The sequence below is a fragment of the Thermofilaceae archaeon genome (genome assembly GCA_038731975.1).
In the GTDB taxonomy this organism is placed as follows: domain Archaea; phylum Thermoproteota; class Thermoprotei; order Thermofilales; family Thermofilaceae; genus JANXEW01.
Genome location: JAVYQJ010000001.1, coordinates 168,628 through 225,163, shown reverse-complemented (window position 1 = coordinate 225,163; position 56,536 = coordinate 168,628). Strand labels below are relative to the sequence as shown.

The 56,536-nt window shown below is 54.6% G+C and carries 56 protein-coding genes, 5 tRNA genes and 2 rRNA genes (2 of these 63 running past the window's edge); 22 read left to right on the top strand and 41 right to left on the bottom strand.

Annotation, left to right across the window (positions count from 1 at the left end):
- Positions 1-512, bottom strand: partial view of a cyclic 2,3-diphosphoglycerate synthase gene (locus tag QXF46_01320; protein ID MEM0225497.1) — the 5' portion only. Its footprint begins 832 nt before the window's first position; 512 of the gene's 1,344 nt are visible here — the first part of the coding sequence; it begins with the start codon at positions 510-512; its stop codon lies off the left edge, out of view.
- 147 nt (positions 513-659) lie between these two features.
- Between QXF46_01320 and QXF46_01315 the strand changes: the two genes are divergently transcribed.
- Positions 660-1,058 carry a PIN domain-containing protein gene (locus tag QXF46_01315; GenBank protein MEM0225496.1) on the top strand — a complete coding sequence of 133 codons (399 nt, stop codon included), beginning with the start codon at positions 660-662 and terminating at the stop codon, positions 1,056-1,058.
- Between the two features lie 85 nt (positions 1,059-1,143).
- Entirely contained in the window at positions 1,144-2,031 is an 888-nt protein-coding gene (locus QXF46_01310; GenBank protein ID MEM0225495.1) for an NAD+ synthase, read from the top strand.
- Position 2,032: 1 nt separating this feature from the next.
- Here QXF46_01310 and QXF46_01305 read toward each other — a convergent pair whose 3' ends face one another.
- From QXF46_01305 to QXF46_01275, 7 genes are all read right to left on the bottom strand, one after another.
- Positions 2,033-3,313 (bottom strand): UxaA family hydrolase, encoded by a 1,281-nt coding sequence (locus QXF46_01305; GenBank protein ID MEM0225494.1) that lies wholly within the window; start codon positions 3,311-3,313, stop codon positions 2,033-2,035.
- On the bottom strand, positions 3,313-3,906 hold the full coding sequence (locus QXF46_01300; GenBank protein MEM0225493.1) for a hypothetical protein: 594 nt from the start codon (positions 3,904-3,906) through the stop codon (positions 3,313-3,315). Before QXF46_01300 ends, QXF46_01305 begins: the two co-directional genes overlap by 1 nt.
- A gap of 31 nt (positions 3,907-3,937) precedes the next feature.
- Positions 3,938-5,293: a monomethylamine:corrinoid methyltransferase gene (locus QXF46_01295; GenBank protein ID MEM0225492.1), complete on the bottom strand. Its 1,356-nt coding sequence runs from the start codon at positions 5,291-5,293 to the stop codon at positions 3,938-3,940.
- Between the two features lie 7 nt (positions 5,294-5,300).
- A complete protein-coding gene (locus QXF46_01290) occupies positions 5,301-7,565 on the bottom strand; it encodes an ABC transporter ATP-binding protein (GenBank protein ID MEM0225491.1) in 2,265 nt (754 codons plus the stop codon).
- A 151-nt stretch (positions 7,566-7,716) separates the two neighbouring features.
- Positions 7,717-10,807 (bottom strand): 23S ribosomal RNA (locus tag QXF46_01285).
- Between the two features lie 164 nt (positions 10,808-10,971).
- A 16S ribosomal RNA gene (locus QXF46_01280) occupies positions 10,972-12,483 on the bottom strand.
- Together the 16S and 23S rRNA genes form the textbook arrangement of a ribosomal RNA operon.
- A gap of 193 nt (positions 12,484-12,676) precedes the next feature.
- Positions 12,677-13,294, bottom strand: coding sequence for a hypothetical protein (locus QXF46_01275; protein MEM0225490.1), 618 nt, complete (start codon positions 13,292-13,294; stop codon positions 12,677-12,679).
- A 266-nt stretch (positions 13,295-13,560) separates the two neighbouring features.
- Between QXF46_01275 and QXF46_01270 the strand changes: the two genes are divergently transcribed.
- Positions 13,561-13,914 (top strand): hypothetical protein, encoded by a 354-nt coding sequence (locus QXF46_01270; GenBank protein ID MEM0225489.1) that lies wholly within the window; start codon positions 13,561-13,563, stop codon positions 13,912-13,914.
- Here QXF46_01270 and QXF46_01265 read toward each other — a convergent pair.
- The 8 genes from QXF46_01265 to QXF46_01230 form a co-directional block, all read right to left on the bottom strand.
- On the bottom strand, positions 13,907-15,217 hold the full coding sequence (locus QXF46_01265; protein MEM0225488.1) for a UbiD family decarboxylase: 1,311 nt from the start codon (positions 15,215-15,217) through the stop codon (positions 13,907-13,909). The two genes, QXF46_01270 and QXF46_01265, sit on opposite strands and share 8 nt — an antisense overlap.
- Positions 15,218-15,685 carry a transcription elongation factor Spt5 gene (locus QXF46_01260; protein ID MEM0225487.1) on the bottom strand — a complete coding sequence of 156 codons (468 nt, stop codon included), beginning with the start codon at positions 15,683-15,685 and terminating at the stop codon, positions 15,218-15,220.
- Between the two features lie 35 nt (positions 15,686-15,720).
- Positions 15,721-15,978 (bottom strand): protein translocase SEC61 complex subunit gamma, encoded by a 258-nt coding sequence (locus QXF46_01255; protein ID MEM0225486.1) that lies wholly within the window; start codon positions 15,976-15,978, stop codon positions 15,721-15,723.
- Between the two features lie 25 nt (positions 15,979-16,003).
- On the bottom strand, positions 16,004-16,939 hold the full coding sequence (argF, locus tag QXF46_01250) for an ornithine carbamoyltransferase (GenBank protein ID MEM0225485.1): 936 nt from the start codon (positions 16,937-16,939) through the stop codon (positions 16,004-16,006).
- Positions 16,940-16,969: 30 nt separating this feature from the next.
- The gene (ftsY, locus tag QXF46_01245) at positions 16,970-17,878 is read right to left on the bottom strand and encodes a signal recognition particle-docking protein FtsY (protein MEM0225484.1); all 909 of its coding nucleotides are present in this window, start codon (positions 17,876-17,878) and stop codon (positions 16,970-16,972) included.
- A gap of 76 nt (positions 17,879-17,954) precedes the next feature.
- Positions 17,955-18,365, bottom strand: coding sequence for a prefoldin subunit alpha (gene pfdA / locus QXF46_01240; protein ID MEM0225483.1), 411 nt, complete (start codon positions 18,363-18,365; stop codon positions 17,955-17,957).
- A 10-nt stretch (positions 18,366-18,375) separates the two neighbouring features.
- Complete coding sequence (rpl18a, locus tag QXF46_01235) at positions 18,376-18,633, bottom strand: 50S ribosomal protein L18Ae (protein MEM0225482.1); 258 nt, start codon at positions 18,631-18,633, stop codon at positions 18,376-18,378.
- 91 nt (positions 18,634-18,724) lie between these two features.
- Positions 18,725-18,850: transfer RNA gene (locus QXF46_01230), tRNA-Leu, on the bottom strand.
- A 52-nt stretch (positions 18,851-18,902) separates the two neighbouring features.
- Here QXF46_01230 and dph5 point away from each other — a divergent pair.
- Together dph5 and QXF46_01220 are read left to right on the top strand one after the other, a co-directional pair.
- Entirely contained in the window at positions 18,903-19,745 is an 843-nt protein-coding gene (gene dph5 / locus QXF46_01225; protein ID MEM0225481.1) for a diphthine synthase, read from the top strand.
- 34 nt (positions 19,746-19,779) lie between these two features.
- On the top strand, positions 19,780-20,451 hold the full coding sequence (locus QXF46_01220) for a DUF357 domain-containing protein (protein MEM0225480.1): 672 nt from the start codon (positions 19,780-19,782) through the stop codon (positions 20,449-20,451).
- On the opposite strand, the gene QXF46_01215 is transcribed toward QXF46_01220, so the two are convergent.
- Both QXF46_01215 and QXF46_01210 read right to left on the bottom strand, forming a co-directional pair.
- Positions 20,426-21,061, bottom strand: coding sequence for an endonuclease V (locus QXF46_01215; GenBank protein ID MEM0225479.1), 636 nt, complete (start codon positions 21,059-21,061; stop codon positions 20,426-20,428). The genes QXF46_01220 and QXF46_01215 overlap by 26 nt on opposite strands.
- Positions 21,054-21,710: a hypothetical protein gene (locus QXF46_01210; protein ID MEM0225478.1), complete on the bottom strand. Its 657-nt coding sequence runs from the start codon at positions 21,708-21,710 to the stop codon at positions 21,054-21,056. The genes QXF46_01215 and QXF46_01210 overlap by 8 nt, the downstream gene beginning before the upstream one ends.
- Positions 21,711-21,800: 90 nt before the next feature.
- Here QXF46_01210 and map point away from each other — a divergent pair, with 90 nt between their 5' ends.
- Positions 21,801-22,706, top strand: coding sequence for a type II methionyl aminopeptidase (gene map / locus QXF46_01205; GenBank protein ID MEM0225477.1), 906 nt, complete (start codon positions 21,801-21,803; stop codon positions 22,704-22,706).
- Between the two features lie 9 nt (positions 22,707-22,715).
- Here map and QXF46_01200 read toward each other — a convergent pair whose 3' ends face one another.
- A complete protein-coding gene (locus QXF46_01200) occupies positions 22,716-23,828 on the bottom strand; it encodes a DUF1512 family protein (protein ID MEM0225476.1) in 1,113 nt (370 codons plus the stop codon).
- Positions 23,829-23,845: 17 nt separating this feature from the next.
- On the opposite strand from QXF46_01200, the gene QXF46_01195 reads away from it, so the two are divergent.
- Complete coding sequence (locus tag QXF46_01195) at positions 23,846-24,313, top strand: archease (protein MEM0225475.1); 468 nt, start codon at positions 23,846-23,848, stop codon at positions 24,311-24,313.
- Positions 24,314-24,317: 4 nt separating this feature from the next.
- Here QXF46_01195 and QXF46_01190 read toward each other — a convergent pair whose 3' ends face one another.
- A complete protein-coding gene (locus tag QXF46_01190) occupies positions 24,318-24,716 on the bottom strand; it encodes an ArsR family transcriptional regulator (protein MEM0225474.1) in 399 nt (132 codons plus the stop codon).
- 60 nt (positions 24,717-24,776) lie between these two features.
- On the opposite strand from QXF46_01190, the gene QXF46_01185 reads away from it, so the two are divergent.
- Positions 24,777-26,222 carry an RtcB family protein gene (locus QXF46_01185; GenBank protein ID MEM0225473.1) on the top strand — a complete coding sequence of 482 codons (1,446 nt, stop codon included), beginning with the start codon at positions 24,777-24,779 and terminating at the stop codon, positions 26,220-26,222.
- Between the two features lie 5 nt (positions 26,223-26,227).
- Here QXF46_01185 and QXF46_01180 read toward each other — a convergent pair whose 3' ends face one another.
- The 3 genes from QXF46_01180 to dnaG form a co-directional block, all read right to left on the bottom strand.
- The gene (locus QXF46_01180) at positions 26,228-26,824 is read right to left on the bottom strand and encodes a 30S ribosomal protein S7 (GenBank protein ID MEM0225472.1); all 597 of its coding nucleotides are present in this window, start codon (positions 26,822-26,824) and stop codon (positions 26,228-26,230) included.
- A 242-nt stretch (positions 26,825-27,066) separates the two neighbouring features.
- Positions 27,067-27,160: transfer RNA gene (locus QXF46_01175), tRNA-Val, on the bottom strand.
- Positions 27,161-27,418: 258 nt separating this feature from the next.
- Positions 27,419-28,621, bottom strand: a complete 1,203-nt coding sequence (dnaG, locus tag QXF46_01170) for a DNA primase DnaG (protein ID MEM0225471.1) — start codon at positions 28,619-28,621, stop codon at positions 27,419-27,421.
- 334 nt (positions 28,622-28,955) lie between these two features.
- On the opposite strand from dnaG, the gene QXF46_01165 reads away from it, so the two are divergent.
- Positions 28,956-29,591: a TFIIB-type zinc ribbon-containing protein gene (locus tag QXF46_01165; protein MEM0225470.1), complete on the top strand. Its 636-nt coding sequence runs from the start codon at positions 28,956-28,958 to the stop codon at positions 29,589-29,591.
- Between the two features lie 108 nt (positions 29,592-29,699).
- Here QXF46_01165 and QXF46_01160 read toward each other — a convergent pair.
- Positions 29,700-29,799 (bottom strand) — tRNA-Gly (locus tag QXF46_01160).
- Positions 29,800-30,094: 295 nt separating this feature from the next.
- On the opposite strand from QXF46_01160, the gene QXF46_01155 reads away from it, so the two are divergent.
- Positions 30,095-30,787 (top strand): PRC-barrel domain-containing protein, encoded by a 693-nt coding sequence (locus QXF46_01155; protein ID MEM0225469.1) that lies wholly within the window; start codon positions 30,095-30,097, stop codon positions 30,785-30,787.
- A 319-nt stretch (positions 30,788-31,106) separates the two neighbouring features.
- Here the strand turns inward: QXF46_01155 and QXF46_01150 are convergent, their stop codons facing one another.
- The gene (locus QXF46_01150) at positions 31,107-32,129 is read right to left on the bottom strand and encodes a hypothetical protein (protein ID MEM0225468.1); all 1,023 of its coding nucleotides are present in this window, start codon (positions 32,127-32,129) and stop codon (positions 31,107-31,109) included.
- A gap of 119 nt (positions 32,130-32,248) precedes the next feature.
- On the opposite strand from QXF46_01150, the gene QXF46_01145 reads away from it, so the two are divergent.
- From QXF46_01145 to QXF46_01135, 3 genes are read left to right on the top strand one after another with little or no spacing between them, the layout of a single operon-like run.
- A complete protein-coding gene (locus tag QXF46_01145) occupies positions 32,249-33,040 on the top strand; it encodes a KaiC domain-containing protein (protein MEM0225467.1) in 792 nt (263 codons plus the stop codon).
- Positions 33,037-33,519 (top strand): transcriptional regulator, encoded by a 483-nt coding sequence (locus QXF46_01140; protein ID MEM0225466.1) that lies wholly within the window; start codon positions 33,037-33,039, stop codon positions 33,517-33,519. The genes QXF46_01145 and QXF46_01140 overlap by 4 nt, the downstream gene beginning before the upstream one ends.
- Complete coding sequence (locus tag QXF46_01135; GenBank protein MEM0225465.1) at positions 33,520-34,392, top strand: methyltransferase domain-containing protein; 873 nt, start codon at positions 33,520-33,522, stop codon at positions 34,390-34,392.
- Positions 34,393-34,649: 257 nt separating this feature from the next.
- On the opposite strand, the gene QXF46_01130 is transcribed toward QXF46_01135, so the two are convergent.
- Complete coding sequence (locus QXF46_01130) at positions 34,650-35,015, bottom strand: hypothetical protein (GenBank protein ID MEM0225464.1); 366 nt, start codon at positions 35,013-35,015, stop codon at positions 34,650-34,652.
- A gap of 147 nt (positions 35,016-35,162) precedes the next feature.
- On the opposite strand from QXF46_01130, the gene QXF46_01125 reads away from it, so the two are divergent.
- Positions 35,163-35,262, top strand: a tRNA-Gly gene (locus QXF46_01125).
- Positions 35,263-35,407: 145 nt separating this feature from the next.
- Here QXF46_01125 and pyrH read toward each other — a convergent pair.
- Entirely contained in the window at positions 35,408-36,097 is a 690-nt protein-coding gene (gene pyrH, locus QXF46_01120) for a UMP kinase (GenBank protein ID MEM0225463.1), read from the bottom strand.
- 110 nt (positions 36,098-36,207) lie between these two features.
- Here pyrH and QXF46_01115 point away from each other — a divergent pair, with 110 nt between their 5' ends.
- Genes QXF46_01115 through QXF46_01100 form a run of 4 tightly spaced genes read left to right on the top strand, consistent with a single transcriptional unit; the run spans position 36,208 to position 40,264 of the window.
- The gene (locus QXF46_01115) at positions 36,208-37,422 is read left to right on the top strand and encodes a C/D box methylation guide ribonucleoprotein complex aNOP56 subunit (protein ID MEM0225462.1); all 1,215 of its coding nucleotides are present in this window, start codon (positions 36,208-36,210) and stop codon (positions 37,420-37,422) included.
- A 9-nt stretch (positions 37,423-37,431) separates the two neighbouring features.
- Positions 37,432-38,136 carry a fibrillarin-like rRNA/tRNA 2'-O-methyltransferase gene (locus QXF46_01110; protein MEM0225461.1) on the top strand — a complete coding sequence of 235 codons (705 nt, stop codon included), beginning with the start codon at positions 37,432-37,434 and terminating at the stop codon, positions 38,134-38,136.
- 38 nt (positions 38,137-38,174) lie between these two features.
- Positions 38,175-39,080 carry a helix-turn-helix domain-containing protein gene (locus QXF46_01105; GenBank protein ID MEM0225460.1) on the top strand — a complete coding sequence of 302 codons (906 nt, stop codon included), beginning with the start codon at positions 38,175-38,177 and terminating at the stop codon, positions 39,078-39,080.
- Complete coding sequence (locus QXF46_01100) at positions 39,053-40,264, top strand: hypothetical protein (GenBank protein MEM0225459.1); 1,212 nt, start codon at positions 39,053-39,055, stop codon at positions 40,262-40,264. The genes QXF46_01105 and QXF46_01100 overlap by 28 nt, the downstream gene beginning before the upstream one ends.
- 9 nt (positions 40,265-40,273) lie before the next feature.
- Here QXF46_01100 and QXF46_01095 read toward each other — a convergent pair whose 3' ends face one another.
- Entirely contained in the window at positions 40,274-41,302 is a 1,029-nt protein-coding gene (locus QXF46_01095) for a Gfo/Idh/MocA family oxidoreductase (GenBank protein ID MEM0225458.1), read from the bottom strand.
- A 58-nt stretch (positions 41,303-41,360) separates the two neighbouring features.
- Here QXF46_01095 and QXF46_01090 point away from each other — a divergent pair, with 58 nt between their 5' ends.
- Positions 41,361-41,996 carry an AAA family ATPase gene (locus tag QXF46_01090; GenBank protein ID MEM0225457.1) on the top strand — a complete coding sequence of 212 codons (636 nt, stop codon included), beginning with the start codon at positions 41,361-41,363 and terminating at the stop codon, positions 41,994-41,996.
- A gap of 31 nt (positions 41,997-42,027) precedes the next feature.
- Here the strand turns inward: QXF46_01090 and QXF46_01085 are convergent, their stop codons facing one another.
- From QXF46_01085 to rpl7ae, 7 genes are all read right to left on the bottom strand, one after another.
- Positions 42,028-42,537, bottom strand: a complete 510-nt coding sequence (locus tag QXF46_01085) for a RecB-family nuclease (protein ID MEM0225456.1) — start codon at positions 42,535-42,537, stop codon at positions 42,028-42,030.
- Between the two features lie 36 nt (positions 42,538-42,573).
- Entirely contained in the window at positions 42,574-43,539 is a 966-nt protein-coding gene (locus QXF46_01080) for a DNA cytosine methyltransferase (protein ID MEM0225455.1), read from the bottom strand.
- A gap of 25 nt (positions 43,540-43,564) precedes the next feature.
- A complete protein-coding gene (locus QXF46_01075; GenBank protein ID MEM0225454.1) occupies positions 43,565-45,751 on the bottom strand; it encodes a DEAD/DEAH box helicase in 2,187 nt (728 codons plus the stop codon).
- Positions 45,752-45,755: 4 nt separating this feature from the next.
- On the bottom strand, positions 45,756-47,852 hold the full coding sequence (locus tag QXF46_01070; GenBank protein ID MEM0225453.1) for a minichromosome maintenance protein MCM: 2,097 nt from the start codon (positions 47,850-47,852) through the stop codon (positions 45,756-45,758).
- The gene (locus QXF46_01065; GenBank protein MEM0225452.1) at positions 47,845-48,399 is read right to left on the bottom strand and encodes a hypothetical protein; all 555 of its coding nucleotides are present in this window, start codon (positions 48,397-48,399) and stop codon (positions 47,845-47,847) included. The genes QXF46_01070 and QXF46_01065 overlap by 8 nt, the downstream gene beginning before the upstream one ends.
- A 116-nt stretch (positions 48,400-48,515) precedes the next feature.
- The gene (locus QXF46_01060; GenBank protein ID MEM0225451.1) at positions 48,516-48,761 is read right to left on the bottom strand and encodes a 30S ribosomal protein S28e; all 246 of its coding nucleotides are present in this window, start codon (positions 48,759-48,761) and stop codon (positions 48,516-48,518) included.
- A 55-nt stretch (positions 48,762-48,816) separates the two neighbouring features.
- Entirely contained in the window at positions 48,817-49,209 is a 393-nt protein-coding gene (gene rpl7ae, locus QXF46_01055; GenBank protein ID MEM0225450.1) for a 50S ribosomal protein L7Ae, read from the bottom strand.
- A 140-nt stretch (positions 49,210-49,349) separates the two neighbouring features.
- On the opposite strand from rpl7ae, the gene QXF46_01050 reads away from it, so the two are divergent.
- The 3 genes from QXF46_01050 (at position 49,350) to QXF46_01040 (ending at position 52,272) form a co-directional block, all read left to right on the top strand.
- On the top strand, positions 49,350-50,120 hold the full coding sequence (locus tag QXF46_01050) for a tRNA (adenine-N1)-methyltransferase (GenBank protein ID MEM0225449.1): 771 nt from the start codon (positions 49,350-49,352) through the stop codon (positions 50,118-50,120).
- 188 nt (positions 50,121-50,308) lie between these two features.
- Positions 50,309-51,283 carry a hypothetical protein gene (locus QXF46_01045; GenBank protein MEM0225448.1) on the top strand — a complete coding sequence of 325 codons (975 nt, stop codon included), beginning with the start codon at positions 50,309-50,311 and terminating at the stop codon, positions 51,281-51,283.
- The gene (locus QXF46_01040; GenBank protein ID MEM0225447.1) at positions 51,280-52,272 is read left to right on the top strand and encodes a ribose 1,5-bisphosphate isomerase; all 993 of its coding nucleotides are present in this window, start codon (positions 51,280-51,282) and stop codon (positions 52,270-52,272) included. Before QXF46_01045 ends, QXF46_01040 begins: the two co-directional genes overlap by 4 nt.
- A 95-nt stretch (positions 52,273-52,367) precedes the next feature.
- On the opposite strand, the gene QXF46_01035 is transcribed toward QXF46_01040, so the two are convergent.
- From QXF46_01035 to QXF46_01010, 6 genes are all read right to left on the bottom strand, one after another.
- Positions 52,368-52,482, bottom strand: a tRNA-Asp gene (locus QXF46_01035).
- 40 nt (positions 52,483-52,522) lie between these two features.
- Positions 52,523-52,735 (bottom strand): 50S ribosomal protein L24e, encoded by a 213-nt coding sequence (locus QXF46_01030; GenBank protein MEM0225446.1) that lies wholly within the window; start codon positions 52,733-52,735, stop codon positions 52,523-52,525.
- Positions 52,736-52,786: 51 nt separating this feature from the next.
- Entirely contained in the window at positions 52,787-55,195 is a 2,409-nt protein-coding gene (locus QXF46_01025; GenBank protein ID MEM0225445.1) for an SMC family ATPase, read from the bottom strand.
- Positions 55,179-55,382 carry a hypothetical protein gene (locus tag QXF46_01020; protein MEM0225444.1) on the bottom strand — a complete coding sequence of 68 codons (204 nt, stop codon included), beginning with the start codon at positions 55,380-55,382 and terminating at the stop codon, positions 55,179-55,181. Before QXF46_01020 ends, QXF46_01025 begins: the two co-directional genes overlap by 17 nt.
- 19 nt (positions 55,383-55,401) lie before the next feature.
- Positions 55,402-56,106, bottom strand: coding sequence for a hypothetical protein (locus tag QXF46_01015; GenBank protein MEM0225443.1), 705 nt, complete (start codon positions 56,104-56,106; stop codon positions 55,402-55,404).
- Positions 56,079-56,536, bottom strand: the 3' portion of a protein-coding gene (locus QXF46_01010; protein ID MEM0225442.1) for a hypothetical protein. Its footprint extends 835 nt past the window's final position; 458 of the gene's 1,293 nt are visible here — the last part of the coding sequence; its start codon lies beyond the right edge, outside the window; its stop codon occupies positions 56,079-56,081. The genes QXF46_01015 and QXF46_01010 overlap by 28 nt, the downstream gene beginning before the upstream one ends.

The window sequence follows — 56,536 nt, the reverse complement described above, 5'->3', positions numbered from 1 at the left end:
CTCATCGCTTCTAAGTCGCCGTACGCCATTGGGTGCCTCACCACAACAGGTTTGAGGTTCGCCCGCTTTAGCACACTCACGATGTAGCGGGAGGTAGTGCTCTTCCCGGCTCCTGTCCGCGTAGCCGTGACTGCGATGACGGGCTTCGAAGCCTTCAGCATCGTTTCTCTGGGTCCGAGCACTCTGAAGCTGGCTCCGGCAGCTAGCACCCTGCTTAGCTTCACGAGGACATCCTCGCAAGTGAGATCGCTGTACGCCAAGACAACCTCGTCCACGCGCAACTCCTGGATTAGCCTTGGAAGGTCATCCTCGCTGTAAATGGGTATCCCCTTCGGGTACAGCGGACCCGCCAGCCCTGGGGGGTAGACTCGTCCCTCGATGTTTGGGATCTGAGCGGCCGTGAAAGCCACAACCTCGTAATCGGGGTTCCCACGGAAGAAGATGTTAAAGTTGTGAAAATCGCGACCCCCCGCCCCCATGATGATGACTCTTCTCCGGTTACCCCCCGACATCTTGACCCTCTTACGCCAATCACTATAAACTTCGCCACCAAATGAGGTTCCACGCACTCCAGCGGGAGAGCGTAGCAATGGTTAACCTGAGCTGAGGGTTTGAACGGAAGTTTTTAGCGCAGGCAGGCCTTCAGTTGAAGACTCGCAATGCCCGGGAAAACGGTGGTCGTGATTGATTCGAGCGCGATAATCGCGTGCTTAGAGGACAGGAGGGACCTCTTCGAAGCACTGAGAGACTCTTTCGAAGGGAGCGTCGAAGTCGTCGTGCCTAACGCCGTGTTGGAAGAACTGAAGAAGCTGGCTGCGCAGGGTGGGCGCAAGAAGCTAGCGGCTCGATTAGCGCTACAGCTCCTACAAAGAGGCTCAGATGACATAGTCATTCGTGTGATTGACGTGGACGCGAAGAGCACTGACGAAGCCCTCCTAAAACTGTCCATGGAGTTGAACGCCTTCCTAATCACCATTGACAGGGAGCTGCGTAAAACAGCTGAAGCCAAAGGCATAACGGCTCTCACCTACCTCCGCTCCAAGAAGAAGTTCGGGTGAACAAATGCCCACTCTAGATTTAATGGTCCACCAACCGAGCCGCAACGGAAGGTAGAAATACTCCGACTCAGCTTTGCACGGCGATATGAACGCCCAGTCTCGTGAAAAATCTCTGAGTACCCCGCTCGAGGGCGATAGGGACAGGGGTTCTGGTTGGCGTAGATTCTACGAAAGGATAACCTCCATTGATTACGCATCCGTAGAGAGGAGAATTTCCGGCTACTTGCGGGAGTACCTTGAAGAGGCCGGAGCTGGCTGTTACGTCCTAGGGCTCAGCGGCGGCATAGACTCGTCAGTTGTGACCACCCTCGCGGCGCGAGCTGTAGGGCCGGAGCGGGTCGTCGCGCTGATAATGCCCGATTCAACCTCCACTCCCGGTGAGGATCTGGAAGACGCCAGGTGGCTGGTCCGCCACTTGAACATCAGGTTCCACGAGGCTCCAATCGACACTCTCGTAGCGGCTGCATCTACGAGCGTGCCTCTCTTCGACCAGACCGATTTGAAGGCGCTGGGTAATCTGAAGGCTAGGATCCGCATGCTGATGCTGTACTACGTTGCTAACAGGCTGGGGGGGATCGTGCTCGGCAGCGGCGACCGCAGCGAGCTCCTGCTCGGCTACTTCACTAAGTACGGCGATGGGGCTGCCGACCTTCTACCCATTGGAGACCTCTACAAGAGCCAGGTCCGGGGGCTCGCTAAGCACTTGGGGCTGCCCGATCGAATCGCCCTGAAGCCGAGTAGTCCGAGGCTGTGGCCTGGGCAAATGGCGGAGAGTGAGTTGGGGTTCACTTACGACGTGGCGGACGTGGTGTTGTACGCCGTTTTCGACCTCGGATACGCTCCTGAGCGCGTTGTTGAGGAGACGGGAATTCCTTATGAGAAAGTGAGGAGCATCCTGTCCAGGGTGGAAAGCTCAGCCCATAAGCGCCGCTTACCACCTGTTGTTGAGCTGAAGGGGGTGGCGCACCCCTAGCCTACGCCCGCAGCCAGTAACCCCTCACATCCAGATCCGCCTGCCCGTTGACCTCGCTCTTCGCTAACCGCTCTCCCGACAAAACGTCTAGCAGCGCTGGGTAGATCGTTTCGACAGCGAGCTCGCGGAGGCTCCTTCCATTGAAGACCTCCTCTACCGGGATGTAGACGTCTATGATGCTGGCCAGCCTAGCGTAGGTATCCCTGTTTGCGGTCACCTTCAGGACAGGGCTCACGACGGACCCCGCCGGTGTTCCTAAACCCGTCGTGAAAATAACCGCGTGAGCCCCACCTGCTACCATCCCCGTTATCGCTGGGATGTCCTCGCCCGGAGAGTCCATCAGGAAGAGGCCGCCTCTCCCCCGCGGGATTTGACGAGCGTACGGAAGGACGTCGAGGATCTTCACGTTTGCGTCTCTACCGATCTTCAGCACGCTACCGAGAGATTTCTCAGCGAGAGTTGAAATGCCGCTCGCGATGTTGCCGGGGGTCGGGTCCGTCTCATACGTGTACTCCGATAGAGCCTCCTTCACAGCGTAGGCCGCCTCGAGCAGCCTCCTCAGCTTCCTGGCAACGGTCTCGTCAGCTACCCTGCTCAATAGTAGGCCCTCGCTGCCAAGAACCTCAGTTGTCTGACAGAAAACCACGCTGACCCCCTCTCTAACCAGCTTCTCAACGACATACCCTACAGCCGGGTTGGCGAAAAGGCCCGAAGTTGGGTCAGATGCCCCGTTACCGACCCCTATCACTACGCGTTTGAGCGGGGCCTCTGTCCTCCTCAACGAGCTGGCCCTCTCCAGCATCCCCCTCACGAACTTCCTGCCGAGTTCGACGACTCTTTCGAAACCGTCCACCGACTCGGGCCACGGCTCCTGTAGGTTCACCCAGCGTACCTCAACACCCCTCTTCACAAGCCTCTCGTAGAGCTTAAACGAGAGGAGGTTCTCCAGCCTACTTTCACCGGATCCGAGGGGTCTTTTACAAAGCTGCCCGCAGCCCAGGCTGACGAGCAGTACTCCGTAAACGTTTGGGTGCGAAGCTATGCCGAGCAGGGTTTCGAATGCTACGTCCAGATCGAAGCCAACGTGGCAGCAGCCCACGTTGTGACGCGCCAGGACAACCCTGTTCTCCCCGTGCTCCCCCCACCTCTCACCCTTGAACTCCTCGTATATGAGCTCCGCCAACCTGTTCACGCAGGGCGTAGTCGGCAGGATTAGGACGTGGTTCCTGACTCCGAACACCTTCCTCGACTCCCTGTAGTAGGCCTGCACCGTTTCGGCCATCACACCTGCACCCTGGCGAACTCGATGAAGCTCGAGCGGAGGAACCTGTAGAAGTCCTTCACGAGCCTAACGTATCGCTCGTTGAGCCGGACGCCCGGTGGCGGCTCAACGATGTTGCCCAGCCTTAGGGTGCCCCCCTCTCGAACGGGCGCCACAGCGACCCCCACCTTCGTGCGTGAGGGGAGCTGCCTGAAGAGTGGGTGTGTGGGTCGGAAGTTCACTCCGACGCGCACGAAATCCCCCCTTTCGAGCCGCGAAGTAGCAGTCCCAAGCACGAAGCCGCCCCTGAGAGCCTTCGGGAGATCGAAGGCAGGGTCGAGCAGGACGTTCGTGACGTGGACAACGAAGCCCTCATCGATGTTGCAGGCGCAGATCCCTATTACGTGGCCGAACTTTCGAACCTCGCTCCCTTCCTCCAGCTTTTCCAGCGCAACCTTGTGCCACTGCGGGATCGGCACGATCGGCCTAACGCTTCCAACGATGCCTCTGCCCTCCTCGTAAACTGGGTACTCGACCCCCTCAGCGAGCGGGGCTAGAGCCGTTCCCACGTTGTCGCGGGCATCAGCCTTGTACACCACCTGCGGTAGAGCCACGTGTGTAAGCTGAGCTACGGGTAATAACTGTTCACTCCAGCTCGAGGCCGAGATCCGCGACGTGCTCTCGCACCCTCCTGTATACGCTGGCCCACCAGGGGGCCGGCTCCCTCCTCTCCAAGTCGTAGAGCTCGCCGAAGGGGACTCCCGGGTTAGGGTTGCGGAGGCTGCTCTCGTAGAAGCGGAGGAGCTCGCCCGCCAGCTCTGCTGCGTTGCTGGGCTTGAGCGCTGCTGCCGCTGCGCCCACCTCAGCCATGAACCTCGCTTCCAGGCCAGAGCCGTGCGGCTTCTCACCGTTGGCTGGTGCGGGTCCCAGCAGGTTGAGGCCGCAGGAGGCCGCGACGATGGAGTTGGCGGCGATCTCGTACAGCATCTCCGCGCAGCCGCCCCCGTTCGCCGGCCACACGTCGCCGACGAGGGGTACACCGAGCCTCTCACCAGCTAAGCCCAGAACCGCCTCAACCCAGAGGCACTCCCTCGCGCTCGTGGCCTTGAGGTGGATGTGGTAGGGGTGCACCAGCACGTATGAGGCCCCGTAGGCAACCATCGACGCTAGCGCCTCAGCTACCGCGCAGATCGCTGTGCCGGCCGCGCCCCTGGCGAAGCCGCCGACTATCGGATCCACCAGAGCCGCGTTGTGAACACCGTACAGGCGGCCGGTGCGCGCCTTCAGCAGCTGGTCGTAGCCCACCTTCATCTCATTGAGGATCGGGATCAGCTGCGCATCGCTCCTGCGCAGCAGACCGGAAGCCATGGCGGCGGCGTTGGCCACCGCGCTCGCGCTGCTCTCGCAGGCGAGCAGGTGCAGGCCAGGCCTGCCAGCCTCCTCGATGGCTTCCCTCAGTAGCCGGATCTCGAGGAGCGTCGCTTCAACCTCGCTGGGGGCCGAGCGAGCAAGGCTTAAGCCGGCCACGCTCGTCAAGCTGCCGTGGTCGAGAGCGTCGACGAGGGGCTCGAGCGCGTAGCTGAGCGCGCTCGGCTTGAAGATTTCCTCCGGTGTCGGAGTGCCGGCGTAGCCGCCGAAGACGAAGGGCTTACTCCTTGAGGCCGGCTTCCTAACGCTGAGAACCCTCGAATCGGCGCCAACCCCTAGCTGCACCTCGCCCTTGGCTGAGCTCAAAGCGTCCCGGACTTCCTCCTCGCTCACCTTAGCTGCGCTGCCCAGCTCAACGATGTAGACACCTAACTCGAGGAGGAGCTGCAAGCCAGCCTCAAAGACGTCCTTAACCATCGAGGGGTCGCCAGGCACTATCTCACCGGGGTGGTAGACTATCTGGTGCTCCCTTTCGAGGTTGGCGATTGCCCGGGAGAGGGATAGGTCGAAGGCGCGCTGCTCGAGGCGGGGGGCTTGACGCGCCCTCCTCTCAAGCTCGAGGGGTGGTATCACGCCCCGCCTACGCTCCTCCAGTTATTAGAGCTTCGGCTAGCACATCCATCAGCACGCGTACACCGTGGCTGCGGAATGGACTAGGGGGTTCGAACGCGAGCGCGGAGGCTTTCCAGAGGGCCTCCTTACTCGACCTCTCGGGATCGATTATGTAGGTGCGCTCGTACGTGGTGACGACGAGCGCCCCGTCGAGCGAGAGCACGGCTGTGGGAGCAACGTCCAGCTCGATGAGACCCTCGTCGCTCTCCAGCTTCACTGTAGCCCCCATGCGCGCTCCCCTCCCTCCCACAGGGATCACGTCGATTAGTCGGGCAATGGCTATCTTGTGCTCCTTAATTAGGTGCTTAGCTACGGCGAGCTTGGAGGCCTTGTCGAGCAGAGTCCAGTCCCTGATGATGAGCGGCTCGTCGGGGTTCCTGTAGAGCAGGAGCACACGCGGGTTGCTGAGGGGGAAGGGCAGCCTGGCTCTAAGCTCCTTCAACCTCGCGCCGTCCAGCTCCGCCTCCAGCCACGCGCCCCTATCGATCACGCGGATTTCGCTGGCATCGATCACTCTCAGGGGAGGGGGAGGATCGGGTCGCTCCCCGAGACCCCCTTTATCCTCGCCCAGCACGCGGCCGTCGCTCATCAGGATTGTCCGGTTCACGAACTTGTTCAGCGTTGGTCTGTGCGATATCGCTATGACGGTCGTGTCCCTCAGGTAGCCGAGGAGCCGTGTCAAGATGACCTCCTCCAGCTCCACGTGGACGTTGCTCGTCGCTTCGTCGAGGATCAGAACCTTCGGCTTCAGCATAGCAGCTCTCGCCAGGCAGATGAGCTGCCGCTGGCCTCCGGAGAGGTACTTGCCCTGCTCGCCCACGTCGCTATCGTAAGCCAGGGGCAGCTCGATGATGAACCGGTGCGCACCGCACAGCCAGGCCGCGTAGATCATCGAGATGGGGTCTGGGTCGTCGACGCCGTAGACGATGTTGTAGGCTACGCTGCCCGGCAGGAGCTGCGGCTCCTGGGGGACGAGAATGATCTGCCCCCTCAAGCTCGACAGCTTCACCTTGCGGAGGTCGACCCCGTCGTAGAGCACTCGGCCGCTCGTCGGGTCGAAGAGCCTCACGAGCAGCCTGACCAGTGTCGTCTTACCCGACCCGTTGGGGCCGACGATCCCGACGACGTCACCCGGCTTGATCACGAGATTGACGCCCTTTAGCACGGGCCTTCCGGGCGTGTACTCGAACCAAACGTCCTCGATCTCAATCTCGCCCCTAACCTTCAGCTCCACGGCGTCTGGAGCTTCGGAGACCTTCGGCTTTGCCTCGAGGATCTCAGCCAGCTTCTCGTACGCTGCTTCAGCCTCGGCCAGCTGGGGGATGAGGCCGGCGATCGCCTGGACCGGGCCGTAAACCTGCCACACGTAGGCCAGGAAGGCGGTCAGGGTGCCGAAGGTGAGCTCGCCCCGCGTAATCAAGACCCCGCCCACGAACGTCACCCCGACGGAAGCCAGCTGAAGAAGGAAGCCGAGCCATGGGAAGACTCTACTCGTAAGCCTGGCCACCTCAACTTCGGCCTCGTAGACGTCGCCGGCCATGCTCCCGAAGCGGCGGGCCTCCTCCCTCTCCCTCCCCGTCAGCTTGACCAGGAGGACCGCGTTGAAAAGCGAGGATACGTAGGCGGACATCCTGCTCACCCTGCTCCACCTCTTCGTGAAGAGCGTCCGCATCTTGGGTTGGTAGTGGACGAGGCCGTAGATGTAGAGGGGGAGGGGCAGCAGCATGATGAGCGCGAGCTTCCAGCTGAGCGCGAAAACCACGACGAGCATGGCGGCTAACTGGATCGAGTTGAGCAGGATTGTGGAGAAGCTGTCGAGCACGAACCTCTGCACCCTGTCCACGTAACCGTACAGGCGCGTAACGAGGTCTCCCACCTGGGTGGACTGGTACAGCTCCATGCCGAGCTCCATAGCCTTGGAGAACACCATCGAGCGCAGGTCGAGCGCGAAGCGCCCGCTCAGGACCTGCTGGTAGTAGCCCCTCAACGCGCCCAGCGCCGTGGCTGCCGCCAGGATCAGAACGAGGACCCCCGAGTAGACCGCGATAACTCCGAAATCCCCCCTCATGACGCCCTGGTCTATGATAGCCCTCGTAACCAGCGGACTAACGATGCCCAAGCTCATAGAAACGAGGGAGAGGAGAAGAACTGCTACGAGCAGCCAGCGATGCTGGAATAGGAGGTAGTAGAGGTTAATGAACCTGTAGCGCTTCAAAAGCTTGAAACTAGGCACAACGGTTGTGCGTTAACCGGTTATTTAAACTTCATCTCTAAAGAAAGTTAGTTAGAACTGTGTATGCTGAGCGTAGGTGTGAGGATTGAGCGTAAAGAGGAAGGGCGCCGCCCATAGTTCGGCGGTGTTTACGCCCGAGCGGGTACGAACTCGGTTGGTGCACTCGGGCGATTGGGAGTGGCCGGCTCACGCCTCGGGCGTAAGCCCTCGGCGCTTACACCGCCACCCCATCAACCCCGTCTTCTACGGGAGCCCTCGTCTCGGCCACGGGACCCGTCGCCGGGCCCCAACGGCCGAGAGCGGCCGCCTCGTCTCGGGGAGGGCTTCCCGCTTAGATGCCTTCAGCGGTTATCCCCATACGGCGTGGCTGCCCGGCGCGCCCTGCCGGACGGCCGGTAGACTAGAGGCCGCGGCCCGCCGTTCCTCTCGTACTGAGCGGACCTTCCCCTCAGGCGGCCAGCACCCCCGACAGGTAGAGTCCGACCTGTCTCGCGACGGTCTAAACCCATCTCACGTTCCCCTTTAATGGGCGAGCAGCCCCACTCTTGGCGGCTGCTGCACCGCCAAGCTGGGAAGAGACGACGTCTGGGTACCAAACCGCGGGGTCGATGGGAACTCTCGCCCGCGACGAGCCGGTTATTCCCGGGGTAACTTTTCTGTCATGCCCGGCCCCCACCGAAGGGGGCACGAGCGTTCGCTAGGCCCGGGTTTCCCCCCTGCGCCCCTTGCGTTCAAGGGCGCAGTCAGCCCGGCATTTGGCCTTGCCCTCTACGGCGGGGTTCTGACCCGCCTGAGCCGAGCTTTGGGCACCCCTGATACATTTTCAGGGGTGTGCCGCCCCAGCCAAACTGCCCACCTGCCGCTGTCCCCGGGGTGCCCCCGGGTTAGGGGCGTAGCCGCAGGTGGGCGGTGTTTCATTGGCGCATCCGCACCCCCCAGAGGAGGTGCTTCATCGCTCCCGCCTACGCTACGCACCCGCAGCCACGCCTCAACGGCAGGCTGCAGTGAAGCTCCACGGGGTCTTCTCGCCCCATCGGGGGTACCTGGACTGTGCACCAGGTTGCGGGTTCACCGGGTCCCGGGCCGGGACAGCGGGGACCTCGTTGATCCATTCATGCACGCCGGAACTTACCCGGCAAGGCATTTGGCTACCTTAAGAGAGTCAGAGTTACTCCCGGCCTTCAGCGGCGCTTCGCCCGGTTGAACCCGGGTTTCACGTACCGCCAGTGGCCAGGATTCAGCCCCCGTACACACCCTTTCGGGCTAGCGGGGACCTATGTTTTTATTAAACAGTCGGGTCCCCCTTGTCACTGCGACCTGCGGTCCCAGGGAGAACCCCAAGACCGCAGGCACCCCTTCTCCCGAAGTTACGGGGCCAATTTGCCGAGTTCCCTGGCCCGGGTTACCCCGACACGCCTTGGGCTTCTCACCCAGGGGCACCTGTGTCGGTTCTCGGTACGGTCGCGGGGGCTCCTTCCCGGCTCCCTTTTCACTGGCCCCAGGAATCGGGGGAACCCGCCTAACGGCAGGCCCATCCCGCCTTCACCCGGTTCTCGCCATGACGGCACTCCCCGGGCTTCAGCGGTTGGACGGAGCGGCAGCCCCGCTCCCCCTATCCCGAGGCGTCAGGAGCCGGGCTTGCGTTGCCGCGAAACGTACCCCCGCGGCACGGGAATGTTAACCCGTTTCCCTTTCGGCGGGTGCGAGTTACGCCCCGCCTTAGGACCGGCTAACCCCCAGCTGACGACCATTGCTGGGGAACCCTGGCCCCTCCGGCGGAGGGGATTCTCACCCCTCTTTGCTGTTACTACCGCCGGGATTTTCATTCGGTGCGGGTCCACCGGACCTCACGGCCCGGCTTCTGACCCACACCGACGCCCCCCTACCGGATCACGGGCCAATGGCCCGTGCCCCGGGGTCTCGGCGGCCGGCTTAGTCCCGGCCATCTTCGGGGCCCCCCGCCTCGGCGGGTAAGCTGTTACGCACTTCTTAGCCGATGGCTGCTTCTAAGCCTACGGCCCCGCTGTCTAAGGCGGGGGACACCCTTCGGGATTGACACTTTAGCCGGCACTTTGGGGCCTTAACCCCGGTCTGGGTTGTTCCCCTCTCGGCCCCCAGGCTTATCCCGGGGAACCCGTCTCCGCCCATCTACGGTGCCAGCGGGTTCGGAGTTTGAAAGGGAGGTAGGGCCTTTCGGCCCCTGGCCCCCCAATCAGTGCTCTACCCCGCCGGCCACCTCCGGGCGGGCCGGGCTGAAACCCGCTTCGGGGGGAACCAGCTATCACCGAGCTTGATTGGTCTTTTGCCCCTAGGCCGGGGTCATGGGAACGAATTGCACGTCAGAACCCCTTCGGGCCTCCACCGGGCTTTCGCCCGGCTTCACCCTGCCCCGGCCTAGATCGCTCGGTTTCTGGTCTCACGGGCGTGACTCCGGGCCCTCTTCGGACCCCGCCCCTCACCGGGCTTGGAACCCGGCTGCGGGCTTGTCGGTTTCCCTGCGCCTTCGGGGCTAGAACCCCTTAAGCTCGCCACGCCCGTGAACTCCCCGGCTCGTGTTTCCAGACGCAAGGCGCGACCCCGGTACCCTCCCCTCGTACTCCCCGGTCGCCCGGGTTTCCTTCGGGGAGGCTCACTCCTTTCGGGCCGCGCCACTCGTCGCCGCCCGGTTTCAGGCTCTTTTCACCCCCCTTCCGGGGTTCTTTTCAGCTTTCCCTCACGGTACTAGTGCGCTATCGGTCTCGGGACGTATTTAGCCTTGGAGGTCGGTGCCCCCCAGCTTCCCACGGCAAAACCAAGCCGTGGTACTCAGGAGCGCCCGTATCCCCCCGCTGGGTTACGCCTACGGGGCTGTCACCCTCTACGGCGGGGCCTTCCAGCCCACTTCGGCTTCCCCAGCAGGGGGTCCTATACGGGCGTCCTGCAACCCCACATCCCCACGGGCTTTCGCCCGCGGGTTCGGTTTGGGCTCTCCCCCTTTCGGTCGCCCCTACTCAGGGGATCCCATTTTGGTTTCTTCTCCTCCCCCTACTAAGATGTTTCCGTTCGGGGGGTTCCCGCTCGGTACTCCCACCTGGCGGCGGTTTCCCGAGCGTTGCGGGCTATTCACCCGCAACGGGAAGTCCCATTCGGGAATCCCCGGATCAACGGCTGCGTGCGCCTACCCGGGGCTTATCGCAGCTTGCCACGCCCTTCCTCGGCGCCCGAGCCGAGCCATCCACCGGGCGGCTTGGCTGCACCAACCTTGCCCGTACCCGCTCGGTTAGCGTCACCGCCGAACTATGGACGGCGCTCACAGCGGCCAAGCTCGTCCAGCTTGGCCGCTCAGCCCTTCACCCGAGAGACTCCAGTCTCCCGGGTTGCATGTGAGAGAGTGAGGTTCGGCGCGGCACCCAAGGTTGAGGTTGGAAGGAGGTGATCCGGCCGCAGGTTCCCCTACGGCCACCTTGTTACGACTTCTCCCCCCTCGCCGGGGCCGGGTTCGACCCAACCCCTTTCGGAGCTGGGCCTCACCCGGCCCCAGCTCGGGTGGAGCGACGGGCGGTGTGTGCAAGGAGCAGGGACGTATTCACCGCGCGTTGGTGACGCGCGGTTACTAGGGATTCCACGTTCACGAGGGCGAGTTACAGCCCTCGATTCCTACTGAGGCGGGGTTTTAGGGATTACCTCCCCCTTTCGGGGTCGGAACCCGCTGTCCCCGCCATTGCAGCTCGCGTGTGGCCCCGGGGTTTCGGGGCATACTGACCTGCCGTAGCCCCCTCCTTCCTCCGGCTTATCGCCGGCAGTCCCCCCAGAGTGCCCCAATCCCCACGGTGGGCCGTGGAGATTGGGTAGCAACTGGGGGCGGGGGTCTCGCTCGTTACCGGACTTAACCGGACACCTCACGGCACGAGCCGGCGACGGCCATGCACCTCCTCTCAGCTTGTCCGGCAAGGTCGTCAGCCTGGCCTTCATCCTGCTGTCGCCCCGGGTAAGGTTTCCGGCGTTGACTCCAATTAAACCGCAAGCTTCACCCCTTGTGGTGCTCCCCCGCCAATTCCTTTAAGTTTCAGCCTTGCGGCCGTACTCCCCAGGCGGCGGGCTTAACGGCTTCCCTGCGGCACTGGGCGGGCTCGAGGCCCGCCCAACACCTAGCCCGCATCGTTTACAGCTGGGACTACGGGGGTATCTAATCCCCTTTGCTCCCCCAGCTTTCGTCCCTCACCGTCGGGCGCGTTCCAGCCGGGCGCCTTCGCCACTGGCGGTCCTCCCGGGATTAACGGATTTCGCCCCTACCCCGGGAGTACCCCCGGCCTCTCCCGCCCCCTAGCCCGGCAGTATCCCTCCCGTCCCACGGTTGAGCCGTGGGCTTTGAGGAGGGACTTACCGGGCCGGCTACGGACGCTTTAGGCCCAATAAAAGTCCCGACCACTCGCGGGGCTGGTATTACCGCGGCGGCTGACACCAGACTTGCCCCCCGCTTATTCCCCCGGCTTCTTACACCGGGGAAAAGCCGCCCTCATCGGGCGGCACTCGGGGTGACCCCGTCGCGGTTTCCCGCATTGCGGAGGTTTCGCGCCTGCTGCGCCCCGTAGGGCCTGGGCCCTTGTCTCAGTGCCCATCTCGGGGCTCCCGCTCTCACGGCCCCCACCCGTCTTCGGCTTGGCGGGCCGTTACCCCGCCAACTACCATGATGGGGCGCAGCCCCATCCTCGGGCGGGTGCAGCGGGCGTGGCGCTGCACCCCTCTCGGCGCGGACCCATTCCAGGAGTCCGCACCTATCGGGGATTACCCCCAGTTTCCCGGGGATATCCCCGTCCCGAGGGTAGGTTAGCCACGTGCTACTGAGCCGTCCGCCGGGCCCCGCCATTGCCCGGAGCCCTGACTTGCATGGCTTAGCCCCACCCCGATAGCGGTCGGGTCCGGCAGGATCAACCGGAGCCGCAAGGCGGGGGAGCCTTATCAACCTTAGGTGCCGCGCCGAACCTCTCTTAGACCCGAACCTCCAAGCCCCCCTCGCCGGGAGCTTGGTTTGTTCGGGCCCGCACGTTGTCACCGCGGCTGGAGGCCACGCCTTCACTGGGAGAGGGCACTCCTCTCCCATTATCCGGGTGAGCCGCCGGAGCCGCGGCGCATTATACCTGGCGTAACGCGGGCTTAAATATTTTACTCCCGTTGAGAACCTTGTTTAGCTCGAGTAGAGCTCTCACAGTGGCGTTACATAAGGTTGGTGAGGAGAGCAGGGCCCATTCCACCACTTCCCTCGCTCGGGATCTCTCAAACAGGGTTCGCCCCTCTCGCGCAACCGATGGGAAGAGCTGGAAAAGCTCCCTGAAGCTAACTGCACCGAGCGGGTAGGCGACCCTGTACTGAGAGTCCAGCTTCGTCCCCCTACGATCCCCGAGGAAGACTTCGCCTAACGCGTAGGCCGCCAAGTCCTCCACTGTGTCGGGGAGCACCACGAGAGCGTCCTTGTAGCCGCTGATGTAGGGTAGAGCTGATAAACGGAAACCAGTGTAGGTTTCGTAGTCCGCCTTATAGAACTCGTAATCCAGATTTAGAGTCGTACATCTACCTTGGAGAGCTGGACGCGCGCCCACTTCGATGACCCGGATGGACGCATCGTAACCCTTCTCCACACTTGTTACGAGCTCTAGTGCCGCTAGCGATTGCGCATCACCTCTACCCACCAGTAGGATGTTTTCTCTGGGATGGGGGGAGGCCATCCTGATCCATCGGAGGACCCTGCCCACCACCGATCTCTTCAAGCAGCCTTGGCACAGCGCAGCGCCGTACATATCCACGCAGCACGCCCGTTTACCGCAGCGTTCACATAACCTGTTCGCTGCAAGCATTGTGTAGGACTGGTTGTACAGTGTACCCTAAAGCTTTCTCTCTTATTCCGTACTTATCGATCTCCGCTCGCAGCTTCTTGGGCGAGGAAACAGTGGTACCGGGTATTGAGTGGGGTTCATCGCCGGCGTAGAGCATATTACTCGCCATTCACCATAGGGCCTAGATGCGTTTCTACAAGCTGAGTAACCCGGGAGGGCTGCAAGCTGTGAAAGCGGCGCTAGAGGCCCTCGACTCGTGGGTGCAAGCGGACTCCGAAGGAGGGGTTAGGGTTGTAAAGATCGAACGCATCAGGACGACCCCGGGGATGCTTGAAGCACTCGTCAGGATCTCGTATAAGGCCCGTTCACGCCGCGCATGGAGCGACCTCTTCATGCTGGAGGCTCAGCAGGTTGGACTGGAGGTGTTTCTCGAGGTTCATAGGATTAGTGGAATTGGGCGCACGGATCCCGACTTCCTGGTCGACAGCCTAGCTAAGCGGTTGGCTCTTCAAGCAGTAGACGATACCGGCGTCAACTAGGATAGGGTATGCGAGCGCGTAGGAAAGCTTTCTTGTCCCTCGTGAGAGGTATTGTAGCGTCGATACCCAACTTCGAAGTGGTCAAGCCCTCCGGATCTGCTGAAGGGTCTAGGCTCGAACCCCTGAATCCTTGAAGCACGATTAAGTCTTCAGCCGGCTGCATGCGCGTCGTTATGGCCCATAAGAGCTCGTTCGGATCATCGATGTTCACATCCTCGTCCACCACTATCGCGATCTTTAGGGAGGGATGTGCAGCGAACGCTGCCAGCAAAGCGTTCTTGGCGTCCCCATCGGTGCTCTTCGATATTGATACTGCTGCCGTAAGCCAGCCCCCGCCAGCCTTTAGCAGTCTGACAGCTTTGACCCGGGGAACCACCCTTCTGACGCTGTCCCAAATCAAAGCCTCCCTGTAAAAGCCCATTAGCAGCGCGTGCTCGCACCCCCCTTGGAGTATCGCATAGTAGAGAGCATCCTCTCTCACCAGCACTTCCTTCACTTCGAGGACCGGCTGCACTCTCACAACATCAAGAGTTCCTAGAACATCGACGAAAGGACCCTCGGGAGCGCTCACATCTATCCTGAGCTCGCCGATAATGATTATTTCGGATTCCAGCGGAACGGGAATACCGTTTTCGGTTTCGAACGCCCTAAGTTTACCTTCCATCAGGGCGTTCGCAACCTCGAGTTCGAATACCCCGTAGGGAGGTGATGATGCCGCGGCCACGTACACTTCCGGCGGAGATCCGATAACGACAGCGACAGGGAGGTTTACGCCAGCCTTCCGAGCTTTCTCAAGGATGTAGTAGAGGTGGCGGGGAACAACTCTTACGGCCAGGTGACTCCCATCAATCACTAGCATGCGATGTATGCTGGCGTTGAGCACTTCCCCTCCTGGCTCCCTCGCGATGATTACTGCAGAGGTGATGTAGGGGCCCGCTTCGCCTTCGTAGCTGCGCAGCACGGGCAATCGCTCGATGCCGCTGAACCTCTTGAATTCCCCGGGTGCTCCCTCAATCTTCAGCGGTAAAGGGTTGTTAACGGCTCTGAGGAGCTTGGAGAATGCCTGCTCATCTCCCGTTGCGTTCAGAAGCTTATAGAGTACGCTGCGATTGGTGATGACGTTGCCGACGATTGGTATCTCGTAACCCTTAGGCTTCTCGAAAAGGACGCCTTTAGAACCGTCAAACACCTTTAACCAGTACGCGCACTCGTAATCCGTTGACACCGGCTGAGAGAAGCGTTGCAGCAAACCCTCTGCTTCTAACCGTTCCACGAAGCCCCTGAGCCTTACCAACTCCGACACCTACCGGCTAGCTCTTTCCTCCCTTAGCGGCCTAACGTAATCGGCGCTTATCGTAATGGGTAGCGGGTACGCAGCTTCGGCGACTTCCACTTTCACTTCACCCCGGCTCTTATCTACCTCCAGCACCCGCCCCCTCATGCCTAGGAAGGGGCCTCCCGTGATTTCGACTAGATCTCCGACCTGAATAACCTCGATCATGGGCCTCGGAGCTATGAGCCGCTCAAGCTCTTGGAACTCCATGCTACCCCTCATGAGCCCGCGCACATGCTTCAGACCTGCAGACATTCTCTGAACGACATGTGATCCTTCCGCTTCCGCCACTATGACTCCCCGCAGGCCGGGTAGTATGCACAGCGACAGCACTGGCAGATGAGCCAGTTTCACACGCTCTTCCATTAAAAGGGCCATCATCACCTCTTGCCCCTGCGTAACTCGGATGCCGTAGAAGCGAACCCGCCTAGCGCTCACGGAGTTCCTATCGCCCCCCTATGAAAAATTATTCGCTAGTACCGACGGCGTAGATACAGAACAACAGCGAGCGTAATAGCGGCTACCGCCGCTAAGACTACAACTAGTACATCACCAGAAATGGGGGATACGCTCACCATCCGGAGCGCAGAGCCTGCGAGCTGAAACACGTACCCTACAGCTCCCAGTAGGGACAAGCCGAGCGCTACGATTCTAAGCGAGGCACGGTAAGCTTTCTTATCGGGTCGTTTAGTGACCCTCAATGTACGCATGAAGTTTTTTACAAAGCTCATAGCTCTGCTCAGGCCTGCGAGTGTTTTAAGCTTTCAAGTTTTCGGTTAGAAGGAACCTGAGTACAGCTTTTGCGGAGTGCAACCTGTTTTCAGCCTGGTCGAAGACGATCGAGTAAGGCCCTTCGATCACTTCATCCTCTACCTCCTCCCCTCTCCGGGCGGGTAGGCAATGCATGAAGACCGCATCGCTCCTCGCGCTTTTCATCAATTCGGAGGTGACCCTGTACCCCGGTAGGAATGCTTTCAATCGGTCCTCCCGTTCAGCTTCCTGTCCCATGGAGACGAAAACGTCAGTGTACACAACGTGGGCTCCCTTGACGGCTTCGAACGGGTCTTCATACACTTCAATACTGCCTCTAACCTCCTTTGCAGCCCGTATGAGCGCGGAAACATCGGGCTGGTACTGAGGGGGGCTAGCTACCCGAATCTCGCTGCCAAGCTTCAAGCCCGCTACAGCCAAGGAGGTGAAGACGTTATCACGACCATCACCGATGAAAGCTATTCTCACGTCGTCTACGCGACCGAACTTTTCGTAGATCGTCACGTAATCTGCTATCGCTTGCAGCGGGTGCTCCTTATCGCTGAGCAGATTGATCACCGGAACGCTAGAGAAACGAGTAAACTCTTCCAACACCTCGTGCTTGTAAACGCGCGCGGCTATAGCGTCGTGATACCTTGACAACACTCTGGCAGTATCCTTCACCGGCTCCCCCCGAGCGAGCTGCAGTTCCTCACGGGTGTACACTACCGGTAAGCCACCCATCTCGTAGACAGCCACTGCGAAGGAAGCCCGAGTCCGGGTCGAAGGTTTTTCGAAGAGCATGGCGACACTCCGCCCCTGCAGCTCCCCCGTGAGCCTAACCCCTCTTGCCCTGAGCCTCTTGTACTCGAGGGAGAGCTCGATAATGAAAAGGATCTCCTCCCTCGTGAGATCGCTAATGCTGATGAGGTGCCGAGCCACGGCGGGAGGATGCTAACCGCTCTTTAGGTGTTACGCTTGCAAGACTTTTTCTAGGAACCAGTCCACTGAGAAAGGCGTCAGATCGACGTACGCCTGCCCGGTCCCCAGGTACAGTATCGGCTTCCCCGTGGCGTATACAAAGCTCAGCGCGGCACCGCCCTTCGTATCGGCATCCGCCTTCGTCAGTATGCCCCCGTCTACACCAACGTACTGGTTGAACTTGAGCGCTTGATCAAGTGCATCGTTGCCCGTCAAAGCATCACCAACAAAAATCTTGAAGTGAGGCTTAACGACTCGCGCTATCTTTGCCATCTCTTCCATCAAGTTTACGTCGGTCTGCAGACGCCCTGCAGTATCGATTAGTACCAGATCCAGGCCGCGCTTTCGAGCATAAGCTACAGCATCGTAGGCCACCGCCGCGGGATCAGACCCGTAGCCGTGCTCCACGATGTCCGCTCCAACAGCCCTAGCGTGAGCTCTCAACTGCTCGATTGCTCCAGCTCTCCACGTATCTGCCGCCGCGAAAACCACCGAGTACCCCTTCGTCTTGAACCTGTACCCGAGTTTCGCCAGCGTGGTTGTCTTCCCGTGTCCGTTAGGTCCCAGGAACAGTATCTTGACAACTTCACCTGAGGAGCGCAGCCTTGCAACCTCCTGCTCTAAATCGAACCACTCGGCTCTTTCAAAAATCTTCAGTAGTGCACGGCGGAGCAGCTCTCTCACAAGCTTCTCCCGATTCCCCGCTCTGGGCACTCGCAGCTGACTCGCTTCGCGTCTCACATACCGGGCGACTTCTTCCGCCGCCTCGAGGGCCACGTCGCACTCTAAAAGCTTGAACACAGTTATGGATTCGATCTCCTCCAATTCCTCTTCAGATAGCTTAGAAGTGGTAATCCTCGTAGCGATCTGATGCAAGACGCTTCTTAACCCTTCAAGCATAGGTGATTACCCTCTCACCGTTTGTTTTTCTCGCGGAAGATGCTACCTCCGCCCTCTTGAGCATAGAGAACAGATGCTACCTGTTCATGCTCCGTATTTGCTGCTCAAGCTCTTGCAATCGATTGAGCAACGCTTGGTACTCAGCCATGCTCCTCTGAAGGGCATCTCTAATCCGCTGTTCCCTGCTCCCGATAATTCTCAGGGCTTCATCCACATTCTTCTCTATCATTATGCTGGCTCCAATCGTCACCACCACACTGCTCTTGTTCGCGAGCCTCGCGCGCACAAAAACCCCAGCACCGAGGGGTACTAGCAGCTCGTCACCCTCGTTGAGATTCTGGGTTTCCTCTAGCGCTCGTCTAGCAGCCGCAACCTCATTCATGCTCGCGTTCAAAAGCTCAATCCTCTTCCTCATCTCCTCAGCAAGTTGGCTCACCAGCGTGTATTCGGCTACCAGCTGCTCCCTTTGAGCACCAGCTTCAGCCATGACTTACACCTTAAGCCACAACTCTATCAAGGTTCAGCAGGCTTGCCACATGTGGCTTGCTGATCTCACTCTCTTGTATCTCGCGGGCTTCGATTATCTCTATATGAGATCTTTTCAGTTTATGGCGGGAGCCGAGCTCGCTTAACACCCGCTCGATTGCGTGCTCAAGCTTAATAGCAGGCACTTCTACTACGAACTTCCTTCTCTCGCCAACTCTGTACAAGTTCATGTAGCCAGCAATCCTGAACACCTTGACCTCTCGAGCCATTGCAAGTAACCCCCTGGAGGAATGTTTAATGTCTTTTCCCTCGAGCCGCACCGCTTTACGAGCAGCTGAGAGCTCCAAGCTTGCTTAGCTATGGTGCGGGGGCCGGGATTCGAACCCGGGCAGGCCTACGCCAGCGGAGATCCCATCCGCAGTCTGCTGATCCTGAGTCTGGGCCTTAGACCGACCGCCCCCTTTGACCTAGCTCGGGCACCCCCGCTGAAATGAGTGGCTCAACGGTGGTTTAAAAGCCTCGCGTTAACGTGTACGCGATGCTCGTCATAGCCGGCTTGGGGATATGTGGTTTAAGGGACCTCACGCTGGGCACCCTCGAGTGCTTAAGGCGTGCCGATGCAGTTTACGTAGAAACGTACACTAGCCTGATCCCAGACTTCAACGTGCGAGATCTGGAAGGCTTGGTGGGGAGGAACGTGGTAGTTATTGGGCGCGACGTCATTGAGGGGGAAAAGCTCTATGAGATAATCGAGATGGCCAGGGAGAAGCTGGTAGTTCTACTGGCCCCTGGAGACCCCTTTATCGCGACTACACACATCGTCGTTAAGCTGGAAGCAATCAAGAGAGGGGTTGAGGTTCAGTACCTACCGGCACCCTCCATAGTGAACGCTATTAGCGCAGCTACCGGTCTCGACTTCTACAAGTTCTGTCGCCCTGTAACAATCGTCAGCCCGCGCTCCAGCTACTTCCCTCTGACCCCTTACTACGTCTTAATGGAGAACCTTAAGAGGGGACTACACACCCTTTTCCTTTTAGAACTTGATGTGGAGCGGGGATACGCGATGCGCGCGGAGGAAGCCGCTCAGCTACTGTGGAGCATGGAGGAGCGTGTAGGAAGGGGGATTATCGACTATGAAGAAACCCTCTTCGTATCGGTTGCGCGAGCTTCAAGCCCCAGTCAGATCGTGAAGGCGTTTAAACTCACCTCTACGCCGGACTTTGGTCCTCCACCGCATGTCCTCATCGTGCCCGGTCTGCTGAATCCCGTAGAGAAGGAAGCTCTGCAGCTGATAGCTGGAGCCTCCCCTCTCGATGTCGAAAAGTGGCAAAGTAGGGTGAAAGCGTTGATGGAAGAAAAATCGAGTTATTGCGTGCAATAGCGCAATAAGCTAGTCCTATGAGGAGGTTAAGGCTATGGAATCCCTTGAAAGGGCTAGACGGTACATCGAGAACCTACGCGCAGCTCTAGTTGACTTAGAGGGGAAGGATCTGGGGGCTGCCACACGGGTCGTTGAGCAGGCTCGGAGCTACCTATCTGATGCGGAGTTCTACCTAGAGAAGGGGGATATAATTACCAGCATAGCGTGCTCGTCCTACGCTGAGGGGCTTCTTGACGCGCTGAACTTGCTTAGCGTGGCTAGAATCGAGTGGCCACGCAAGCCCAGACCGAGGGTCATCGTTGGGGGGGCCTTTGAGATCCTGCATCCTGGCCATCTACACCTACTTAGACGGGCTAGGGAGCTGGGCAGGGTCATTGTGATCGTGGCCCGGGACTCCACGATCCAGAAGCTGAAGGGGAGGCCACCAATAGTCCCTGAGCAGCAACGCTTAGAGGTCGTCAAGAGCATTAGGTACGTTGATGAGGCATACCTAGGCAGCGACCCCCTCGATGTTGAAGGGGTGCTGCTGAAACTTAGGCCGGATATCGTCCTACTGGGTCCTGACCAGCATTACCTGGAGGAGCTGGTTAGAGAAGCGATCTCCCGACTGAACCTAGGCATAAGCGTTGTGAAGCTCGAGAATAGGGTGGGCACCGAGAGTTTCTCTAGCAGCGCGATTTTCAGAAAACTCTCCGAGCATACTTAGTAGCGGTCTCGTGCGCCAGCCTGAGGGGCTCTGGGAGGCGAGTCCCTTTCCTTGTGAGCCTCGAGACGAGGGCGACGGCTGTGGGTAAGGAGATCTTGTGACCCACGCTCACGTATATGGGTTTGGATGATGTACGCAAAGCGACCCCTACGACCTTGCCTGCCAAAAGGACGGGCGCTTCTCGCCCACTCCACTCGCCAACCTCGCCGCATAGCAGCTTTTTAGCCACCCCTATCGTCGGCTTGTCTACGGCGAGGCCTACTTGGCAGGCTATACCGGCGCCGAGGGGGTGGAGCCTTCCATTCCCATCAACTATCAACACGTCGGGCTCCAGGTCTAGCTTGCGCAGTGCAGCTATCATAGGGCCCGCTTCCCTGAAAGCGAGAAGCGTGGGGATGTAGGGTACATGCACCTCCAGTTCGACAACGCTGCTGGTGACAAACCCGAGCGTGCGTGCATCAACTACGGCAGCAGCCGCAATAGCTCGTGGCCCGGAGTACGTGACATCGACTCCAGCAACGTACCTGACCTCACTGGGAAGCGCATCGCTTTCTAACACCCTAGACGCTATCACGCGTTGCGCGAACCTGGCCCTCTCTACACTAAACATCACGCTCATGCAGCTCGCCAAGGAGCGCTTTCAAGGCTCGCTCCAGGTTGTTGCTTGTCACGGAGTAGTGGAAGTCCCGGACCGAGCTCTCTATCAACGCTCTGAGCACGTCTATCTTGCGCCTTAACCCTGGGACGAGGGCCTCGGGGACGGCGATTGAAACCAGCGCTCTGTAGATTTCCTCCATGAGTTTGAGCTCCCGCGCGGCGGACGCGTAGTCGCCGCTGCTGAGATGTCTCAACAGCAGCCTCCTCAGCTCTCCTGTGAAGTCCGCCAAACCCAGTAGGAAGTGAACTGGTTCAACGCGTAGAGCCTCATACCCCTTCAATTCCTCCCCCTTAAGGTAGCTGTAAAGCGCGTTGGCCTCCACATACTCAGCCAGAGCAGCCGTTACGGACCCACTGTAGTACAGCCGTGGACTCAACTCCTTAAAAGCTAGAAGCTCTTCCACTATAGCGCGTAGATGCTTCAGGAGGCTTTCGGCTGCAGCGAGATCCCCGTCGTGAAGCTTGAATATAGTCTGGCGCGAAAGCCTGACGATTTCGCGCGTAAGCGTTAGCAGCTTCTCTCGAGCTTTATCCTCTGCTTCCAGCACACTTCGGGCCCGCTCTACGGAGTCTAGCAACGCGCTTGCACCACGCTCTGCCATTACCAAACGCATATCAAACTCGTTTTAATCGTTTTCCACGAAGTTAAGCTCTTATCAGCACGTGAAAGAGCACCAGCAGGAGAAGGAGAGATGGAGGAGTTAGAGAAGTGGCTCGCGGCTGGAGAAGCCGTCAGAGAGGCTCTTTCAAAGGCTTTCGACATGGTTAAGGAAGGTGTCAGTCTGCTGGAGCTAGCCGAGAGACTTGAAGCTGAGATAGTGCGAAGGGGGGCGCAGCCGGCCTTCCCGGCGAACCTCTCGATCAATGAGGTGGCAGCACACTACTCTCCTGGCGTGAGGGATAGGACCGTTATCCCGGAGAAAGGAGTGGTGAAGGTCGATCTCGGCGCTCACGTTGACGGGTGCATTGCCGATGCCGCAGTAACAATCGCGCTGGACCACCGGTACGAGCCTCTCGTTGACGCCGCAATCCAGGCGCTGCGGGCAGCGCTTAACGCTTTGAAACCATCCACTGATCTATGCGAGATAGGGTACATCGTTGAGTCGACTATCAAAGCGCGGGGCCTAAAGCCGATCTCAAACCTCTCTGGACACTCAATGCAACGGTACGTGCTCCACGCCGGGAAGCATGTGCCAAACGTACGTTCCGACCCGTGCGGGAAGGTCTCTATCGGGGAGATCTACGCGATCGAACCCTTCGTAACCGATGGAGCCGGTTTTGTTGTGGAAGAGGAACAAGGGACGATCTATCGGCTGGTGAGCAACAAGAGTCTCGGCGAACCCTGGCTCGACCAACAATTGAGAAAATTGTGGTCCAAGTACAAGAATCTGCCTTTCTCTGAGAGATGGGTGTACGCGGAAGATGGTCAACAGGGGCTTGAGGGTCTGGTAAGACTCGTCGAACGACGCCGTGTCTACCGTTACCCCGTACTCGTTGAGGCAAGGCGGGGAATGGTCTCCCAGTTCGAGGACACCGTGATCGTACAGCACGGGAGGAACATCAATACGACACGAGTGCTAGAACTGCTCCGCGCGTAACATCCTCTTTCAGTTACCCACCCCCAGTGTGTTGCCGACCCCCACTACAACTGCGGTCTCCCTCGGCTGGACATGCTCAAGTAGTAGCGCTTTGACGCGATCTTTAGCCTTAAGGCATGCGTCATATAGATCCTTGCTCATGGGCATCATGGCTTCTTCGGCCGACATCTTGATCAGCAGCGCGTAAGCCTTTAACCCGTACTCCGCGAGAACCTCCTCGATCTCGTACTTTTCAGCTCCCGTACCACCGACAGCGACCCCGAAACCTTCAACTATGGATCCACTAACCTCACCTTCCAGCTTCACCATAGCGTCGATCGTCACGACAAAAGATACACTGTCACCCCACATGATTAACGCCCGTCTGAGGGCCTCATCGACCCTCCCCACGTTGCTGCCTGGACCTTCCGCTTTGATCAAGATGATCCGTCTACCTTCAAGATCTGCTAGATAGACCCTCGTATCGGGGACTCCTATGTCAACGTACTCGGCCTTAAGCTCTCTGGCTAAGGTGGATAGGACGAGAGGGCCGGCGGAATCGCCTATAGGAACCTGCCTCAGCAGGGCTTCGAGTGCACCCTCGTAAGACTTCACGGTTTCGGCTATGAATGGCAGCAGGGCTTGGAGCTGAAGAAGCAGCCAGTAGCTCTTGAACCTCCTAGCTAATGTATAGTCGTGGTTGAGAGCCTTGTAAAGGAAATTCAAGCTTCTGGCGACGTGCACCAGTGAAGCGAGAGTGTCTACATCGCTCTTCTCGGCGTTTGGCGCAATCCTCCTTATCTCACCTTCGAGGGACTTATCCACGTTTAGCATCATGTACTTGACCTTCTTCACCACGGCGAAGGGGTCCATGCTCTCAACCGGTATAACGACCAGCTCAATCAATTCGTTCACCTTTGACTCCAGCTCGCTTAAGTTTACGCGCAACTTCATCTTCGATACCAGCTCCCCAAGCTTCCTGACCACGGAGGAGGCAGCCTTATCTCGAGACGCCTTGAAAAGCCTCAAGTGGAGCTCGATCTCGCTCGATATACGGTAAACCTCAAGCTCTCTGGAGATGTAGGATAGGAGCATCAGCACCGCTATGAACGTTATAAAGTCGACAGCGCTTCCGCCATTCATCATCCAGGACTCCTAGCATGACTTTTAAGCCATACTCTAAAACAGCTACCGTGGCAGGCGGTTTCGCACATTTACCACATACAGCTGACGTGCTGATCGAAGCCTGGGGCGACACGCTAGAGGAGGCTTTTGAGTACGCTGCCCTGGGCGTATTCGAAGTGATGACAGACACCACGAAAGTCCAACCAGAGGTAGAAGTAACAATCACAGCCAGAGGGGTCGACTTAGAGGCTCTTCTCTACGACTGGGTCGAGCAGCTGATAATCGTCTTCGATACAAGACAACTGCTGCTATCTAAATTCAAAGTCCTTGAGATCAGCAGAGACCAGGACGGGACGTTCCAGTTACGCGCGAAGGCTTGGGGGGAGGAGTACGACCCAGAGCGACACGAATCCAGGACGCTCGTCAAGGCCATGACGTATCACTCCATGGAGATCATTCAAGCACCTGAGCGTACCACGCTGCGCTTCGTAGTTGACATTTAGTGGTCTATAGCACGAAGAGAATCTCCTCCAACAGCAAGCGAGGTATTGTGTGCCTACCGTGCTTCTCGAAGCGCACTGCCCCATAGCGCTGCAGGAACTTCAGGTCCGCGTAGACGTTGGAGGGTGAGCGCCCAAGCATTCTAGCTATCTCGCTTACACTTAACTCCCTTCCCTGCCTCAAGAGGGCTAGTAGCTCACACATCCGATCCGAAAGCATACGACGAGCAACTTGGACCGGAACCTCCTCTTCCTCAGTATACCATAGTTCGCCTTCTTCTTCGTAGTACATCAAATGCTCGCCTAGCAGCCGTTTTAGATCATCGTGCTTGCCGTGAACTTCAAGCTCGACCACTCTACTCAGGAGCTCCTCCGGGGTTACCCTCCTGATTATGTATGCTTTCACAATTACACATATGTTAAAAGGATAAAAAGCTTTTTATGGTATGATCCATAGAATGGAATGATGGTCACCCTTAAGAAAATCGAGGATGTTGTCTGGGAGATACCTCAAACCTACAAGCGTGGGATGAGAGTACCAGCTCGCATCTTCGCCGACGAGTACCTGCTGCAGAAGATGCAGACGGATCTGACACTAGAGCAGGCTGCCAATGTCGCCATCCTTCCTGGCATTTATAAGTACTCCATCGTTCTGCCCGACGGGCACCAGGGGTACGGCTTCCCCATCGGAGGGGTAGCCGCTTTTGATTACAACGAAGGGGTACTGAGCCCAGGCGGCGTTGGATACGACATTAACTGCGGCGTCAGGATCCTTAGGACGAACCTCCGCTACGAAGATGTGAAAGACAAGCTTCGGGAGCTCTCCGACTTGCTCTTCAGGTATATCCCTTCAGGCCTAGGTAGTAGAGGCCGCGTGAGCCTTAGTAAGGTGGAGCTGGATAGAGTACTCGCGGACGGAGTTCTCTGGGCTGTGAGTAAGGGGTATGGCTGGTCTGAGGATCCGGAGTACATCGAAGAGAGGGGGGCTATGGAGGGGGCTGACCCCTCAAAGGTGTCTGACGTTGCGAAAGAGAGGGGTAGGGAGCAGCTTGGGACTTTGGGTAGTGGTAACCACTTCTTGGAGATCCAGGTCGTCGATAAGATCTACGACCCGAAAGCCGCGGCTACGATGGGTATCGAGGAAGTCGGACAGGTCACAGTCATGATTCACACAGGGTCCAGGGGGCTCGGCCACCAAGTTTGCAGCGATTACCTTAGAGTGATGGAAGTAGCCGTCAGGAGGTACAACATGCCTCTCCCCGATCGTGAGCTCGTTTCCGTGCCCGCGACCAGTAGGGAGGCGGAGGATTACTTTGCCGCTATGAAAGCGGCAGCCAACTTCGCTTGGGCTAACAGGCAGTTAATCACGCACTGGGTGAGAGAAGTCTTCTCTCAAGTTTTCAGGAAATCTGCAGACGAGCTTGATCTCCACATAGTGTACGATGTTGCGCACAACATCGCTAAGCTGGAGGAGCACGTTGTAGATGGTGCGAGAAGGAAGGTTTACGTGCATAGGAAGGGTGCTACTAGAGCTTTCCCGCCTGGACACCCACTGGTCCCGCGCAAGTATCAAAGCATTGGGCAACCAGTCCTAATACCCGGCTCAATGGGTACGGCATCTTACATCTTAGTTGGCACACAGAAGGCAATGGAGATAACCTTCGGGTCGGCGCCCCACGGAGCTGGACGAGTGCTCAGCCGTGAGGAGGCTAAACGAAGGTATAGGGGTAGCGAGATAAAGGATCGTCTAGAGAACAGGGGCATCGTTGTTCGCGCAGCCAGCATGGCCGTCGTAGCGGAGGAGGCGCCCGACGCGTACAAAGACGTGGACAGGGTTGCTGACGTGGCTGATAGAGCTGGGATGGCGAAGAAAGTTGTTCGGCTGGTACCGATAGCTGTAGTGAAAGGGTAGTTCTCCTACCTGGCCGCCAGAGCTATTCTTTCTATCTCCTCTTTCCTCCTTAATGCGTAGCTGCCGGCCTCGCCGTAGGCGGCCGCGATAATCTCATCGGCGAGACACTCCTCTATAGGCTTAGGGTTGTTAAAGGCTGCGAGCCTAGCTCCCTCGCAGATGTGGCGGAGTGCTAGATCTACGCGCCTCTGGGGCGAAACGTCCACGGATACATGGTATAGGATTCCGCCGTAAACGACTCGAGTCGTCTCCTCCCTGGGGGCCGCGTTCTCTATCGCCCATACGAGAACTTGGATCGGATTCTGGCCTGTCTTCACCTCTACGATCTCCAGAGCCTTCTTAACGATGTTAGTAGCCAGAAACTTCTTTCCAGCGTTCCTTCCCGGCCTCATGACCATGTTGATCAAGCGTTCAACTATTGATACATTGGCCTTAGCGAAGCGTTTCTTGGCATGCAACCCACCTGAATGAGGAGCAAGTACTGGCTTAAGGCACACATAGGGCTCTAGGCTTTTATCCCTGACCTTCACCTCCTCTAAGTCCCACTTACCAAACACCAGTATCTTCTTCCCGTCCAGCGTTCTAAGTGCACTAGCTGACATGCAGCGAGTGCACGCAAGCAGACTTTTTTAGCTTTTCGCAAGAGTCGGAGCGTATAGCCGGAGCATACATCCATATTTCTCATTCGATACTCAGCATCTAAGTTGCACCAAGTACAACACGCTCTGATGCCTTTTCACCGTCCGATTCTCCTATTCCAGTTACCTTCGAGAAAGGCGCTACGAGCGTACAATAGCGGGGCGCACCCCCTACGCGGCTTATACACTAACGATAAAGTACCACATGGTGGGCCCGCCGGGATTTGAACCCGGGACCTCCCGCGCTCTAAGCCGCGTGGGCTCGTCAGGCGGGCATCCTAGCCGCTAGACCACGGGCCCCTCTGAAGGGCTCTAAGCGGGGCATTATATTGTTTGCTTCACAACTATTACGATAAGCTTTTAGCAGTTGCTGCGCCCATAAGTACGGCAGATGAAGAACCTGACCTGCACTGAAAGGTGAAGAGATGCACCTCATCTGATGCCCAGCGTTCCGAACTCCATCTAGTTCAAGACCGAAGAAGTGTGCATCCCAGTTGAGGAATGTGACGTAATCATAACCTTTAAAATTACATTTTTAGAGCTAAAGTAAAATAATAGTTATTGTGATTTAATGATATCATCTAAAGTTTTTAGAATAAGCCCATCCGGAATTCTTAGAACATCCCCTATCCGTGCACCTATGAGAGCTTTTACCCCCTTAGCCGCTGACGTATCCACTAGGCGCTGTGTGATTATACCGTCGAAAACAACGTAGGATGCATTTTCTGTTTCTCCAATCTCCTTCACTAGGTCTCTGACCGGGACCCGTTTAATGAACCTCCATTCGGAATCGTAAAGTATGGCTTCAAGTGTACCCCGAAGCTCTTTCGCTTCACTTACCACGCGTTCGGGAAGTTGGAATCCCTCAACTTCTCGTGGCTGCACAAAGGCTTGCTCAACCTTAGCTGAGCTTACCTCCTCCGTTTTTTCAACCGGCTTTATCGATTCGAGAAACTCTTTAACACTCATCTTATTCTTTAAGGCTTTGGCTATCTCTTTTCCTGTTAATTCCTCCACCTCTCTTCCTGGCGGCGCGCGGGCAATTGCTTCCACATTTATCATGCTGATAACGTTGCGCGCGATCAGCTCACCGCCTCTATCTCCATCCACAAATAGGATCAGCTTCTTCTTTTTCGCGAGCTCCGCGATGGTTTTAGGTACTGCGGCGCCGCCCAGAGCTATGACGTTTTTATACCCGTGTTTGAGTAGATTTATGACATCAGCCCTACCCTCTACAACTATGACAGTGTCCGAAGTATCAATTTCGGGGCCTGCGGGAAGCCCCTCCGGCCCGTAGTGCACTATCTCTGCGATTTTTAACGATTCCGCAATCTCCTCGATAAGCTCCCTACTTTCAGGGGCTTCTTCCTCCATCATCCGTAAAAGCTCCTTCGCCCTCTCAACTATGCGCTTGCGCTTCTCAGCACGAACATCCTCGATTCTAGTAACCTCAACCTTAGCTGCATAGGGTCCCACTCGATCGACAGTTTCAAGTGCAGCTGCTATAAGAGCAGTCTCAATTTTGCTCAAGTTAGACGGTACCTTCACTACACCTCTTATCTTGTTATCGGCTTTGCTAGATATCACTTCTATCCTACCTATTCGACCGTTGTTCTGCAATTCCCTCAAATCCAAGTCCGAGCCTAGCAAACCCTCCGTCTGTCCAAATAGAGCCCCTATGATGTCTGATTTATCGACTAGACCCTCCACCTCGATCTTCGCGTGAATCACGTACTTGGCGTTGACTGGCACACCAACCACACCTATTCACCCTACTGAAGCCTGATTTTGCTATGCTTTTATACGGTTTGCTGCCGTCCGCAACCAGTATTTGATCATCTCTGTTAGCAACAATCCCGAAGATCGAGAAAACGGTTTACAGACCTGAGCAGCGGGGCACTGTAGCCGCCCGTTAACACGCAGGTTCACAGCTTCGACGGTACAACGTCGGCCCTCCATGCGCTCTCTGAGCGGGCGGTCTGAGCGTGCCCCGCTTTCACACTTCTCTCGACATCCAAGTTTTGAGCTTTTCGTTCGTACCCCCTCCCCCAAAATTGACAGCATGCGTTAAGGGGCTTGACCGTCTGCTACCACCATGTTTACGTGCCCGGAGTGCGGGGGGCGAGCGGTTGAGACGACTGAGTTTCTAGTCTGCGGGAGCTGCGGGCTCGTGCTAGGCCAGCTTATCGAGGAGGGCTGCTACTGGCCCAATGCGACGTGGGTTCTCGTTGAGGCTGCCGAGCGGTTCGGCGTCGACTTCGACGAGTGCCTGCAGCTGTACCGGATCGTGAAGTCCGAGAGAGTGGTGGAGGGGGCAGCCCTAGCCATAGCCATATACGCGGCTTTAAGGAGGAAGGGGGAGCACGTACCTTTGAGGAGGATCTGCTGTTGGTTAGTAGCCCACGGTATCAACGTGAGTTATAAACAAGCTGTGAAGGGGCTCCTAAGAGTTAGCCGCCACCTCGATCGACTGTCCCCCCTATCAAGCGTTAGAATTTACGCTAGAAAACTCAATCTCGATGAAAACCTTGTTAAACACGCAGAGGAAGTGCTGTTGAAGGCGAAGTATCTAGGGGGTAGGGACCCCTACTTGATAGCCATCGCAGCCATCTACTTAGCGGCTAGAGGCCAAGTTACGTATTACAAGCTAGCCAAAATAACCGGGAGATCTCCTTCGAGGATATGGGATGCTGTCAACTACTTAAGGAAAAACTTTAGTAATAAAAGCTGAATCTAATTTCAGTTCTTATACATTAGTTAGATTTAACGAATATCTTAGAAACCTTCACATCATATAGAAGTGTACTAGGATCGGAGCGGGCCCTTATTAGTGAATGCTTGGTGCGGCCGCCGGGATTTGAACCCGGGTCGTCCGTGCGGCTGATGCCGCGCTCCGGCGCGGGGGGCCGGCGCCCTGGACCAGACTAGGCGACGGCCGCTCATATCAGGGTGAATCTGAGAACTTATATGGGTTGCGCTGCTAGGACTGCATTGGATAGCTCGATTCGTATTTATCAGGGTAGTGGATATACCCAGTGGGTTGCAGATACTTGTTTTATAATAAGAAGAGGAGAAACATAAGCAGCAGTGCAAGGCTTAGATCGTACTTTTGCTCGGGGTGAAGCAGTAATGTGTCAACGATACCCAAGTATAAGCTTCCAGCGGCTGATATCACCAGCGTCATACTAGCATTTTGCTGCTGAACTCTCTAGTTGGCAACCGGCTCACCCTATTATGCCTTGGAAGAGGTTCCAGAAGTGTATGCTCCCGCTTAAAAGCCTCGCTGATGTATCGAGCAAGGAAGCTTTCAGGAAGCTTCTAGGCGCGAAGGTCTATAGCTTGAATGGAGAATACATTGGCTACCTTAAGAGGATCTATGTTGAGAAGAAGAGGGGGAAAGCTACGAAGATAGTGGTCAGACTGTTGAACGGAGGTCTGCTTGTCCTTGACCCAAGCATCGCCGTGATAGGCCCTGACGGCAGGATTACGCTGAAGACGGACGTTAAGGTGGAGGCTAAAGTCATTGATAGAGAATTAGACAAGCTTCAGACAATGGTATCCGAACTACGCAGCGTGAGGGAACGCCTGCTTGAGCTCGATGAAGCCTTCATCTCCGGTGAACTCACTAAGGCAACCTATCAGCGCTTTAGAGCCGCCCTCGAGCAAAGAAGGCAGAAGATCGTTTCTGAAATTAAGAGACTTGTAGAAGAGCTAGAACCATACACGCACAGACTAGAAGAGGAGAGGAAAAAACTGCTGAGCCAAATGAGTTCGGCCGAGGGCGAAAAGAGTACACAGATCCTAAAGAAACTAAGGGAGCTACGTGAATTATTAGCAAGAGTAAACGAGCTTATAGATAATGCTGTTCATGAACTTTCATTCGAAATGGAACTAGAAGAGTTCATTGATCGCTATCTTAGAGACTGATCGTTTCCTCGCTCACTCCGAGTATAAGATGGGGCCTCGTGGCTTTACAGTTTTTGCAATACACGTGAAGCTGTTTAAACTCGCTCAGATCGAACCCCACGTCAAGCACTCTCTTCTCGCCGCATACCGTGCACTGGAGAACCCATTTAGTCATTGGGCGCCTTTCAGCCCTCCATTCATAAACTTGTTCTAAGAGCGCAAGGACACATGCGGAGCTCCGTGGCTGCTCGCTTCATCAGGATCAGGCCGTAATGCGATTTCTTCATCGCTCCTTAGAAATGGATCTGCAGCGCGGATAAAAACGTAGCGCATGGATCGTTCACAGAGATGTCACGATGAATGCGTTCAACGCTGAAAGTGTTGCGACCATGAGTGCGCTAATTCGTTCATCTAGCGGCGCGTGGAACGGGGCTGCAAGAGCAAGCGCGTACGACTTCGGAGCTGCGAAATCCACGAGGCCACACACACCCTTTCCGTACCCGACACCCTCACTAACGCTGCTCAACCCTTGCCTCTTGATTAGCTCCGGATCAGCGACGCTCACCCCTCTTCTGACGACCTGATCTAGGACTAGGTAGAGGATTGTGCTTTCAGCGCTTGAGGGGGGATCGCTCGTAATTGCGTAGAAGCCGGGGCATTTCGTTTCGTGAAGGTCAATGACCAAGCCCAGCTCCTGCTTCTCGATAAACTCTCGAAGGAGAGCGACTTCGGGGATTTCGGCACGATCTAAGTCATCGTACGTCAAAACTTCGCCGTTCTGAACTACCACAGTCAAGAAGCGGTTAAGGCTGCCAACCCCCTCAACCTGAGGCAGCTGCGAGGCTATGAGTATCCTGTAGCCCTCCAGCGCATCGCTTAATCCTTCCTTGCGAATCCTCGACCGGAGGCAGTTTAGTACCTCATAGGCATCCATTTGCGATCCCACAGCGATTCCAACCCCCTTTGTAAGAGCCAGGAAGAGCTCGCCATCATCTATCAATGTTTCCACTCCGCTGTCTTTCAGAATCCTCCTGATGTCGTCAAGCGATCGAACCTCAACCTGGTCTCCGAGCATTCTGCTTAAAATAAAAGAGGCTTCGTGCAGACCAGTTGGATCCCGCGAAGGTAGAATGTAAGTCGTCCTCTCTATGTCGACCTGGACTAGAAGCTCTAGAGCAGCATAAACGCCAGCGACTTCCACACCCGAGGCACCCGCTGTTACCAGTACAGCCGGCTCCTCCTTACCGCCCACTTTAAATATCGTGATCGGTAATCCTAGCCAATCGTTAGTTGATGTCGCGACCTTAAACGTCCTCCTCATAGCTTCAATCGTATTGAGGTACTCGCTCGTTCCCAGCGACATACGTACGCTCGTTGCATTCGTTCTAAAATATCTTGTGCCTGCTTGCCCATGAGCCCAAACCTCACACTTCATCTCACCTTAAAGGTAGGGATAAAAAGAGCATCCTTCTCTTTGACCAGATGGCGTTCGAGGAGGAGACCCCTAAACCGGAGAGGCGAATCCGGAGAGTTGAATCGGGTATCCCGGGCTTAGACGAGATTCTAAACGGCGGAATACCCTTTCGCAATGTTGTTCTGCTCTCTGGGGGGCCGGGAACGGGAAAAAGCATTTTCGGCCAGCAGTTCCTCTACTATGGTTTAACGAAGGGGGAGCCTGGTGTATTAGTAGCGCTTGAAGAGCATCCTGCGCAGATAATCGCGAACATGATGAATTTCGGCTGGGACGTGCGCAAGTACGAGGCGGAGGGGCTCTTCGCTATCGTCGATGCGTTCACGGGGGGCGTAGGCGAGTACGCCAAGCGTGAGAAGTATGTAGTGAAGAGCGTAGACGACATCCCCTCCTTCATTGATGTAGTTAGAGACGCTATCAAGGATCTCAAAGCGCAGCGGGTAGTCATAGACTCCGTCACAACACTCTACCTGACGAAGCCCGCTGTAGCACGCTCTGTCGTAATGACCTTGAAGAGGGTCTTGTCGGGTCTCGGTTGTACGTCTATTTTAGTGTCTCAGGTCAGCGTTGGGGAGAGGGGGTTCGGTGGCCCCGGCGTGGAGCACGCCGCCGACGGTATCGTACGCCTCGATCTCGACGAAGTAGACGGGGAATTGAAAAGGAGCTTGATTGTTTGGAAGATGAGGGGCACCTCGCACAGCATGCGCCGCCATATGTTCGAAATAACCGATAAGGGCATCATAGTCTATCCTAATAAAGTGCTTAAATGGAGGGGTCGCACCTTCGAGGTGGAGGGAGAATGAGCGAGGAAATCCCTCTTAAACCGGTGTCGCGTACGGACATACACAAGCTAGAGACTGCGCTGATCGTGGCCACGCTCCTTCGCGAGGATGTGCTACAAAAGATCAGGGAAAGCACGGAGAGGTTGACTTGGATCGATAGCCTCGCGGTAGCCGCGGGAGCTCTGGCAAGATCTAGGGCTGGCATGACTGTGGAGCAGATCGCTGAGGATTTAGGTCGAAGCGAAGCTACGATTCGGAGGCACCTAACCGGGAAAACGGAGGCTGCTAAGCTCATTGAGGAAACCTACCAGAAGTTCCTGCGGGACGGTGTAAAACTCGAAATACCCAGCCATCTATCAAAGACTAGCCCAGAACTCGAGCGTCGAGTAGCCGAGCTTGAATCTACCGTGAGAAGCTTAGAGGCTGCGAAGAAGGCTTTGGAGGAGAAGCTGAGTAGAGCTCGAAAGCTTGCTGAAGAGCTAGTAAGGGAGCTATCCTGAATGCCGCTGAACTGCTTTGTTTACTGTCCTAGGCTCGGATACGCGTTAAGCTTAGAAGAGATCAAGGGGATACTTCTTAGAAGAGGAGAGAGGCGTCTCACCCAGAGCGTCAACCTTGGTAAAAGTTTAATCGAAGCCGCGATCGAGGGGGACGAAGTGAGGCTGGGCTCTTTCTCGGTACCTCTCGAGGAGATGGAAAAAGCGGCCGCCGCGGGGGATGCAACACACGTGTTCTTCCTGTCGAAGGAGGGCCTTGAGAAGGTCGCATTCTTCCACGAGGGGCGTTACTACAAACTCAGAAATGTGGGTGAAGGTAAAGCGCCCACGCTCGAAATATCTGGGATACACATGCATAACATTGAGAATACCGATCCGTGGAGTGATGCAAAGCGCAAGGTCGACAAGTTGAGAGTGCGAAGCGGAAGCGTCGTTCTCGATATTTGCACGGGCTTAGGGTACACCGCGTCCCACGCGGCGCTTCGCGGCGCAACCGTTGTCACGATTGAGAAGGACCCTGCTGTGCTTCAGATTGCAGAATTTAACCCCTGGAGCCACCTACTTGCTAGCCCCAGCATAACGATAATTCTCGGAGACGCTTTCGAGGTCCTTGAAGAGCTACCTGAGAACTTTTTCGACGCCGCCGTCCACGATCCACCACGGTTCTCTCTCGCCGGAGAACTTTACAGCCTCGAATTCTACAGAAGATTGCGCCGAGTGCTGAAAAAAGGGGCTAGAGTCTTCCACTACACAGGTTGGCCGGGAAAGCATCGGGGGTTGAACATACAAGCGGGTGTTGTACGTAGATTAAGAGCGGCCGGATTCGAAACGATAGAAATTGTGAAAGGATACGGCGTGGTAGCTCAGTCAGTATAACGGCGGAGCGAATCAATGCTGCACACATGCTAAAGAGCCAATCTAGGAAAGGGGAATAAAAGGTGAAGAAATAGTAAAGTGCTCCGCATCCCGGCTCGCTCGACGACTGGGGCTATGCAGGCTTTCGGGCCAGCCTCCCTTCAACTGAAGTACTATCGTGAGGCAGCCCCCCAAAGGCGTCGGGAAGTGGGCGAGTAAGCTGCCGCCCTAAAGCGCGGTTGGCTCCATGATCTTCCAAGGACAAAAGTTGGGACCAACTACGTGCGGGCTGTTTTCCTTGACTTAAGCTCGAGCATCACTTTCCTTTTCCATCCACAGCTCTCGATTCTCCGCACCACTCTTGATAACGCGCCAGGCGAGAATGTCGCTAATGCTGCATACTTTACGATTTGTGGTGATCCACTACTGTACAAGGAACATAGGATTGTCCTTCCCTTAAATTTGAGGAGCAATCTTTCTTCATAGAATTTTTCAGGATTGAAACCTAACATTTTAAGTGTATTACTTATAACTTGAAACTGCCTTTCATATTTCTTATAAGCTTTAGCATGATCGATGACTTTTATGCCAGCTATAAATAGGTCTATCATCGTGACAGCTCGATCTTTACCAACCTCAAGCACCGCAACTCCCGTGGGGGGTCTGTACAAGTGAACTCTCCGCATTCGGAATGCTCCTGCACAGCTCTTTAAAAAGCTCGCGTGTATAGAAACCATAGAGAGCCCCCTGCATAGTAACCCATTTAAGCTCTAGACGGTACCCTGATATGAGCGGCCGTCGCCTAGTCTGGACTAGGGCGCCGGCCCTCCGCGCCGGAGCGCGGCATCAGCCGCACGGACGACCCGGGTTCAAATCCCGGCGGCCGCACCATTCTCACGTAGCCGTCTCCAAATCAAGGAAAAATAATGCTGAAGATTAACCCATGTTTGTAGGATGATGGTCGAAACGCGGGAGCATGAAAGCGAGCCGTAATGTCGGTAAGAAGGCGGAGTAAAGACGCCTTTAAATCTAGTCCTCAATATGGAATTATTCTGGTGCCAATACGTTCTCCCCTTAATGCACGTAAGATATTGCTTGGAGGTTTACCTGATATAACAAAAGTGTTAACTTTGCTTCTCCTTATGATCGAGAGAGTCATAGGGTCTAGGAGACGATACCCGCCGGCCACGAGATTCCCGGTAAAAATCCTCTCGATGTCGCTCACAGCAACCTCGTCGAACCTTCTCGCATGGGGGTTCCTCTTAGGGTCATCGTCGTATACACCGTCCACGTCGGTAGCAATAACTAGCTTCTCCGCGTTTAAAGCCTCAGCTAGGAGAGCAGCTACTGTCGTTGTTGACTGTGCTGGCTGGAGCCCACCGACAAAAATCACCTTCCAAACTGGTAGCGCTGCCACAGCTTCGTGCAGGGAGGAGGGTATTTGAGGGGGCGCGACGTTATGAAAGTAGGCCCATAATAACGCAGCATTGACCGCTGCCAATCTGAGTCCAATGACATCGAGGGTTGACTCGTTCAACCCTAGGCTTCGACCCCAGCCAATGTACTTGCGGGCGATTTCACCGCCGCCAACAGTAACGGCTATACAATCGTAGAGCTGAAGAGCCCCATTCAGAGCTTCCTTAAGGCCGCGAAGGTACTCTAGGTTAAGCTCCGCTCCATCGAAGAGGACGTGACCCCCCAGTTTTACCACAGCGCTTCGGAACATACCGAAGTGGCTTCACGATACTACCTTATTAAGGATTCAGCAGCTGGGGAAGATCGGCTAAAAAGCAAGTTTAAAAACATAGGCTGGCACACTAGCGCAGGCGATAGGTGATGCGAGGCTACCTCGTTTGCACCCCTGCTGTCTTTGCTTTACTGGATGAAAGTGGAAAAGTTCTAACCTTCGAGAGGCTCCCGGAAGATCCTGACGCTGCAGCAGAAGAGCTCCTCGCAATCGAAGAAGGTGGTATCCCACCGACGCTCGAGGCACTGCTAAAGAGGACTGGTGAACTGGGGGTGAGCGAGCTTGTTGTAGAAGACCCTGATCAAGCTCAAAGGCTGAGCGAGGTGTTGAAAGCCACCGTGAGAGTGGAACCAAACAATGCAGTTACCAGGAGATTTAGGGAACGTCTTACAGAGTACCTTACGGAGTTTCGTTTAGACAAGGCTACGTACAGCGAGCTGGTGTATAAGGTCTCTATCGCTTTAACACGAAGGAAGGTTAAGAAGGCCGCAGAGAAGAGGGACCTCTTCATAGCGCAGGCCATCTCGGCTCTCGACGACATCAATAAGACCCTAAACCTCTTTGCCTCACGAGTAAGAGAGTGGTACGGTCTACACTTCCCCGAGCTTGATGAGCTGCTGGAGGAGCATGAAGACTACGTGAAGCTCGTATCGAGGATTGGTAGCAGAGAGAGAATGAGATACGAGGATCTAGTAAAACTAGGTTTCAAGCAGGATGTCGCTAAAAAGGTGATTGACTCGGCCAGGGCCAGCATGGGAGCCGACCTAACCGATTTCGATCTTAACGCCATAAGGCTATTGTCCGATGTGACTCTCGAGCTGTTCGAAATAAGGAGGAAACTCGAGAAATACATTGATGAGGCCATGATGGAAGTCGCACCAAACATCCGCGGGTTGGTGGGCTCGTTGCTTGGGGCCCGCCTCATCGCGCTCGCGGGTGGACTACAGAAGTTAGCTACGTTACCCGCCAGCACGATCCAAGTTCTGGGTGCTGAAAAAGCCCTCTTCCGCGCTTTAAGGACCGGTGGTAAACCACCGAAGCACGGCGTGATTTTCCAATACCCGTCAATCCACAGATCCCCGAAGTGGCAGAGGGGTAAGATAGCGCGGGCGCTCGCCGCAAAGCTAGCTATAGCTGCGAGAATCGATGCTTTCACTGGTGAGTACAAAGCTGACGAGTTGAGGGATCAGTTGGAAAAAAGGATACAAGAGATAAAGACACTCTACGCTAAACCGCCTAAGCGAGTAGCACCGCCGAAGGAGGCGCGAAAAGAGAAAAAGCCTGGTGAACGGAGGAGAAAGTGAGGTGGTGATATGGTAGCTACGGTCGGTTACAGAGCTCACGAAAGCGTTGAGCAAGTTTACTGGGTTGAGTTTGAGGATGGTTCAAGCAAGCTTGCGACAGTAAACTTAGCGCCAGGTGTCAGAGTATACGGTGAGCAGCTTGTGAAAATCGGTGGACGCGAATTCCGCGTGTGGAACCCGTACAGGAGCAAGCTTGCCGGCGCGATCCTGAAAGGAATTAAGCTCGTACCGATTAGGGCTGGCACTAAAGTGCTCTACCTCGGAACGGCTGCAGGTACAACCCCCAGCCACGTTTCTGACATCATTGGAGAGGAGGGAATTCTCTACGGGGTAGAATTCGCCCCCAGAGTCATGAGAGAGTTCATCGAACGGGTAGCCGCCTACAGGAGGAACGTAATCCCAATACTAGCTGACGCGCGATTCCCGCACAGGTACGCTTCAATAGTGACTGAGATGGTTGACGTGATATATGCCGATATAGCCCAACCCTTTCAGAGTAAAATCGTGGCAGACAACGCCGAGTATTTCCTGAAGCCCGGCGGCTATGTTATTCAGGCGATTAAGGCAATGAGCATAGACGTTACTAAAGAACCCTCTGAAACTTACAAGAGAGAAATCAACCATCTCGAAGAGAGGGGGTTCGAGATCGTCGATGTTGTTCACTTAGAGCCCTACGATATTGCGCACGCGTTCGTAGTAGCACGTTACCGCTAAAAACATTAACCCTCCTCAGATTATAGTGGCACAGAGCTGTGGGGCTGGAAGAGAAGCTGAAGGCTTCAGGGTTCGAAGTCGTTGGGGAAGAGGGTAGCACATACTCATTTGACATGATCGCGGTTAAGGGCGAGAACGCTTTCGCCATCAAAGTTTTAGAGAGACCGGGGATCGAGGAGATCAAGAAGTACGTCACAGACTTGAAGAGAATATCGATACCCCTCGACTTAACACCGCTGTTTGTTTGCGAGGAGGGGGCTCCCGATGATGTACTTGTTACATTTGAAGGGGTTCCTTCGATAACAGCTCCCACCCTACTTAAGTTGACCAGCGATGCTAAGCCGCCATTCGTCTACATCAGTCGAGGGGGGGTGTACGTAAAGGTGAGGGGCGAGTACATCAGAAAGCGCAGGCTTGAACAAGGAATGTCGCTAGGCGATCTTTCGCTCCTTCTGGGAGTAACAAGGAGGATGGTCTACGAATACGAGACGGGGCGCTCAGATGTAACAGTCGAAGTGGCAAAAAAGATGCTGCGCGTGTTTGGTGAAGAAGCCTTCGAGCAATTATCGCTGAACGGAATAAGGGAGCATTTCAAGAAGAGCAGAGTTTCTGAGCAGACCCCCACTGGCAGGATACGCGATCCCACGTTAAGGAGGATCCACGGTAAGCTTCTTTCAGCAGGGTTTGTTGGGCTAGCAATCGAGAGAGCCCCGTTTCAGCTAGCAGCAAAAAGAGAAAAGGGGATTGCAAGCACAAAGCTTGTCATAAGGAAAAGCTACGAAGAGGAAGAGTTTGAAGAGCAGTTCACACTGGAAGTGGCAAAGCTTTGCAAATCTTACGCGCTGTTCGTCACAGGGGATAAAGTTAGAGTGGTCGGCAGACAGGTAGTGGAAGCCCGTGCTGAGGAACTGGAGGAATGCTTAAGGGAACCTTTCTCTCTATGACTGGCAACATCAGGCTCATCGAAATCGATGAGGGGCTCGTCAGAATCCTTGCACCCGACCTTGAGTACTACTCCAGTAGCTCAGCCAGGATAGAGCCAGCTTGGGCCCCCGTTTTCTATAACCCCCGTATGAGGATTTCACGTGATTTGAGCGTGGCCATTGTATCCGCGTTTGCAAAGGCCTCTGGGCGCAGTAAGATCAGGGTGTGTGAACCCTTAAGCGCTACGGGCGTTCGAGGTCTACGCTACGCTGCCGAGATTGAAGAGATAGAAGAAGTCTTAATAAATGATAAGAGCGCGCTTGCGTATGAGCTGGAAGTCCAGAATGTTACTCGAAACAAACTGGATAATAAGGTTAGAGTATTTAACAGAGAAGCTAGGGCTTTACTACTTGAATTTGCAGAAAAAAGCGAAAAATTCGACGTTGTTGACATAGACCCCTTCGGTTCACCGGCACCTTTTGTTGAGAGCGGTTTACTCGCGCTTAAACACAATGGCCTCCTACTGGTTACAGCCACGGATCTCGCCCCACTCTTCGGCGTTGCGCCAGGCTCATGCAAGAGGAAGTACTTTTCGACACCTATGAGAACCGAGTTCTCGAAGGAGGTGGGGGCTCGTATTCTGGCGGCTTTTGTAGTACGTGAAGCGGCTAAGTTAGGCCTCGCAGCAGAGCCTATCTATGCGTTCCTCGCGAACCACTCTCTAAGAATAGCTTTCATAGTAAAAAGAAGTAAAAGTTTAGCTAAAAAGTTCTTGGATCTGTTAGGAGGAGCCATTTATTGCTACAAATGCTTCTACAGATCGCTCACCAGTTATTCGCCCCCAGAGCGCTCATGCCCAAATTGCGGTTCGCCTCTTACGATTGGAGGACCTCTGTGGACGGGTGATTTATGGAACCCGAGCTTCGCTCTGAACGTGCTCGAGCGCTATAGCGAGAGAAGCTACCTTAGCAGCGCCGGCCTGCGTATTGCGAAGCTGATAGCTGTAGAGGCAGGCAAGCCTGCCCTGTATTCAACTTCAACTAGTTTAGCTAAGCTGGCGGGCCTAGGGGATGAACCCTCACTCGAGAGGATCGCGGAGATTGCTGGAAAGCTAGGTGTCGATTTCTCTCCAACCCACTTTGATGCAAAGGGTTTTCGGATAGGTATCCAGCTTTACGAGCTGGCTAACTACTTTCGTGGCTGAAAAAGTCTGTTATTCGATTCTCACGGCCTTCCCCGTTCTCGCCGACTCGAGTGCAGCAATCACGCACTTTAGCGCCCTGTATCCATCCTCCCAGCTAACGATCGGCTTTTCTCTCCATAAGACACACTGTAGGAAGTTCATGACCTCCAAAAGAAGGGGTTCTCTCTTTACGCCTAGAAGACTCCAACTTTCTCTAACCTTCGATGTATAGGCCGAGACAAGATGGCTGTACTCCCCTATGGAGCGGTGCTCGACAAGGCCTTTCTCCATCGTCATGGTTTGCAGGATGTAGTCAACCTCGTAGAGCTTGTCCCGCAGCTGTACGCTTAAAATACGCCTCTTGAAGTTGGATCCGCTCCTCCAGCTTGCTCTAAAATCGCCGGTCACGTTTACGCTATCGAACGAGAAGAACGCCGAAATATCTACCTCTAACCCTGTAACCTCGTCCCAGTAAGCTCTAGCAATAACCCACTCGGGCGTAGCCCCCAGGAGGTAGCACGCTACATCGACATCGTGGATGAGAAGATCGTGGGCCGCACCCAAATTCGACGTGTAACCACTGGGTGGACCAGGGCCGATTCTCTGCGCTGATATGTGAACAATCTCGTCTTCCTCCTTCATCAGTTGCTCCTTCAGTGCCATAACCACGGGGTTGAAGCGCTCTATGTGCCCCACCGCTAGAAGCCTGCCCTCCCTCTCAGCCACCTTACCCATTTCTTCGGCCTCTTTAAGGTCGGCCGCAATCGGTTTCTCGACTAGTAGATCCATGTGCGGTAGAAGCTTCATTACCACATCGTAGTGGTACACTGTCGGTACCGCCACAATGGCGGCGTCAACCTTCATCTTAAGCAGCTCCGCTAGGTCACTCGTCCAGGAAGCCCCGTACATGCGGGCAACCTTCTCTGCCCGCCCGGCATCCTTATCAACTACGATGAGTTCATCTATGCTTAACCCCTCCGGACACATCTTCTTGATCTCGTTTAGAACGCGGACGTGGTTCACCCCCCATCTGCCGACGCCAATGACAGCAACTTTCACAAGTTGACTTCAAAACTACTTCTTAAAAAGCATATGAATGATACTGCCAGGAGTTCGTATGCGCTGCGCAATACTGGTGACAGGAATGCCAGGTAGCGGAAAGACGCTGTTCTCCGAGGCTGCGGCAAAACTAGGTCTCCCTGTGGTATCCATGGGTGATGCTGTCAGGTCTGAAGCTATTCGCAGAGGGTTAGATATTAATGCTGACACGCTTGCCCAACTATCATTGGAGCTGCGGGAGAAGAGGGGTCCGGCTGCCGTATCGGAGTTAACTTTGGCTCAAGTACCTATCGAACCGATCGTAGTGATAGAGGGGGTTAGGAGCCTGGCTGAGGTGGAGTACTTTCGCCGCCACTTTGATAGGGTCTACGTGGTAGCTATTCATTCCTCGCCGATCACCAGGTATCAACGGCTATCCAGCAGGGGGCGGAGTGATGACCCGAAGCATTGGGAGGATTTCGCTGAAAGGGATAGGAGGGAGTTATCCTTCGGTATCGGTGAGGTAATCGCTCTAGCGGATTTCATGCTTGTTAATGAGGAAATCAGTAAAGAAAGATTCATTGAGGCATGCATATCCGTACTAGTTAATATCCTGCGAAAGTGCCATCGTATGGATGATCTGAGTTCCTCAACCCCTGATAGCTCCACCCGAAGGGAAAAGACGGAGGGCGCAGGGTATGCGCAAACAACGTAGCAGAGGGTTGTGAAGCTTTTCTTGCTTCGCTCTAAATTCGGCGTAGAGTCTCGCTCATCATCCTATGATGGAGCTTTGATACCGAGCGGAGCAAATAAAGAGCGATAGCTACCATTCCCGTGGATCCAACGTCTTCCTCAATACCGTCAGGGTACACAGCAATTCCCATTTCCAGCTCCTTCTTCGATAAACCGGGGTCAGACCCTCCAAAAACTGCAAGAAGCCTGCCAGCCGCTGTATTAACGACTTCCGAAAGGGGCTTCTGTGCGTACTTCTTCGGCACAAACAAGAGGACCATATTAGGCTTCAGCACCTCAATCGCGTCGGGTAAATCGGGAAGGCACATGAAGGTTCTCCCCATCTTCAACGCCAGCTTCTGAGCCTCTGGAACACCTGCTTGAGCTGCGCTACCACTTGCTTTCGTGACGATGAACACGTGGTACCCCAACCCGTACACGACACGTGCTGCTTCGACGACCCTTTGCTGCGAGTAGGCGTTGTGAAGGACAGGAAGCACTTCAACGCCCGACAGCTCAGCCACGCGCAAGCTGTGTATCAGCTTCCCTTTAAAGTTGCCTTACTCTCCCATCTCTAGAGCTTTCTTAACTTCCCGCGCTATCGCTCTGCTTAAGGGTGGAGGGACCGCTTCACCCACCTGATCGAACTGCAGATCACGGCTGCCAAGGAAGATGTGATCATCCGGGAAACCCATCAGCCTGGCTTGCTCTCGAACGGTCAAAAGCCTGTCCTCGAAGGGATGGACAAAGCGTGAGGACCCCATTACTGTCGGGGCGAGATGGTACGGGTGTAAACGGACGTAATTGAGGAGGATCCTCCCGTTTGCACCTGCGTAGCGTATTAACGCTTCGCCCCATTTCAATTTCGCAATCCTCCTCTGTTTTCTCGGAGAGAGGGGGACTAGTTCGTGATTCTGCACGTTATGCGGGGCCTGCGGCGGGGGGAGGTCCCCAATCGCTTCGATTACTGTTACACGCTTATGTAACGGGCTCGGCTTAATACGTATGTTAGAAACGAACAGTCTGAGCCTGTGTGAAGGAGTCCCGTAATCCTCAGCTTTAAGCAGGTTAAAGTAAACCTCTGGGTAACCAACTCGGGCAAACTCCTTCCGTAGAGCTCCTCGAAGGGGACCCTCGATCAATGCTGGGACGTTCTCCATCACGAAAATCCTTGGTTTTAAGTCGCCCACTATCCTGACGAAGTGGAGGACCAGCCTGCCGATAGGATCCTCGTATAGCCTATCGATGGGGTTAGGCTTACGCATTGGGTTGGCTCCGGTGAAAGGTTCGCACGGCGGACTACCGATAACCACGTCAACGTCCCCCACGAGGGACGCGAGATCCTCGCTCCTAAGGCTCCCAACATCTTCGACTAAGACCTCAGCACTCGGAAAGTTTGCCTTGAAGGTTTTAGCGACGACTTCCACGTTGTCCACGCCTAAGGCGATTTCGAATCCCTCGTCTTTGAAACCCCTTGCGAAGCCTCCAGCGCCGCAGAAGAGATCCACCACCCTTAGCTTATCCACATCTCAAACCGAGCAGAGACAGAACTTAAAAGTACTGATCTAGCCCGACTCGACCCGCGTAATCCTGCTCGAGAACTAATCTCCCGCTTGTCACGGCCTCTTTCAACCTCTTCGCTAAAGTGGGGCCTATGCCGGGAACCTCCGCTAGTTCGCTCTCCGTAGCTCTGGCAATATCGGCCAAGCTCCTGTAGCCACGAGAGTACAGGGCACGAGCCCTAACCCGTCCAATACCTTTGATGCTCGTAAGCTCCAAAAGCTCTGGTTTCACGCCATGCCTGATCCGCTCCCTGAGTAAAGCTAGCTCCTTGTAGTGATTCATGTATCCTAGAAGCTTTGAAAGTTCGGACGCTGCGTAAGTTAGCCACTCAGCCGTCTGTGTAATCGCGTAGAGGTCCCCAGGCCCTACATCGTACTTATCATAGAGGTAGTCATCGGGCTTTTCCTCTATCCATTCAAGCAAGAGCGCCGCTACCTTAACCTCAGCTAGGAACATCTCGTACTCATCGGGATCCTCCGGTGGTGGCACTAAAAGATCTGATACTTTCTGCTCTACAAACTCTTCAAGCCATTCTCTGTCACCTTTCCTGAGGTACATTTTCGGCATATCGGGTGTGAGGGCCAGCAGATGCAAGTAAGCTAGATCAGATAGAGCCCTGCCACTTGAGAGGTACTTAATCACCAGACTGGCCGTGCGAGGATCGAGGTATAACTCGGCCACACGACGCCCTAATGGAGTTGCTTCCAGCTTGTTGTCCGATGCTTCCACAAAACCCTCTCTTTTCAGCTCCTTCAGCGCACTTTCAGCAAGCCTTAGAAGGTAGTTTACATCCCCCTGGACAGCGAAAAGGGTAATGCTTAGGGTCTTTCTCAACTCATGCACGCTTGACGCCAGACCGCTGGCCACTTCCGCTAGGATCTGGCTCCTGAGCGCGCGTTCAGACGACAGTTTAGACGTTACCCGCTCTGGTTGAGCCTTCACGTACTCTTCCATCAGGTACTCCGCCTCATCTAAAGTGCGGGCTATCAGTACTGCCTCGCCGACCTTGTCGTATTTTGGCCGACCAGCTCTCCCAGCCATCTGCTTGTACTCCATCACGCTGATTTCCTCGTAGACACCGAGCTCTACATTGTACCTGTGCCTATCCGCTATTATTACACGCCTGGCCGGCAGATTGACGCCGGCTGCAAGCGTAGGTGTAGCTACAACGACCTTCAGAAGATTGCTTCGGAAGGCATCCTCTATCATTTTCCTGACAGGGTGGCTTAAACCAGCATGATGGAAGGCAACCCCCCTAGCCATGACTGAGACGAGCTTCTCAGTCACTACATTCCGTTCCCGTGAGAGGAGCTGGGAGCACAACGCTTGTAACCTCTGCCTTTCAGATCTGCTCAGAAACTTCTCGACGGGAACTGCTAGTCGGGAAGCCGTATTGACGGCGCCTCGCCTTCTGAAGTTGAATATCAACACTTGTCCCCCTTCTCTGAGTGTGTCTTCAGTTAAATCGAGAAGTGGTTCCTCGAATCTGCAATCAACGCTCCTCGACGACCCATCGGAGAACTCTATCATACCGTCGTAGTATACACCTTCTTTGAGGGGAACTGGCCTCCAATCGCATACCACAGGCTTTGCGCTCAGCCAATTGGCTATTTCTTCCACGTTTCTTATCGTGGCACTCAAACCTAGCAATTGCGCGTTGGGTACAACCCTCCTTATGCGGGAAAGAAGAAGCTCGAGTGTGGGGCCGCGATTCGCTTCCCCGACCAGGTGTATTTCATCAGCTACCACGAGCGATACTTCCCTAAGCCACGGCGCTCGATGCCTCAGCAGACTGTCAGCCTTCTCATTTGTCGTTACGATGACGTTGTAGCGCCCTAACCACTCGTCAGTAGAGTCGTAATCGCCGATGCTTAGAGCCACCTTAAAACCGAGCGGCTCAAAAAAGCTTGAGAAATCTTCGTACTTCTCGGAAGCGAGCGAGCGGAGTGGCGTAAGGTAAAGTACTTTGCCTGCCTCACTCGTCAAGTGCTTTGCAGCCGCCAGCACGGCTATCAAGGTTTTTCCCGACGCTGTAGGAGCGGCGACAACAAGGCTCGCACCTTCAAGTAAACCGGCTCTTACCGCTAGCTGCTGAGGAGGAAAGAGCTCCACGACGCCCTGCTTGGATAGCGCCTCTATGATACTGGGGGGTAAATTGAGCTCCTCAATCCTCATTAATCTACCCCGTGCGCAAGAGCAGTATGTAGCCTGGCTTTGGCTCTATAATCTCCCCGCTGTTGTAAAGCCTCTCGAGGACTTTCCTCACGAACTGCTCCTCCAGCCCCTTCTCAACGGCTCTCGCAATGAAATCTTCGCGCTTTACAGCCTCTCCTCCCGCCTCCTCGACCATCTCCCTGAGAAGCTTGATGACATGCAAAACCTTATCTCTTTGAGACTTTGGTTGCCCGGTCATGACAAGATCGATGTCGAAAGTTTTCGTTTCCACATCATATCCGACACTCCTCAGGAACACCATCATCAGCTCTATAGCTGCTTCCGCATCCTTCTCTGTAACAACGTCGCTCAAAGCCATCTTCGCGTGAGCTTCAGCCAGCCTAATCAATGCCTCGAGCTGCCTCGGCGTGATCGCAATGGGAGAATCTGCCCCTTGGCTTTTCGACCGCATCTCCACGTAGAAGCTAATCACCTTCGATTTCGCCTCATCCGTCAGCCTGGGCTTGACGTACCTCCTCGCGTACGCTATGTACTTCCTTAGTAGGTCTCTTGGAAGGACATACTCGAGAGATTCTGGATAGTGCTGCCTGTGAAAGTCCAGCACGTACTCCGCCAAAGCTCTATCCCGCTCCGCATTTGGTACATCCGTGATCACGAAAATTAGGTCAAAGCGTGAGAGAATCGTGGGCGGAAGGTCTATGTTCTCCGTCACCGGTCTCCCGTGCAAGTAGCGGCCAAAGGCGGGATTTGCGGCTGCAAGAACGGATGCTCGCGCATTAAGGGTGGCGACGATGCCGGCCTTAGCAATGCTAACGGTCTGCTGCTCCATCGCTTCGTGAATGCTGACCCTATCCTTGGGGTCCATCTTGTCGAACTCGTCGATACACGCGATACCGCCGTCTGCTATCACTAGCGCGCCCGCCTCCAGGTAGAAGTCGCCCGACGCTTTCTCTCTCACGACCGCCGCCGTCAGTCCAGCAGCGGTGGACCCTTTCCCACTCGTGTATATGCCTCGCGGGGCGATCGACGCCACATACCTCAGGAGCTGAGATTTCGCAGTCCCAGGATCACCGATCAGTAGTATGTGGATATCCCCCCTCACTCTAACACCGTCGGGGTGCAGTTTCGGGACGCCGCCGAATAGAAGAAGCGCGATGGCCTTCTTCACCTCTTTGTAACCATAGATTGAAGGGGCAATGGAGTTCACGATGAGGTCGCGGATGTCGCTCCGCCTCGATAATTCCAGAATCCTTTTCTCATCCTCTGGTGTAATCTCCACGTCAAGGTCTTCCTTCGATGCGACTTCTACGTTATTCGCCTCTAGGTACATCTGGAAGATCGGAGGTTGACCTTTTAAACCTCGTTCAGGAGCCACGGCCAGAATACCGGTTACAATAGCGCGATCTCCCGGCCTGACGATGTCCACTAAATCATGAGAAGCCACTACCTCGATAGAACGGGGAAGTTGCCCTGAAGGAAGCTCTTCAGGTCTCTCCTGCAGCACGAACCTTTGCCAGTCAATAAACTTGCACTTCTCTAGAACCAATTCAAAACTTCCTCTTTTCTGACCACTGGCCGCGCAGCTCGGGCACTGAACCGGTTTTTCGAGCTTTTCGCCGGTTTGAACTATAGTGACCTCCTCACCGCACTCCCTACAGCGGTACACGGCCTCCAAGAGAAGTTGCTTGACAGGGGAGAGCTTGGTCACTATCCCCTCTATGGCGATTAGCTTGCCAAGATGGGTAGCCCTGGCCTTCCTGATCGGTACTTTAAGGCTCTCGGGTAACCTACGAATCCTAACGAAGAGATCAGTTACGCGCGTTAAGTACTCAGCGTTTTCAACCTTCATCACCTCCTTTAAGCCATCAACCGCGGCTTTGATTGTCAGACGCGGGTTCTCTACAAGCCTTTCAGCTAGTGAGGGGTCAAACGAGAGGAGATCGTCGAAGTCAACGATTAGCGACAAACTCCCTTCAAGGGCCATCCTAGCTATTCGAGCCCTGTACTTGTAATCACCCTTTTCATCCTTAAACGAACGGAAGAACTCCGCGAACCTCTCTGACAAGTTAACTCCTTCAACGATGGTTAAGCTTTCAACCAAGCGGATCACCCCTTTCCAAAAACTGCTTCATCGAGGAATACCAATCGCTCACCACCTTGCAGAGGCACGCGTAGAGAGCACGCTCCTCTATCGTCAATCTCTCAGCAAAATCTCTGCTAAACTCCGGGTTAACCAGAACAGCTCTTAGGATTTTCTGTAGTCGAAGCCTCACGATGTCTACCAGCATGGCTTTGGCAGCATCTGCCTTTTTGCTCCCCTCAGAGCTCTTCTCTAAGAGTTGCACAGTCAATCGAGCCTTTAGATAGAAATCACCAGCTAGCTGTTGGGGAGCTGAGAGATCTCTGCTTTCTATCCATCGTATTTTGTTGAGTTCCTGCCAGCTGTAGAGTCTCTCAGGGTCGAGCGCGAGCACCCCCTTTTTTATGAGAGGAAGCGCTTCGCGCAGCGAAAGATCTAGGCGCGCGCCCTTTCTCAGCAACTGCTCTCCCGAGCTGGTTTTAACGGGTACTTTAGCATCACTTACCACCACGACTGGGACCTGCGCATCCGCCATGACCAAAGTTTTTGATAATTCGCTGGCGACCATGGTCTGTCTCTCTCACTGTAGTGAGTGTTATCCCCTTGCTATGAAGTATTGAAAGAACTTACGTTGATAATGCGTTGAAAGTACTGAAGTAGAGTTATGCTATTACTACGACGAACTTACCTCGCTGTAATCTTCCTAGCCTCACGCTCTGTCTCTCGCAGGAGAACTATATCGCCCAGCCTAACCGGGCCTTTTACATTTCTAGTAAGTATTCTCCCTTTATCGGGCCCCTCGAGTACTCTAACCCTGACTTGCGTTACCTCTCCGGTCACCCCTGTCCTGCCTACAATCTGGATTACCTCCGCTGGAGTAGCGTCACTCCAAAGGTCAGCCGGCTGAGCGTATTTTTGCTTTGAGCTCATACCACACACCCAAGAGAAAGCTTTATCAGTATTTCGGTAGCGATTTCAGCTCTGCCTAAGCAGTCTTTTTACTTTTTATTTCGTTGACGGCTTTAATTACCTCGTTCATAAGGGCGGCCGCTTCGCCTGGCTCAATTATGCACGCGGATGCAGCTGCTACCCGAAGCCCACATGCAGCTCCAAGCTTGGCTTTCGATGGAACGTATACATAGGGTACTCCCTTTTCCTCGCAAAGAAGCGGTAGATGTGCTACAATCTCCGGGGGATCAACATCCTCTGCGATCAATACTAGCTTAGCAAGACCTCTTTCAACAGCTTTTGTTGTTTCATTGGTTCCCTTCTTAATCACTCCTCCGCGCTCCGCTGCCATGCGAATAGCTTCGTAAGCTTTCTCAGCCAGTTCTGGTGGAACTTCAAACCTCACGTAAAACGGCTTCTCACCCGACATATCGCTCACCCCTCATCGCTCATCTTTCAAATGGGGTGCAGCTCCTCTCCTTTTAAACTCTTCTAAGAGTAGCAGGCAATATTACCTAAAGTACCAGCACCCTAAGGTAAGAAAATAACTGCGCCCCTCTCCTCAGTCCCGTGGACGTCTGTCTGGTTAAGGAAGGGGATTTTGTGCTTCTCAGCGGAGCAAAGCGTAGTTACCTCGTAAGGGCATCAAAAGGGAAGCGCTTCAGCTTCAACGAGGGGATTATCGATTCTGAGGAGATCATCGGAAGGCAGTATGGAGAAGAGGTGACAACGCATCTGGGAGTCCGTCTCAGGCTCGTTCGTCCCACTCTACTGGATATCGTCTACCGCGGTTTCACACGGCGTACCCAAGTAATCTACCCCAAGGATGCCGCTCTGATTATTTTACGATGTGGAATTGGTCCTGGTTCGCGCGTCGTTGAAGCAGGTACCGGTTCTGGATGCCTAACGGCTCTCTTAGCACATTTTGTACGTCCAACAGGTACGGTGTACACTTATGAAGTCAGGCGCGAGTTCATCGATATCGCGCGTAAGAACCTAGCAACCGTGGGCCTCCTGGACTACGTCGTCATAAAAGAGAAGGATATCAGGGAGGGTATCGAGGAGAAAGAGGTTGACGCAGTGATCCTCGATATGGCAGACCCGTGGCATGTGATAGAGCATGCCCACCGCGCGCTCCGCTGTGGCGGTACGCTCACATGCTTCCTGCCAACAATTAACCAGGTGGAGAGAGTCGTGGACGAAGCCATTGCAAAGGGTTTCATAATGGTTGAAACCGTCGAACTACTGTTAAGGAACTTTAAGGTTAAACGGGGTGAAACTAGACCCGAAATTCGCATGATCGGTCATACCGGTTACATAGTTTTTGCCCGCAAGCCATAGCTGAAGGACTTATTTAGATCGTTGCTAAGCCTCTGCAGCAAGCTCTTTACTTCAGTACTCCAACTGACGTTTCACCAAACTTTTTGTCATCTACCCAAACGTAATGCAGCAGCTGTAAACGCTCCTTTGAACAATATCCCGTTACCGTAGAAATGGTTTTAAGGACGTGAATCTACAAGTACCCTCTGATGTCACGAATACATGAGGCTTTCCTAGACATTGGAGAGTTCAGGATCTATAGCTCGACAGATGCGACATTTCGTGCTCTTCACGCGGTACAAGAGGTATTTGAGCAAGCTTCCAGTACGCGGGAGGCTCTCGAGGATTTGCTGGCGGCGTTAAAGTACGTCACTGATAGGAGGCCAACTTCGATAATGCTGTTCAACGCGATGAAGAGAATGCTGGACTACATTGAGAGCGGCGTGAGGACGGGGGCTTCGAAGAGCGAGGTGACAAAGATGGTTGAAGAGGGGGTTAGTGCTGTGAGAAGAGAGATAGAAAATGCGATAAGCCTGGCTGCTGCGCTTGGCGCCCGGCGCGTGCGTGAGAACGCATCTCTGTTAACCTGCTCTTACAGCAGAGTAGTAAAGATGCTCTTTTCCCGGCTGAAATCGGAGGGAAAGCGAGTACGCGCTTTCGTCACTGAATCAAGGCCCGGTGGTGAGGGCATTCGATTGGCGCAAGAGTTGAGTGAGATGGGCATCGAAACCGAGCTTATCGTGGACTCGTCGGTAAGGCACTTCATGAAGGAAGTGGACTTGGTAGTAACAGGAGCTGAAGCAATAGCGGCTAACGGCGCTGTCGTGAACAAAGTGGGAACATCGTTGATCGCTCTCGCCGCTAATGAGGCTCGAGTTAGAACCTTCGTGCTTACCACGACGCACAAGTTCTCTGCAGAGACGATCTTCGGGGAGCTTGTGAAACTCCCTGTGATGAGAGATGTGAGCCTCTTACCGGGGCTCGAAAAAAGGAGGGATCTAAACGTGTGCTACCCACTTTTCGACGTAACACCACCCCGGTACGTTGACGCCATAGTTACTGAGAAAGGCGTGGTGGCTCCAGAGGCAGTGATCCTACTCGTGCGCGAACTATATGGATGGCCTACCGAAGCTCACGATCTGATCTCCCGCCTAGAAAAGTTGGTGGAGGTGGCAGGGGGGTGAAAGCATCGCCTAAAGTCCTAAAGATAGCGCAGTTAATCAAAGACATGCGTGTGAGAGGAGCGGGTAGGATCGCGAGAGCAGCTGCTTACGCGATGAAGATAGCTGCGCTAGAGTACAAGGGGTCATCCCTCGACGACTATTTGACGTACATGAGGCATAATGCTCAGATACTAACCTCTACTAGACCCACCGCGGTATCCCTCCATAACGCGGTTAGATACGTGATGAACAAGGTCCGCAGAGCGAGCAGCTGCGAGGAAGGGGTTGAAATGGCGGTAAAAGCAGCAGACAGCTTCATAGTATCGTCCCTGAATGCGGTTAGAATCATAGGGGAGATCGGCTCTCGTCTCATCGAAGATGGTGACGTTGTTTTGACGCATTGCAACAGTTCGGCGGCTCTATCGGTCATAAAGACGGCGTACAGAAAGGGGAAAAATATCGTAGCCTACGCTACAGAGACGCGCCCCAAGTTCCAGGGATTGCTGAGTTATCGAGAGTTGGTTGACGCGGGAGTCCCCACCACTCTCATCCCGGATTCGGCCGTGAGATACTTCATCAGGGATGTCGACAAAGTTGTGGTCGGTGCTGACACAGTTACTGCTAACGGTGCCGTGGTGAACAAGATCGGGACGTCGCTGATCGCTCTCGCTGCGTATGAAGCAGGAGTCAAGCTCTACGTGGCCACTGAAACATACAAATTCAGCCCAGCAACTATTCTCGGAGAACTGGTAGAGATAGAGGAAAGAGGGGCAGACGAGGTTTTACCCACGCACATTCTGTCGAAGTATACCAATCTTAAGGTTCGTAACCCAGCCTTTGATGTTACGCCACCTGAATACATAGACGCAATTATCACCGAGCGAGGGATCATACCGCCGAAAGCGGCAGCACTTATACTCCTAGAAGATTACGGGGCAGAAGTGGCAGAGGAGCTAACGAAAGTAACGATAGATCTTGAAGAGGGCTTGCCTCTCTACTCTACTGACTGAAAAACCGAAGGTCTGATGTACTCATTCAGCCCTTTCCTAATACTTTTTTGAAAACTTAAAACATCCACGATAAATCTAGGAGTACCGGAAAGAAATGGCGCCCCGGCCGGGATTTGAACCCGGGTTTTCCGTGCGGCTCCCCGCTCTCCGGCTCGACAGGCCGGCAATCCAGCTTATGTGGGTTACTGGGCCAGACTATACGACCGGGGCTGAAAGGGTGTTTGTGCAAGCCTTTAATACCTTTTGTGCTCTACGCGCGTACGCCCACTCTTCGGAGCTCGCTCTTTTTGCCATAAAACCCAGTCCATTTAAGCTTGGAGGGGTCCCTGTGCAACTTAATTGCATACTTGAAGCACTTGCTGGAGCAAAAACGCAGAATGACCCCGTCGTTTCTTACGTACCATAGGCCTGTACCTGGCCGTATCTCGTGCCCGCAGAAGCTACAAGTGTATACCCGCACCATTGTAGCGCACCTCCCAGCTGCGCGAGCTTTGTCTTTTAAATTTGATTCTACTCAGTGAGCTTCGTTAGATGCACGCTGTTGGCTCAGGTCTATGACCTTCGCCAGCCTCGCGATTTCTTCTGCAACGCTCCTACTTTGGGTGGTCAATATGACCTGGACACCTGGACTCAACCTTAGCAGCGCTTTGGCTAGCAACACATGGGTGCTTTCATCAACGTTCGGAACCGGATCGTCTAAGACAAGGAAGGCCAAGTTCCCAGGCTTAAGTAGCCTTGCGGCGAGGAAAAGGGAAAGAGCGAAGACAGATTTCTGGCCGTCGCTTAAGCGTGTAGCAACGGGAACTATCTTCCCGTCAGTTCGCCTTTTTACAAATGCAACATACCTACCCCTTCCGCTTTGAGCCCAGTGGCTCTCAACGCTTATGAGCACCGCATCATACTGCATGCTAGGATCAAGCTCGACAAAAAACCTCGATGCGATACCCGAGAGTTTCTCGGCCAGGCTTCGACGCAAGGCCACGTGCGTATCGGAGAGAGCCCTCTTGATACGTTCTAAGCGGTTGTAAATCAGCTCGAGCCTCTCCCGCCTGACGCGTAGCTCCTTTAACTTAGCGCTTGCAAGCTCGTATTCCCTTATCCGGCGCGCCATTTCGCCTTCTTGACGCTCGAGTTCCTTTAGCAACTCCCTGTTCGCAGATATGGCTTCTTTGACTTTGACGATGTCCTCAGTAATTTTTCGCACTCTTTCTTCATCATATCCCAGCTCTCTCAACCGGTTCTCAATTTTCCTCAACATTTCCCTAAGCTCAAAGTATCGAAGACTCCTGTAAAGATTTTCTAGTTGATTATAACCTTTTGTCAATTCTATTAATTTGTTTTTCAATATGCTCATACGCTCTTCGAGCTCGTCCAAGTTCAGTCTTAATTCTCTCAGCTCATCCAATGCCCTTTCCAGCTCACTCTCTAACTCGCTTCTCCTCTTTTCGTAATTCGATAACAGTCTAAGACTGTATTCGAGCTCTCTTAGCCTCCGCTCAGCATCTTTCAGCTCGGATAAGGATCTCTCTATCCTTTCACGCTGAAGACTCGTACTCTCGGGTGGGGTTGCTTCAGGAAGCGAGCTAAAACTAGTGACTTGATTCCCACATACTGGGCATTTGACATAATTCCGATTTTTTAGGCTTTCCATTACCTCCTTCTGTATCGCGTGTATGCATAATGATCTGCCTTCTTCTCGTTGAAGAGCCTTTAGTTTAACTTCGAGTTGTGCTATTTTTTTAGCCAATGTTGGAATGTCACCATATTTTTCCTTTATTTTTTCATATTCTATTTGAGAGCTTTTCATTTTTTCAATTTCAGATTCTATTTCCCCTAAATCATCTTCCAGTTTTCTTATATAACTCTCCATGTAATTTATTCTATTTCTGATATTCTGAATATCATAGTTTAATTGCAAAATGCATTCTTCGTTAACCTTTGTTACCAAACGTTTGAACATTTCAACAAAAGATGTGATATTACTTATCGATACTTCGTAATCACGGATTAACTTTGCCTCTTCTCCGAGAAAACATTCTTCAAGCAGGCTACATAGGTCGTTTTTTAAGTTTCCTGCCAATTCAAGGATATAGCTCTGGTCGACTTCGATAAACTTGACTGGCTTCTCGCTCTCTAGGACTTTCAATTGTTCTCTAAGTTTTTCAGCCTCTAATCGAAGCTTCTCCACTTCTTTGCTGCAAGCTTGGAGCGCGCTGTATTCCTCTTCCAGCAGCCTCCTTTTCACTTCTAGCCTATCCAGCTCCGCCTGTAACTCATCCCTTCTTTTGATCAGTTCCGCGTACCTGCTTTTCAACCTCGGTAGCTCTTCGAGAATCGATTCGCCTCCTAATTTGCGCTCCTCCTCCTCTATACTCTTTAACGCGTCTTTAACATCCTTCAAACTGATCTCTCTCTGGAGTTTTTCTAGCTCGCTGATCCCGAGAAGCACATCGAACAGCCTTCCTTGCTCAGCTGGTGGAGCGTGAAGAAGCGTGTATAGCTCCTGGTAGCCTAGCGAATACTCGGTTACGAACTCGTCGAATGGGCAGCTAAGCTTCGACTGTAGGTACTTCTCTGCTACGTCATCGCGAAACTCGTTGTTACCAACAGTAACGACGAGGGTCGTTAGTCCAGTTCTATTAAGCGTTCTTGTTATGCTTATGTCCGTGCTTCCATCTGTGAGAACCACTCGAACTTTCGCTTCTTCGCAGAAGTCATTGATTAGATCCTCTTTCCTGAGGTTTCTCGTGGGTAGTTCTCGAATCATTCCGAAAAGAGCGAATTCTAAGGCTCTGACAAGCGAAGTTTTACCAGCCCCAGGAGGGCCGAAAATAACCGTGAGATCATCACTGAACTCGATAGAAATCCTACGGTCAAAGGCTCTGAAACCCTCAGCTTCTAAGCTCTTAAGCCTCAGTGGCACCATTCAACACCTCAGCAACCAATTTTCTAATCTCCTCTCTGATGCCTCGAGGGCCCTGATCCCTGTAGGCCTTCACCAGTTTTTCAGCAAGCTCATAGGTCTCAGGGCTCTCTCTTAATACGTCTCTTAGTAAACGGAGGAGCTCATCGTAAATAGTGACCCCCGTCGACCCTCTTCTTTCAACCATGCGCTAGTTCACCCGAGGTTTACCCGCTCCCCCTCTTCATGAGCTCTGAAAGCCACGGATTTCCTTTAAGAAAATCCACATCCTGGAGCGCACCGCCCTCACTCAGGTCGAAGTTCCTATAGTCCCTACCTCTATCCCCATTCCATACCTCGGATTTTGCAACCTGAGATTCGGAGGAAACCTCGAGGAGGGTGTTAGTAGCCTGTACCTTCCCGGCCAAGTGCTCAGTTATCTTCCGTTCTATCAGTTCTATTACTTTCCTCTCAAGCTCCTTGAACAGAATCTCCTCCGAAAACGGTACGACAGTTGCTGGAGTGCTACCCCTCGTGGCGGGAAGCTTACCTTGCACAGTTAGGCCGCTCGCATCCCCAAAAGGTCTCGCGGGTACTGCTACCTCAATCCTATCCTCAGAAACCTTCAGTAGGCCAATCCCACTTTCCTTAAATTCCTCAAATGAGGGCAGGTGGCTATACCTTATCTCCTCTGTAGCAAAGTAAATCTCATCACATGGCTTATCCCTTAACAAGCGATACATGCAGCTTCTAATCGCCTTCTGATCCTTTACAGGGTTGCTCGAGTAAGACAGCACTTTCACTCCGACCGTAGTTCGCTTATTCGTAAAGGTTAGGTCTAGGCCCTCGAAAGGTGCTGTTTCACTATACCCCTTTTCATGGAAGTATTTCCTGAGAATGCCGATTAGAAGTGAACGCCTCTCTTGAACCATCCCTCACCCCTCCTCTCATTCCACAGGTAGTTATCGGGCAACGCCAAGCTCCACACCACGCAGCCCTTCCAGACCGAGAACTGTGGATCCTGCGTTAAGCGCACATCGATACTAATCGCGCTGCCGAGCCGCTCAGTCAGGAGCTGCTTCACCTTTACTGGTGAAGTAACGGCCACGTCCCTCAAATTCTCAGGAGCTTTCCACTGAAAGTTCCCACCGCTGAGAATCATCCTACTAAGGAGCGTATCGTGTAGCGAAGTGGGAGTTTTACGAATTGACCTTACTATAGCTTCATCCAGCGGGAGTGAACCCTCAATCGTCTCGTCACCGAGCCTTGCATCCCTTATGTTGAGTACACCCCGCTTTCTGTAACTTTCGTAGACCTCGTGTGATGGGTTAAACACCACCTCTCCAATGAGGAACCTTAGCC

Bases quoted from the DNA above. Each gene is read 5' to 3' on its own strand.
- QXF46_01255 (MEM0225486.1), bottom strand. From the start codon at position 15,978: ATGAGCTTTGTAAAAAACTTCATGCGTACATTGAGGGTCACTAAACGA.
- map (MEM0225477.1), top strand. From the start codon at position 21,801: ATGGAGGAGTTAGAGAAGTGGCTCGCGGCTGGAGAAGCCGTCAGAGAG.
- pfdA (MEM0225483.1), bottom strand. From the start codon at position 18,365: ATGGCTGAAGCTGGTGCTCAAAGGGAGCAGCTGGTAGCCGAATACACG.
- QXF46_01270 (MEM0225489.1), top strand. From the start codon at position 13,561: ATGCGTTTCTACAAGCTGAGTAACCCGGGAGGGCTGCAAGCTGTGAAA.
- QXF46_01310 (MEM0225495.1), top strand. From the start codon at position 1,144: ATGAACGCCCAGTCTCGTGAAAAATCTCTGAGTACCCCGCTCGAGGGC.
- QXF46_01195 (MEM0225475.1), top strand. From the start codon at position 23,846: ATGACTTTTAAGCCATACTCTAAAACAGCTACCGTGGCAGGCGGTTTC.
- QXF46_01150 (MEM0225468.1), bottom strand. From the start codon at position 32,129: ATGTCGCTGGGAACGAGCGAGTACCTCAATACGATTGAAGCTATGAGG.
- QXF46_01220 (MEM0225480.1), top strand. From the start codon at position 19,780: ATGGAATCCCTTGAAAGGGCTAGACGGTACATCGAGAACCTACGCGCA.
- QXF46_01110 (MEM0225461.1), top strand. From the start codon at position 37,432: ATGGTAGCTACGGTCGGTTACAGAGCTCACGAAAGCGTTGAGCAAGTT.
- QXF46_01075 (MEM0225454.1), bottom strand. From the start codon at position 45,751: ATGAGGATTGAGGAGCTCAATTTACCCCCCAGTATCATAGAGGCGCTA.
- QXF46_01140 (MEM0225466.1), top strand. From the start codon at position 33,037: ATGAGCGAGGAAATCCCTCTTAAACCGGTGTCGCGTACGGACATACAC.
- dph5 (MEM0225481.1), top strand. From the start codon at position 18,903: ATGCTCGTCATAGCCGGCTTGGGGATATGTGGTTTAAGGGACCTCACG.
- QXF46_01045 (MEM0225448.1), top strand. From the start codon at position 50,309: ATGTCACGAATACATGAGGCTTTCCTAGACATTGGAGAGTTCAGGATC.
- QXF46_01015 (MEM0225443.1), bottom strand. From the start codon at position 56,106: ATGGTTCAAGAGAGGCGTTCACTTCTAATCGGCATTCTCAGGAAATAC.
- QXF46_01315 (MEM0225496.1), top strand. From the start codon at position 660: ATGCCCGGGAAAACGGTGGTCGTGATTGATTCGAGCGCGATAATCGCG.
- QXF46_01305 (MEM0225494.1), bottom strand. From the start codon at position 3,313: ATGGCCGAAACGGTGCAGGCCTACTACAGGGAGTCGAGGAAGGTGTTC.
- pyrH (MEM0225463.1), bottom strand. From the start codon at position 36,097: ATGTTCCGAAGCGCTGTGGTAAAACTGGGGGGTCACGTCCTCTTCGAT.
- QXF46_01210 (MEM0225478.1), bottom strand. From the start codon at position 21,710: ATGGCAGAGCGTGGTGCAAGCGCGTTGCTAGACTCCGTAGAGCGGGCC.
- QXF46_01060 (MEM0225451.1), bottom strand. From the start codon at position 48,761: ATGAGCTCAAAGCAAAAATACGCTCAGCCGGCTGACCTTTGGAGTGAC.
- QXF46_01185 (MEM0225473.1), top strand. From the start codon at position 24,777: ATGGTCACCCTTAAGAAAATCGAGGATGTTGTCTGGGAGATACCTCAA.
- QXF46_01155 (MEM0225469.1), top strand. From the start codon at position 30,095: ATGCCTTGGAAGAGGTTCCAGAAGTGTATGCTCCCGCTTAAAAGCCTC.
- QXF46_01145 (MEM0225467.1), top strand. From the start codon at position 32,249: ATGGCGTTCGAGGAGGAGACCCCTAAACCGGAGAGGCGAATCCGGAGA.
- QXF46_01180 (MEM0225472.1), bottom strand. From the start codon at position 26,824: ATGTCAGCTAGTGCACTTAGAACGCTGGACGGGAAGAAGATACTGGTG.
- QXF46_01200 (MEM0225476.1), bottom strand. From the start codon at position 23,828: ATGAATGGCGGAAGCGCTGTCGACTTTATAACGTTCATAGCGGTGCTG.
- QXF46_01115 (MEM0225462.1), top strand. From the start codon at position 36,208: ATGCGAGGCTACCTCGTTTGCACCCCTGCTGTCTTTGCTTTACTGGAT.
- QXF46_01030 (MEM0225446.1), bottom strand. From the start codon at position 52,735: ATGGTGCGGGTATACACTTGTAGCTTCTGCGGGCACGAGATACGGCCA.
- QXF46_01100 (MEM0225459.1), top strand. From the start codon at position 39,053: ATGCTTAAGGGAACCTTTCTCTCTATGACTGGCAACATCAGGCTCATC.
- QXF46_01135 (MEM0225465.1), top strand. From the start codon at position 33,520: ATGCCGCTGAACTGCTTTGTTTACTGTCCTAGGCTCGGATACGCGTTA.
- ftsY (MEM0225484.1), bottom strand. From the start codon at position 17,878: ATGCTTGAAGGGTTAAGAAGCGTCTTGCATCAGATCGCTACGAGGATT.
- QXF46_01165 (MEM0225470.1), top strand. From the start codon at position 28,956: ATGTTTACGTGCCCGGAGTGCGGGGGGCGAGCGGTTGAGACGACTGAG.
- rpl7ae (MEM0225450.1), bottom strand. From the start codon at position 49,209: ATGTCGGGTGAGAAGCCGTTTTACGTGAGGTTTGAAGTTCCACCAGAA.
- QXF46_01090 (MEM0225457.1), top strand. From the start codon at position 41,361: ATGCGCTGCGCAATACTGGTGACAGGAATGCCAGGTAGCGGAAAGACG.
- QXF46_01020 (MEM0225444.1), bottom strand. From the start codon at position 55,382: ATGGTTGAAAGAAGAGGGTCGACGGGGGTCACTATTTACGATGAGCTC.
- rpl18a (MEM0225482.1), bottom strand. From the start codon at position 18,633: ATGGCTCGAGAGGTCAAGGTGTTCAGGATTGCTGGCTACATGAACTTG.
- QXF46_01065 (MEM0225452.1), bottom strand. From the start codon at position 48,399: ATGGTCGCCAGCGAATTATCAAAAACTTTGGTCATGGCGGATGCGCAG.
- QXF46_01215 (MEM0225479.1), bottom strand. From the start codon at position 21,061: ATGTTTAGTGTAGAGAGGGCCAGGTTCGCGCAACGCGTGATAGCGTCT.